We start from the raw sequence: 55,521 nt of genomic DNA on the forward strand, positions 1-55,521 counted from the left end.
CCCTGGCTGCTGCTGTCGCTGCGAAAGGAGCCATTGGCCGGACCGGCGCGCGGTGCGTTGAGATCTTGCCAACAAGGCGCACTGGCTTCCCGATTGGCAGGCGATGGATGTTGGTGGAGGTTTCTACGCGTGGCGGAAGCGCGTTGAGCAGCTCGTGGAGCGAGATGAGGTCGGCAGTATCTCCGGTGATCGCAGGCGAGGACGCAGTCGGCGTCTTGTCGAACACAACCAGGCGAACAGCGATCCCCGTCCCTGTCCGGCGAAACATCTGCTGCAGCCGGACATCGAGGAGCAGCGACGCTTCGTCCTGTGCCTTGGCGAAAGTGGAAGCATCGAATCCTTCGGGCATGATCGCGACAATTCTCGCCCCATTGGCAGCGGCCCGGATCGCACTGCGCAGGTGACGCATGGCCGTCTCACCGTCCTTGCCGCGTTCCTGGCTTCGGGCGAACGGCGGGTTCATCAGCACGACCGAAGGAACAGGGCCGCGAATCAGGTCGGCGATTAGTTCCCCGTCATGCGCGGTAATCGCGGCCGAAGGGAAGATGTGACCCAAGCTGTCTCGTCTCACAGGATCTATCTCGTTGAGGACCAACAAGGCGTTCCGAACGTTGCCCCACAGCGCAAGGGCACCATTGCCTGCGGACGGATCGAGTAGGGTGTCTTGCGCAGAGACAGCTGCGGCCTTCGCCATCAGCCAGGCCAGCATTGGCGGGGTCGAGAACTGCTGGAGCTCGACCTGTGCTTCGCTGCGCACATGCCGCGGCGGCAAGGCTGCTTCGAGCCAGTCGAACCGCGCTTCCGCTTCGTGCACGTTCGTCGCCAGATCGATCCGTGAGGACTCTCGAAGCCAGAGCAGTGCACCGATCTCGACCGCGTTGTTGTAGTCGTCGATGGTCCAGGCACCTCCCCAGTCCAGAACACCGGTCTCTTCGGCGAACAGCCCGGAAATGTCGGTACGGGTAAGATGACGTCCCGAAGCGAGAAGCGCGGCAACTCGGGTGCCGATGGCATAGGCCAGGCGCATTGACGGCAACTGCTCGTCGGCGGGAAACAGGTCTGATTGAAACATGGCAATTCGTCCTCCTGATGAAGGCATCGGGACACGCCCTCTGCCGGATCAGGAATTCGAGAAGCTCTCTCTCCTCTACCGCGCCGCCTTGCGGCGCAGCCATGCTGTAAGTTCATCGTTCCAGTCGGTGTCGCGTGAGGATGGTTTGCGAACGTGGATCGTCCGCCCATCGCGGGCATAAGCGGCTAGGCCACGCGACGCGGCCAGCTCGCCGCCAGCATCGTGATCGACGAAGAGGTGAAGCTCGGTCACGCTCTCAGGCACGCTGACGAGACCGAAGCGCTCATTGCCCAGGGTCGCCCAGACGGGAATGCCGGTGAGAGCATAGGCCGACATCGCGCTCTCGACCCCCTCGGCAAGGCCAAGCTTGCCGGAAACTGGAGCGAAGAGACGAACAGCAGCTTCACCGAGCGCGCCGAGCGCGCGTTTCGGCTTTTCGAAAGCGGCCTTGCCTGAAGCCTCGGTAGACAGGAACGTGCGGTGGATGGCGATCGGGCCCTCGCCGAGGCTGACTGCCGCGATCATGGCGGGCAGAAAACGGGCCCGTCCTTTCGGGCCAAGCGGCGTTCGTGGATGGAAGCGGAGCGCCGGAGATGCGGCGAGGATGCCGCGGCTTTCAAGATATGCCTTTGCCGGACTGGCACGCAGTGGCTGTGCATCGCGCCAGATCCTCAGCGCTGCCGCCGAAGGTTTGCGGGTGCTGGTCGATTCGGGCTCGTTGGTGGTCGCAGAACCTGAAAAAAGCGCCGGTGCCTCGAAACCTTCACGCGCCAATGCAGACAATACGCTCTGCTGATCGCATCCCGCAAAGCAATGGAAAAGGATAGCCTGTCGACCGAGCGACACACCGAGTGACGGCGTGCGGTCATCATGCGCAGGGCAGCAGGCCATGCCCCTTGTGCCTGACCATTTGCCCCCTCGCGATTCACAAATGCGACGGGCGGTCCCGGCAAGCGACCGGTTGGGATGAGCTTGGACAGACAGGGACATGCGAGCTCCTCAGCAAGCAAAGTGGCCCCCTCATCAGCGTTCCTCTCCTCTCCCGAAGGCAGGCATTCGCTGCTTTCCTACAGGCATATGTTCTACTTATGTTCTATATCGATTCGAATCAATGGAGCACCACTCGAGATGACCCGCCTCAATCGTCGGACCGCGATAGCGGTCGCCTGTTTGGGAATGATCGCGACCTCCTCTCAGCAAGTCCGCGCCCAGGATTTCACCTTGTTCGAACACGCGGTCGTTCCGCCGAAGACGGACCAGCAGCCGGCAAGGCAATATCTTCCTGCAATCTACCAGGCCGAGCCAGCAAACATATCCTATCGGGAAAGCCTGTATATGGCGGCGATAGCCGAGGCTGAGCGCCGTTACGGGCTTCCGACCAACCTGCTTCGTGCTCTTATCTGGGCTGAATCCCGCTTTAATCCGATGGCTGTGAGTCCAGCCGGTGCTGCCGGGCTGGCGCAGCTTATGCCGGCCACGGCGCGCGAACTGGGCGTCCGGAACCGTCATGACCCTCTTGCATCGATCGACGGTGGCGCCCGGTATCTTCGCGATATGTTGGACCGGTTCGACGCGGTCCACCTGGCCTTGGCTGCTTACAATGCGGGCCCAGGTGCCGTCTCCCGATCACGCGGCATTCCCAGCAACGGTGAAACACCGCAATATGTCCGGTCCGTGTTGGGACGTTGGCAAGCAATTGGTACGTACAATTGACGAAACTGCCTGATTTCCGGCTATTGTCTGAAATCATGTGCCGGAATGAAAACGGACAACGCTAGTGAATGAGACCCCCGGTGAGCCGTTCGATTTTCGCAAGTCGTTGAAGGCACAGAAGCGCCGGAAGCTGAGAAAGGAGATCGCGTTGGGATTGGGAGCATTCGCGATCGTATTTGCTGGAGGGATGCTGGCACTCACCTGGCCAGTCCATGATGCCAGCATTGCTAACGACGATCAGCAGCCTCAAACTTTATTCCAGCAAGCGAGCTTCCCACAATTCGACATTTGCGGATCCGTCCGGCGCACATGCGTCGTGGATGGAGATACCTTCTGGCTTGATGGCGTAAAGATCCGCATTGCTGACATCGATACACCAGAGATCAGCGAGCCTCGTTGCGATTATGAATACCAACTCGGCATGCGCGCGACGCATCGCCTTGTCGAATTGCTCAATGGCGGACCCTTTGAACTGAGGACCATCGGAAGCAGAGATGAGGATCAGTACGGTCGTAAACTGCGGGTCGTAACGCGCGGCGGCCGCTCGCTTGGCGATCAGTTGGTCAGCGAAGGGCTGGCGCGGACCTGGACCGGGCGACGTGAACCATGGTGCTGAACCGCGATCAAGAATTGTGGGCCGTTGCACTTTGGGTCGAAAAGAACCATGGCGAAGAGGGAGCCGCGTTTATCGCAAAGCAGATCCAGCGACTTTCCAACGAAGGGGACGAGGCAGGCATAGCAACGTGGAAGACTGTTGCTGAACGGTTCGATCAGCTTAGCTGCCAAAGCTCTGCGAACTGAGGCTCAGCACGATGCGGAAGTGGCTTAAAGTCTGGGGCATCAGAATTGAGTTCGCCTTGCTCGCGTCAGTGTCCCTGATAGGGCTCGTCCTGAGCCTTCAATCCTGCACTGGCTGAGAAGAAATTCGTTCTTCCGATCAACCATTCGCAAACTTTCCCATGATGACCTTTCCTCCTGTCCGGAGCTCATCGAGGTAGTCGCTCCACCATTGAGCCATGCGCACGCGCTCTTCCCAATGTTTGCCGCGATGGTAGATGCCACGCACAACATTGCTGTCGCCATGTGCCAGGGCACGCTCGATCGCATCGGGATTCCAAAGGCCCGACTCGTTCAGGAATGTCGATGCTGTCGCCCGGAGTCCATGCGCGGTGACTTCTTCCTTCGAATATCCCATGCGACGAAATGCGGCATTGAGCGTGTTTTCACTCATGGGACGCTTGGAGCTGCGCGCAGACGGGAAGACATATCCTTCGCGGCCGAGCATCTCGGCCAGGTCTGTGAGATAACCTCTAACTTGCTTGGACAGCGGGACGGCATGCGCTCGGCGCGCTTTCATTTTACCGGCAGGGATCTTCCAGACCCCATCGACCAGGTCGATCTCATGCCATTCGGCGTGGCGGAGTTCGCCGGGACGTACGAACACATGCGGCGCGATCTGCAAAGCAAACTTGGTCACCATGTAGCCAGTGAAGTCGTCGATTGCGCGCAGCAGCCCGCCTAGCTCGGTGGGCTCGAGGATTGCTGCATAATGCGTGGCTCTCGGCGTTACGAGAGCGCCCTTCAGCATACTGGTCGGATCGGATTTGCAGCGGGTGGTAGCGACACCGTAACGAAACACGCGGCCTGCGAACGAGCGGCATTTCTTCGCAGTCTCGTGCTTACCAGTGGCTTCCAGTCGTTTCAGAGGAGCCAGGACTTCGAACGGCTCGATCTCGTGGATGGGTCGGTTACCGATGGCAGGCGCAAGCTTGTCGAGGAAATAATTGGCCTTGACGATCGTGCCATCGGCGCGGCCATTCTGGACCATCATCTGCTCGATATATTCACGCGCGACTGCCTCGAACGTCTGTGCAGAAAGGAACTCGGCGCGGATTTTCCGCTTCCGCTTCTCAAAGGCCGGGTCGCCCCCAGAAGCAACAGCTCGTCGTGCCTCGTAGGCTGCGTCTCGGGCTTGCTTGAGGCTGATGTCAGGATAGCTGCCGATGCAGAGCTTCTTTTGCGCACCACCGATCCGGTATCGGAATCGCCAAAGCTTGCTGCCGGTCGGCGTGACCTCGACATATAGGCCGCGCTCATCGGTTACCTTGTACGGTTTGTCCTTGGGCTTGAGAGCGCGGAGGCGAGTATCTGTCAGCGGCATGTGGGGGCCTTTTCATCTGGGCCTTTGCGAAACGGCCTCAAAAGGCCCACAAAAGTGTCTGGAACCCCCGAGAACAGGCGGGACGATCCGGAACGATCCAAGGGCCAAATCCCTAGGATTTCTGCGGGTTTTATAGATTATTTGGGAGAACGTGAGAAGAACAAATGGTGCCCAGAAGAGGACTCGAACCTCCACGACCTTGCGATCGCCGCCACCTGAAGACGGTGCGTCTACCAATTCCGCCATCTGGGCACACGAGGCAGGCCGGTCTTCGAAGGCGCGGCCGCCGGGTAGGCGCGGGCCATTAGCGAAGCCGGGCTATGCCTGTCAACGCAAATAGCCGTCTCGGACAATCTATGCATGCTTCGGTCGGTCTTGCGGGGGCCGTCGGCATCCGGCAAAGCGGCGGCCGAGACCCACCCCCGTAGCTGCCGCCACGAAAGGCCCGACCAATGCCCATCACCAACCCGCTCGCCGATAACGTGGTGACCATCTTCGGTGGCAGCGGCTTCCTGGGGCGCCACGTAGCGGAGGATCTGCTGCAGCAGAACGCGCGGGTGCGAATCGCGGCGCGCACGCCCGAGGATGCGTTTTCGCTCAAGCCCTTAGCCAAGCTGGGCCAGCTCCAGTTCGCGCGCTGCAACATCCTCGACGAGCGCAGCGTACGCGCATGCGTCGAGGGAACTCATGCGGTGGTCAATCTGGTCGGCACCTTCGAGGGCGATCTGATGAAGCTGATGGGCGAAGCGGCGGGCACGCTCGCCAGGGCGGCCAGGGAGACGGGCGCCGAGAGCTTCGTGCAGATCAGCGCGATCGGCGCGGATCGCGACGGTCCTTCGCAATATGCGCAGGCCAAGGCACTCGGCGAAGAACTGGTGCGCGAGGCCTTCCCCAAGGCGACGATCATGCGGCCCTCGATCATTTTCGGGCCCGACGGCGGCATCCTGACGATGTTCGCCGACCTGATCGCCAAGCTCCCGGTTCTCCCGGTCTTCGCCCCCGTTGCGCCGCTGCAGGTGGTCCATGTCGACGATGTAGCCGCGGCCATCGCGACCGCGCTGGTTGCGCCTTCCGCTCATTCGGGCAAGACCTACGAGCTGGCGGGACCGGATCGTTGGACGATGATGGAGTTGAACGAGCGGATCGCGAAGGCGCAGCGGCGCAAGCGCACCTTCCTTCCAATGCCGGACGGTGCCAGCGCCGCTTTCGCCGCCCTGCCGGGCACGCCGATGGGTACCGACCAGTGGCACATGCTCAAGGCCGGCAGCGTTGCCTCAGGCGACCATCCGGGCTTCGACGCACTGGGCATCCAGCCGCGCCCGCTGGAGCTCGTGATCGATCGCTACATGGTCCATCACCGCAAGCACGGCCGCTTTGCCGAGAAGATGGACGGCGCGGGCTAGCAGCCGCACTCTCGCGGATTACCCTTCGGCGGGTGTGCCGTCGCTCTGAACGGCCTTTGCGTCGGCGATCAGCGCGATCGGTTCGACCAGCAGGATCGCCCCGTCATTGCCGCTGATCCGCACGCGCTCCCCGGCGGCGGTATCGGGGCCGCGCGCGATCCATTCGCTGTCGCCGACCTTCACCCGCCCGCTGCCGCTTTCGATCGGCTGGACGACCAGCGCGGTCTCGCCCACCATCCGTCCGCCCTTGTGGTTGAGGAGAGGATCGCTGCTGATGATCGGCTTGTCGCGCAGATAACGGCGCGCGCTGTAGACCGAGATCAGCGAGAGGCTGACGAAGCTGACGATCTCTAGCGGCAGGCCGAAGTCGAACAGGAAGCTGAGCGCGCCTGTGATGAGCGCAGCGACCGCGAACCAGATGAGGAAGACGCCCGGCGCCAGCAGCTCGAGCGCCGCAAGCGCGAGGCCGAGCGCGACCCATACCCAGTAATTGTCGAGCCCTTCGAACATGGCGCGGCGCCCTAGCCCGCGTCGCCGCGGCCGGTGCGCGGCACCGACGAACGCGGACGTTCGCGCGAGACGGGATCGCGATCGCGCGACAGGGGCACGCCATTATTGCCGCCCATCGGCGCGTTCTCACCCGGCTGGATGGCGTCGCGCACCAGTTCGCCGATTCCGCCGAGCGAACCGATCAGCTGCGTCGCCTCGACCGGGAACAGGATCGTCTTGGCGTTCGGGCTGTCGGCGAACTTGCCGACCGCCTTGGTATATTCCTGCGCGACGAAGTAGTTGATCGCCTGGTTGCCCGAGGATGCGATGGCGTCGGACACCATCTGCGTCGCCTTGGCTTCGGCTTCCGCCGCACGCTCGCGCGCCTCGGCATCGCGGAAGGCGGCCTCGCGCTTGCCTTCGGCTTCGAGGATGGCGGACTGCTTGGACCCTTCGGAACGCAGGATGGCGCTGGTCTTGTCGCCCTCTGCCTCGAGGATTTCGGCGCGCTTGAGGCGCTCGGCCTTCATCTGGCGGGCCATGGCCTCGGAAATGTCGCGCGGGGGGCGGATGTCCTTGATCTCGACGCGAGTGATCTTGACCCCCCAGGGCGAGGTCGCGTGATCCACCACGCTCAGCAGGCGGGCATTGATCTCGTCGCGCTTGGACAGCGTCTCGTCCAGATCCATGCTGCCCATCACCGTACGCAGGTTGGTGGTGGTGAGCGCCATGATCGCGGGATGCAGGCCGGAAACTTCGTAGGCGGCCTTGGGCGCATCGAGCACCTGGAAGAACACCACTGCGTCCACGCCGACCATCGCGTTATCCTTGGTGATGATCTCCTGGCCCGGAATGTCGAGCACCTGTTCCATCATGTTGATGCGGTGGCCCACCCGGTCGATGACGGGGAAGATGATCGTCAGGCCGGGTTCGGCAGCCTTGGTGAACTTGCCGAACCGCTCGATCGTATAGACGTAACCCTGCTTCACCATCGTGATGGCGGTCATCACGAAGATGAGCAGCAGGAATACCACCAGCCCGAGCGTGATATACATTCCCATGCGACCAATCCCTTTTTTGTCAGGGTTTCAGCCTAGCGGGCAGAGCGGGCGTGGCCAAGCGAAACCGGCGGCCCGGCAGCACCGGAGTGCCGACCGACCAACCGGGATCGGGCGAGTGGGATCAGAGTGCCGCGTCGTAGAGCGTCATCAGGTCAGCATAGGCGCGCTCTGCCGGGCCTTCCGCGTAGGCCGGGCTGTCGGGCACGGTCCAGCCATGGTCGCCTGCATAGACCTCGACCTTGGCCGGGCGCCCTGCCTCTGCCGCCGCTTCGCGCAGGATGCGCTTGTGGTCGGGCGCGTCGGCATCGTCGTCCTGCGCGATCGCGACGAGATAGCTTGCCTGGGTATCGTCGAAGGTACGGTGCGGGCTCATCGGATTGTCGTCGCGCACCAGTCCGCCGCCGTGGAAGCTGGCGACGCCCTTGATCCGGTCGGGGACTGCCGCTGCGCTCCAGAAGGTGAACGGCCCGCCCATGCAATAGCCCTGCGTGCCGATGCCGCGCGTCGTGTCGACCTCGGCCTGCGTGTCGAGGAACGCGACCGCCGCGCTCGCATCCGCCATGATCGCTTCAGCATCCAGCTTCTCGCGCCACGGGCGAACCTTCTGGAAGCCGTTATTGCCCGCGAAGGCCGCGAAATCCTCGAACTGCTCGCCCGCCACATCGCGGTAGTAGGGATTGACGACAAGCACCGCATAGCCGCGCCCCGCAAGGCGCCGCGCCATGTTGCGCTTGGCCTCGCGAAGGCCCGCAATGTCGGGCCAGAACAGGACGGCGGGCGATGGGGCGGAAACGGGTGCGACGAAAAATCCGTCCATCGTCCCGGCAGGGGTAGGGAAACTGACCGCGCGCTCGCTCAGTGCAGGCATGGCAAGCATGCCATCCTCGCCATCCGTACCGAGGGTACACGCGCTGAGCGCGGCGCCCCCGGCCAGAGTGCCCGTCAGCGCCCCGAACTGGCGGCGGTTGAGCCCTTTCGCCCACTTGGCGAGTTTCGCTTCATCGCACATCGGCCTCTCCCTCAATCATCCCAGCCCCGCCCGCGCGGCGCCGACCTCTATTCTCTGACGCCTGTTACTGCTTTTCGAACGCGGCGCTGATCATGAGCTTCACCTCGTCCGATACCATCGGCACTGCATAATCGACGCCGAAGTCCGATCGCATGATGATGGTGGTGCCTTCGAATCCGACGGTTTCGGCCTTGCTCATCGGATTGGTCCCCGCGCCGGTGAAGCGCGCATCGATCGTGACCGGTTTCGTTACGCCGTTCATGGTGAGGTTACCGGTAATCGTCGCCTTAGTGCCTTCGACATCGACATTGGTCGAAACGAAGCGCGCGGCCTCGGGCTCGGCCCCGAAGAAGTCGGGATCGCCGCCATCCTTGCCGGGGCGCAGCAGATGGTCGCGCAAGCCCTCGCTGACCACCGATACGCTGGTGATCGGAATGGTCACATCGACCTTCGCCGCATCGGGATTGGCAGGGTCCATCGTCAGCGTGCCTTCGACATCGCCGAACGCGCCGTAATAGTCATTGAACCCGAAATGGTTGACCGACCAGGCGACGAGCGTGTGCGACGGGTCCGTCACATAGGTCCCGGCAGCTACCCGGCTCGCATCCATCTGGCCGGGCAATTGCGGCGGGCCTTCCTGCACCGCGAGAGCGGGAACGGTGGCAACAGCGATCAGGGCGAACACGGCGAGAGACTGGGTGGTACGCATGGGGCTAGCTCCGGGTCTGTATGGATCGACGATAGGCAATAGGCGGACGCCCGCGAAAACGGCGCTCGCACAGGTACTCGATGTCACAAACCGTCAGAGCGCGATCCGTTCCGTCAAGTGCCCCCTATCCTTTGGTCCATGGCCGGACCCAAAACGTGGCCGCCCTGCTAGCGCCGGGTCAGCGCCTCTTCGCTCTGCGCCATCAGCTTGGCGATGATGTCGGCCACCGGCTCTTCTTCCTTGAGCATGCCCACGGACTGCCCCGCCATCAGGCTACCGTTCTCGACATCGCCCTCGATTACCGCGCGGCGCAGCGCGCCCGCCCAGTAATGCTCGACCTGCAATTGCGCTTCGGCCATCGCGATTTCCTCGCGGTCGAGCGACCCGGCGATTTCCCGCTGCTTGGCGGTGAACTCCTCGGTGCCCTTGTTCTTGAGCGCGCGGACCGGGATCACCGGCAGCCGTGCATCGACCTGCACGCTGGCGACCGCTTCGCGGGCCGAGGCGCGGAAGAACGCCTTCTTGAAGTTCTCGTGCGCGATGCTTTCCTTCGCGCAGGCGAAGCGCGTGCCCAGCTGCACGCCGCACGCGCCCATCTCCAGATAGCCCGCGATGGCGGAGCCGCGGCCGATTCCGCCCGCGACGAAGATCAGGTGCTCTTCGCTCAGTTCGGGCAGGATTTCCTGCGCCAGCACGCTGGTGGAGACGGGGCCGATATGGCCGCCCGCCTCCATACCTTCGATCACCAGCGCATCCGCGCCCGAGCGGAGCAACTTCTTGCCCAGCGCCAGCGTGGGCGCGAAGCAGATAACGTTTGCGGGATTGTCACCACCCTTGATCGCCTCGACGCTCCCCTTCGGCGGGATGCCGCCTGCGAGGACGACGTGGGTCACGCCATGCTTTTCGCACACCGCGATCAGGTCGAACAGCTGCGGGTGCATGGTGATCAGATTGACGCCGAAGGGCTTGTCGGTGCGCTTCTTCGTCTCGGCGATCTCGGTGTCGAGCAGTTCGGGCGTCATCGCGCCGCAGGCGATCACGCCGAAGCCGCCGGCATTGCTGATAGCGGAAACGAGGTTGCGCTCGCTCACCCAGCTCATCGCGCCACACAGGATGGCATGCTCGCTGCCGAGGAACTTTGCACCACGCACCATCAGCGCGTCCGTTTTGGGAGTATTGCTCATGCGAGCAGCGGTTAGGCCGGGCCGCGCCTTGCGGCAAGGCCTAGAGCCAGCCTGCCTGTTTCAGCTCGGCCACGCGGGTGCGCGAGACGGGCGCTTCCAGCCCGCCCGGCAGCACCAGCCGCACGTTGCGTCCATCGCGCTTCACATCCTCCACCGCATCGCGCGCAACCCACCAGCTGCGATGGACCTGCGCGCCCTCGATACCGCCCAGCTCGGCGATCGCATCGCGCATCCGCAGCAGGATCAGTTCGGAGCCGAGCGCGGTATGCACGCGCACGTAGTGGTCTTCCATTTCAAGCGCGAGCAGGTCGCTGCCCAGATGCGCCGGCAGCCGGTCGAGAAAGGCGGGTTGCGGCGCGGGCGCGGGCCCGGCGGCGACGGGCGGCGGGGCGACGGGCGGCGCGGCGACGGGCGCACTCGCAGCAGGCTGGTCCGCTTGCTCGGACGGGGAGGTCTGCTTGGAGCGTTCGATCAGATGGAAAATCACGGTAATGCTGGCGCCGATGATCAGCACGTTGAAATAGGCCTCCAGCGCCTGCTCGCCGGTCGGCATGGGCACAGGGCGCGGCCAGAAGCCGATGGCCCAGACGATCGCCGTCATCGGGACGGTCGCGATCAGGCACCCGGCGATCCACAGGCCGATCTCCGGCAGGTGCAGCGCCCGGTGCAACCGTTCGACCACCCAGCCGATCGGGTTGTAGACCGCATAACCGACCCAGGCGAACAGCAGCCAGCTCCCCAGCCGCACCGCCAATGGAGCATCGGCGCTGCCGAACGGGCCGATCAGCGCGAGGACCAGCCCCACGACGGTCATGATCGACAGATCGATCAGCAGCTTGCGCGCGAACAGGTGCTGCCCGGTGGTTGGGTCATGGCTCATCGGCACGAACCTAGCGCCCATTCGCGCTTCGTAAAGTGGCAAGGCGGCGGATTTGTGCGCCTTTCGCGAAGCACGCGCACGAGTGGCGAAGGCCGTGTTGCGGGCGAACGGGCAGCGGGCAGAACTCGGGTCATCGAACGACACACCGACCGACCGGAGACCCAAGATGAACACGCTCGCCGCATCGCTTCCCTTTTCTTCCGCCAGCGCTCTCGCCCGGCAGACCCGGTTCGATATCGGCCCGGTCACGCGGACCATCGTCAGCCTCGTGTGCTTCACGATGACCTTCGCGTGCGTCGTGGCGCTCGGCAAGGCGGCGCTCGGCATGGTCGACAATCTGCATTATTACGCCAAGCTGCCGATCATCATCCACGTCGCCACCGTGCTCCCGGCGATTCCGCTCGGCGGTTACCTGCTGCTCGCCCCCAAGGGCACGCCCGCGCACAAGACGCTCGGCAAGGTGTGGCTGGTGCTGATGCTGGTGACCGCGACCAGTGCCATCTTCATCCAGTCGACCGGCGGCTTCAGCTTCATCCATATCTTCGTACCGATCACCTTCCATGCGGCCTGGAAGGTCGTCGCCACCGCACGCAAGGGCGACATCGCGGGCCACAAGAAGCACCTCGTCTTCACCTATCTGACCGCGCTGATGATCCCCGGCATCTTCGCCTTCGTCCTGCCCGGTCGCCTGATGAACGTGATGCTGCTCGGCTGATCGTCAACCGTAGGTGAGCGTGACCTTGCCCGCTGCCTCTTTCGCGAGGCGGCGGGCTTCGTCGGTGTCGCCAGCGGTGGCCAGCGCGACGCCCATGCGGCGGTAGGGCCGCGTCACCGGCTTGGCGAAGATGCGGATGTCCGAACCATTCGCCATCGCTTCCGCAAGGCCAGCGTAAGAGACGCTCTCGCTCTCCCGGTCGGCGAGGATCACTGCGCTGGCCGCCGGGCGCGCACGAATCGTCTCGGGCACGGGCAGGCCCATCACCGCGCGGGCGTGCAGGTCGAACTCGGTCAGGTTCTGGCTGACCAGCGTGACCATGCCGGTGTCGTGCGGGCGCGGCGAAAGCTCCGAGAAGATCACTTCGTCTCCGCGCACGAAGAACTCGCCCCCGAACAGCCCGTATCCGCCCAGATTGTCGACCACCTTGCGCGCCATCTCCTGCGCATCCGCCAGCGCCGCATCGCTCATGCCGTGCGGCTGCCAGCTTTCCTGGTAGTCACCGCGTTCCTGCCGGTGGCCGATCGGCGGGCAGAAGGTGATGCCGTTCTTGTGACGCACGGTCAGCAGTGTGATCTCGTAATCGAAGTCGATGAACTGCTCGACGATCACCCGCGCCCGGTCGCCGCGCATGTTGGCGACCGCATAGTCCCACGCCGCCTCCAGCCCAGCTTCGTCCTGCACCGTGCTCTGGCCCTTGCCCGAGGAGGACATGACCGGCTTGATGACGCAAGGGAAGCCCGTGTCCCCCGCCGCCGCACGCACTTCGTCGAGACTGGTCGCATAGCCGTAGCGTGAGGTGCGCACGCCCAGCTCCTGCGCCGCCAGATCGCGGATCGCATCGCGGTTCATGGTCAGCTGCGCCGCGCGCGCGGTCGGCACAACATGGACGCCCGCCGCCTCGACCTCGGCCAGAACTTCGGTCCGGATCGCCTCGATCTCGGGCACGACATGGTCGGGCCGGTGCTTCTCGATCACGGCGCGCAGGGCATCGCCATCGAGCATCGAGAACACCTCGCGCGCATCGGCCAGCTGCATCGCAGGCGCATGGTCGTAGCTGTCGCAGGCGATCACGTATGCGCCCAGCCGCTTGGCCGAGATGACGAACTCGCGCCCCAGCTCGCCCGAGCCGAGCAGCAGGATTTTCGCGGTGTGGCTCATGAGGTAATATCCTCGAGGACGCTCCAAGCATCATTCAAGCTCTGGGGATTGAAGCTAAGTAAATCCTGACAGTCCAGCCAAGACGCAACATTCGCATGTAAGCCAGCGTTTTTCCCAATGGCGGGGTTACCACTACGGTCAAATCCCACGGTTCGGCGCTCCATAGCGATCGCACGTGTCTGCGAAGACATTTTCAGATCTGCTTTTGCCCAAATGACCAGCTTGTCTTTGTTCTTAACTATCACGCAGGCTGGTGTGTCGGCAGCGGTAAACCTAACGACCTTCTCCTTTTCCTCATTGAATTCAAGCCGCCGATGGCCGGTCGCAAGTGCTATGGCTCCTCTCACGAGGTGGCCGCAATCATCGTGCTTCCTACTCAAGCCGGTTCGCTCTCCGCATCCAGCCCGTAGGCTGTGTGCAGGACGCGCACGGCCAGCTCGGTCTCGTCCTCGTCGATCATCACCGAGACCTTGATCTCGCTCGTCGTGATCGCCTGGATGTTGATCCCGCGCTCGGCCAGCGCACGGAACATGTCGCTCGCGACGCCCGCGTGGCTCTTCATGCCGACGCCCACGACGCTGATCTTCGCGATATGGCTGTCGGTGATGATCCGGTTGTAGCCGATCGCCTCGCGCTTGTCCTCCAGCAGGGCCTGGGCGCGGGCGAGGTCGGTCTGGGGGATCGTGAAGGTCACGTCGGTCTCGCCCTTGTCGCGGCCGACGTTCTGGATGATCATGTCGACATTGATGCTGGCCTCGGCCAGCGGGCCGAAGATCTCCGCCACCGCGCCCGGCTTGTCGGGCACGCGGGTGAGAATGATCTTAGCTTCGTTCTTGTCGTGCGCGATGCCGGTGACGAGCTTGCGTTCCATAAGTCCCTCTTCGACCATCCGTTCCATTTCGTCTTCGGAGACGATCAGCGTGCCAGGCAGATCATCTGCCGGGGTCGCGCTGTCGTCCACGAAGCTGGAGAGAACCTGTATCCTGACGCCTTCCTTCATCGCGAGGCTGACAGAGCGGGTCTGCAGCACCTTCGCGCCGACGGATGCGAGTTCGAGCATTTCCTCGTAGGTCACCGCCTTCAGCTTGCGCGCCTTGGCGACGATCCGCGGGTCGGTGGTGTAGACCCCGTCGACATCGGTGTAGATGTCGCACCGGTCGGCGCCCACCGCCGCCGCGACCGCGACTGCGCTGGTGTCCGAACCGCCACGCCCCATGGTGGTGACGCGCCCCTCCGCGCTCATGCCCTGGAAGCCGGGGATCACGGCAATGGTGCCTTCCGCCATGCTGGCGAGCAGCGCCTCGCCGTCGATCGAATCGACCCGCGCCTTGGCGTGCGCCTCTATCGTGCGCACCGGCAGCTGCCAGCCGAGCCAGCTGCGCGCCTTCTGCCCCAACGATTGCAGCGTGAGCGCCAGCAGGCCGGAGGTGACCTGTTCGCCGCTTGCAACGACCACGTCGTACTCCGCCGGATCGTACAGCGCATGCGCCTCGCGCGCGAAGTTGACCAGCCGGTCCGTCTCGCCCGCCATTGCGGAGACGACCACCGCCACCTCGTTACCGCCTGCGGCCTGCTTGCGCACGATTTGCGCCACACGCCGAATGCGCTCGGTCCCCGCCATCGAGGTCCCGCCGAATTTCATCACGATCCGCGCCAAGGGCGAAGCCTTCCTCGCTGGTGCCACTTTCGGCGCGGTGTTAGGGAGCGTGCATGAGCGATGCAACAGCAACCATTCGCCCCGACGAAGCAGCCCATTTCGGAGCGCTGGCCGCTGACTGGTGGGACCCGAAGGGTTCCTCCGCCATACTCCACCGCCTGAACCCCGTGCGGCTGGGCTTCGTAAGGGACGCGATCGACCGCCACTGGGGCGGCGATATCGAGAGTTCCGCCCCCCTTGCAGGCAAGAGCGCAGTCGATGTCGGCTGCGGTGCGGGCTTGCTGTGCGAGCCGCTGGCGCGGCTGGGCGCGCAGGTCACCGGCGTCGATGCCGCACCCGAGAACGCGGCGGCGGCGGCCGCGCATGCCGAGGCCGCCGGGCTCGACATCCGCTACATGGCGGGCGAGATCGGTTCGCTGGACCTTGGCAGCTTCGACCTCGTCACCTGCATGGAGGTGATCGAGCATGTCGCGGACAAGCCTGCCTTTATCGCCGCGCTGGTGAGCAAGCTTGCCGATAATGGCCTCCTCATCCTCTCCACGCCCAACCGGACCGCTGCCAGCCGCCTGCTGCTGGTCGGCGCCGCGGAGGCTGTCGGCGCGGTCCCGAGGGGTACGCACCACTGGGACGACTTCGTGACGCCCGACGAGTTGACCGATCTGCTCGCCGATGCGGGACTGACCGTCACCGCCACGCGAGGCATCGCCTACCGCCCGGGCAAGGGCCTGCATCTGTCGGACGATACCAGCCTGAACTACATTCTGGCGGCGCGACGGGACTAGGATCATCGCTGTCCCGTTCGTGGTGAGCCTGTCGAACCGCGAACGCAGCGCCACGCCCGCCCTTCGACAAGCTCAGGACGAGCGGAACCCGTCGCCTATTTTCCCCGCACCAGCGCCGGATCGTCGGTGAAGTAACCGTCGACCCCGGCGGCCTTCAGCAGCTCCACCAGCCCCATCATGTTGCCAACGCCGTTCTGGCTGTCATCGGAGCGCAGCGAGGGCGGCAGGAACACGTTTTCCTTGCGCACGGTCCACGGGTGGACCTGCAGACCCGCCGCGTGCGCATCGCGCACCAGATCGGTCGGCGTGCCGTCGTCGTTCAGCACGTGGCCCATGAACGGCCCGATCCCGTCGGCATAGGTCGCCACCTCGGCGAGGCCCGTCGGGGTCATTATTCCCGCCCAGGTCATCGCGGGCTCGTCATACGGGCCGCCTTCGGGCCGGATCAGCAGGATCAGCGGGGTGTCGATCATCTTGTCGAGCCGTTGCAGCGGCGCGATGTCGAAGGCCTGCACGAACACGTCCGAGTCGGCCCCGTCCAGACCTTCCTCGCGCAGCTGGCGGGCCAGCAGGTCGACCACGTCGATGCCGGTTTCCTGCAACAGCCAGGTGGGATGCTTGAGTTCGGGATAGAGGCCGATCCTGCGGCCCGTTTCGGCCTCCTTGGCGCGCTTCAGCGCGATGATGTCGGCAAAGGTGGGCACCTGATAGAGCCCGTCGAAAGTGGCATTGGCCGGACGCAGCGCAGGCATCCGCTCCTTCGCGCGCAGGGTGCGCAGCTCGGCCAGCGTGAAGTCCTCCGCGAACCAGCCGTTGACCATCTGGCCCTCGATATTCTTGGTCCGGCGACGGTCGGCGAATTCAGGGCGGTCGGCGACGTCGGTGGTCTCGCCAATGTCGTTCTCGTGCCGCGCGACCAGCATCAGGTCCTTGGTCACCACCAGATCGGGCTCGATATAGTCGGCCCCCTGATCGATCGCACGCTCGTAACTGGCCAGCGTATGCTCGGGCCGCTCTCCGCTCGCGCCGCGATGCGCGATCACCAGCATATCGCCATCGGCGTTGACGGGGGCGAGTGGAGTCATGTCCTGCGCCATCGCGGAAGAGCAAGTCAGCGTCATGACGAGCGCAGCTATCAGTTTCAGCAAAGGGTGTCCTTCCATTCCGCTTCGTTGAAGCCGACCATCAGGCCGCCTTCCTGTTCGAGTACCGGCCGCTTGATCAGGCTTGGATGTTGCACCATCAAGGCAATCGCCTTTTCGCGCGTCAGATCGGCCTTGTCGGCCTCGTCGAGCTTGCGGAATGTGGTCCCCCGCTTGTTGAGCAGCACCTCCCAGCCAGCAGCATCGGCCCACCCGCCAACCTCGTCCGCGCTCGGCGGATCCTTCTTGAAGTCGCGGAAACTGTGATCGAGGCCCTGCGCCTCCAGCCATTTACGCGCCTTCTTCACCGTGTCGCAGTTGGGAATGCCGTTGATCGTGATGGTCATGCGTCCTCGTTCTGTGGCTCGTCCGACTTGAACTCGGTCACCTGCGGATCGAGGCAGGTGAACATCGTGTATCGGGCATAGTGGCTCTTCCTGCCCTCGCCCTGAATGGTGGCATGGTCGGGGTGGCAACGCCACGCCTTGGCAGCCTCGCGCGTCGCCCATTCGGAGATGGTGACCGTCTCGCCATCGTCTGCGGCATAGGTCTTCACCGCGAGGAAGCCGGGCTGCGCGCGTGCCAGTTCCTCCATCGCCTCGGCATGGCGGGCATAGGCTGCGGCGTCATACCCGGCCCGTTTGTGGCTGCGGAAGACGACCAGATACATCAGAAAACCCGTCCGCGGTGGAGCGGACCTTCGGCGCGCCTGACACACCTGACACAGTGTCCTGAGGCGAAAAAGTCACCCGCCCGAACGGTCTGGACGAGCGCATGATTCCGAGCGTGAGCGAAGGCTGCCATGACACGGCTTCTAGCCGCAAGCATGACCGTAGGACAGTAGGACAGCGTCAGCCGTCGCCTGCGATGGCGATGGCGAAAGAAGGCCGGTCAACCGAGTCGGAAATCGACGATCCGGCCCGAAGTGTCGAACTCGCAAGTGAACTGGTCGCGATCGCGATCGCGGATGTCGATCCGCCCCTGCACGGTGTAGAGGCCGCGCTGGCGCTCCTCCGCATAGGTGATTTCGACACGGCCATAGCGGCTCGCCTCGCGTCCGCAGCGGTTGACCGCCGCGCGCTCGAACTCGCGGTCGTTGCGATAGGAATAGCCGTATTCGCCGCCATAATCGCCGTAGCGATCGCCATAGCCATCGTCGTACCCGTAGCCATCGCCATAACCATAGGCGCAGCCGCCGATCATGAGGCTACCTGCAAGAAGAGCGGACATCGTTACTTTGCGCATGGGCTGTCTCCGATAAGGTCGCGAGTCCACCAGCCTCGCCTGTTGCTGGAAACACTACGGTTGGAGAATATGCGTGTTCCCGTCGCGCTAGCCCCCGTGCGCATCCGCGATGGCCACCGCCAGCGCATCCGCCGCGTCCGCTCCGGCTACCGCCACGCCCGGCAGCAGCACCTTGAGCATGGCCTGGATCTGCTCCTTCTCCGCCGCGCCGGTGCCTACGACCGCCTTCTTGACGCTGCGCGCGGCATGCTCGCGAACGGTCAGGCCCCTTGCCCCGCATGCAGCGAGGACCGCCCCGCGCGCCTGCGCCAGCTTCAAGGTCGATTGCGGGTTCTTGTTGACGAACACTTCTTCGCATGCGGCACGGTCGGGCGCATGGTCCGCAATCACCGCTGCCAGCTCGCGGTGAAGCTGCGCCAGTCGCTCGGCCATCGGAGCCTTGGCATGCGTCGCGATCTGGCCATTGGCGATGTGCGACAGGCGCGAACCCTCGGCGCGGATCACGCCCCAGCCGGTGCACGAGAGCGAGGGATCGAGGCCGAGGATGATCGTCATGAAAACGGCCTTCCCTGATCGTCATGCTGAACTCGTTTCAGGATCCATATCGCATCCCGACCGATCATAGCCATCGGAGCGCTGGACCCTGAAACAAGTTCAGGGTGACGGAGAAACTAACATGGTGCGCTTGTTCAAGCTCGATGCAGTCGCCTTGCACGAACAAGTTGTTTTCCAGAGCAAACCATCCACGAAGAACGACGACCGCCAGGCAGATCGACCACCCTTACCAGCTCACCCCTCCATCTTCTCCATCACCTCGTCGGAGATGTCGTAATTGCCCCAGACGGTCTGCACGTCGTCGTCATCGTCGAGCGCGTCGATCAGCTTCAGGAGCGTGCCCGCGTTCTTCTCGTCCATGTCGACGGTGAGGTTGGGCTTCCACGCGAGCTTTACGGTCTCCGCTTCGCCGAGCGATTTCTCGAGGCTTTCGGCAACCGCGTGCAGATCGTCGGGCGCGGTCCAGATTTCGTGGCCATCGTCGGTGCTGGCAATGTCTTCCGCGCCCGCTTCGAGTGCGGCTTCGAGAACCTTTTCCTCACCGCCCACATCGGCGGGGTAGACGATCAGGCCGAGCCGTTCGAACCCGTGGGCAACCGAACCTTCGGTGCCGAGGTTGCCGCCATTCTTGGAGAACGCTGTGCGGATGTTGGTCGCGGTGCGGTTGCGGTTGTCGGTCAGCGCCTCGACGATGATCGCGCTGCCGCCCGGGCCGTAGCCTTCGTAGCGCACTTCCTCGTAATTATCGCCGTCGGCGGCGGAGGCCTTGTCGATCGCCCGCTGGATATTGTCCTTGGGCATCGACTGCGCCTTCGCGGCGTTGACCGCGAGGCGCAGGCGCGGGTTCATGTCCGGATCGGGCATGCCCATCTTCGCCGCCACGGTAATTTCGCGGCTGAGCTTGGAAAACAGGTTGGACCGTTTCTTGTCCTGCGCACCCTTGCGGTGCATGATATTCTTGAATTTGGAATGGCCTGCCATGGGGAACCTGCGATTTAAGTAGAATGCTCTGCCGGGCTCCGGACGGGGCCCTGTGCGCCGGGCCTTACACCCGTGTTGCCGCGCGGGGCAACCGCCCCGGAAGCTCGGCTAGCGCGCCGCGCGCCGGTAGCGTTCGAAGAACGCCCACATCGCCTCGTTATCGACCACCCAGCTGTGTCCCCCGTCGACATCGATGCGCGATGCGACGACCGTGCCATCCGCGCAGTCGCCGTAGCGCTCTTCATAGGTATCGTGATCGACCCACTTGGTGGTGGGCGCCGCGCGGCAGGCATTGATCTGGGCCCAGCGCTGTTCGGCTGCGTGCATCGAATAGCCCCAGCGCATCCCCTGCCCCCCGGCGAGCGGGTTGGTGTTGTCCTTCAGCCCGTTGAACGCGAGCACGGGCATCGGATTTTCAGGCGTGCAGGTAGCGGGATCGACCTCGGCCTCGTCCTCGCGCCGCGCCCGGCCCGCGCGCAGGCCGACGACCGGGGCGATCGCGGCGTAGCGGGTGCTCTCGACGCAGCCGAGCCAAGAGGTCATGCGCCCGCCGCCCGACAGGCCGGTGGCGTAGACGCGCGCGGGATCGGCGCAGCCGCCCTCTGCAAGCGCGTCGGCGATGTCGGCGATATACTCGACATCGTCGCGCTCCTCGGGGCCCGGCACTTCGCCCGCGACGGTGGGCACGCCGGGGATGTTCCAAGCATATCCGCGCTCCAGCGGGATACCCGCATCGGGGGCGACGAGAATGAAGCCGTGGGCATCGGCGGTTTCGGCAAGCTTGCTGTCGCGAAGCATCGCCGCACCCGTGCCTCCGCTGCCGTGGAGCAGGAACACCAGCGGCACCGGTCCTTGCGCGGGATCGTATTCCTCGGGTGTGTGGACGAGGGCCCGGGGGCCGTCTTCGGAGCCGACCGGCACCACCGCACTTTGTCCGGGGGGCGGGAGCATGCAGGCGGCACTGGCGCTCGCGGGGACGATCAGCGAGGCGGCGAAGGCGAGGGTGAACAAACGCATCGGGGACAAATGCACGGACCGGCGCCTCGCCGCAACGGGAGATTGCGCGGGGGTCCCGCCAAAACGGTCCGTGCGTTACAGACTGCCATCAATCGCGAGCGAGAGCGCCGCGAATACGGCGTTGAACACGGCGTGCTGCGCGATCGCCGCGCGCAGCCCGAGATGCACTCTGGTGTAGGCAAGGAGCAGGGCGCCCGCCGTTTGCGAAAGAATCAGCAGCGCGTCGAGCGGGCTCGACACTCCTTCGAAATTGGTCAGATGGACGGCACCGAAGGCGAGCGTGCTGCCCCAGACGAACCAGCGGAAATTGCTTCGGAACCAGCCGGGTATTTGCGTCTCTTCATGGCGCCGGTCGCGGACCCGCAGCGCCGCAAAGAGGGTGAGCCCCAGCGCTGATAAGGTGATGAGGGCGAGAATGCCCCCCGGCAGGACATCGGTGACAACGGCGGCCACGGTGAGCAGGACGACCACGATGGCCATGTGCAGCCCGAAGAGCAGCCACGCGCGCGTGCCCGCCAGCCATCCGCGAAAGATCGCCTCCTCGATCAACGGCGCGAACAGGACGAGCGCGGCAAGTTCCCACCCCAGCGACCACTCGCTGTCGACATAGGCCGGCGGCTCGTATCCGGCCTCGGTCGCGAAGGTCTCCAGCGCGATGGCCCCGCCGGCCAGCGTGAAATCGAGCGTCAGGAGAATCGCGAAGACGAAGGCGAAGGTGCGGCCGGGGGCGATCCTGCCTGCGGGCAAGGTTGGGCGCCGGACGAAATGCCACACGTCGTGCACGACCATCCGCGCACCGCGTGCCCCCGGCGGCAGGCCTGCCTCGTCTATCGCCATCGGAGCAAGGGCCTTGTTGCTTCCGGCAAACCCGCGCCGCGAACTTTTGTCAGGCCGTCAGAAGGCGATATCAGAGCCTGACCGCCGTGCCGCTGGCGCTGACCATCAGCATCGATCCGGTATCGCCGATCACCTCGTAATCGAGATCGACCCCGACCACCGCATTGGCGCCCAGCTTCTGCGCCTCTTCCTGCATTTCCTGAATCGCATCGTGGCGCGCCTGCTTGAGCACCTTTTCATAGGAGCCCGCACGCCCGCCCACGATGTCGCGAATGCCTGCAAAGATATCGCGAAACATGTTCGCCCCGATGATCGCCTCGCCGGTCACGATGCCGAGGTAGTCCTGCACCGGGCGCCCCTCCACTATGGGCGTGGTGGTGACGATGATGCCGGTCTCGGCGGTTCTCCAGGGACTAGCCATTGACGATGATTCCTCCGTTGGGATGCAGTACCTGGCCCGACATATAGGACGAATCCTCGCAGGCGAGGAAGAGGAATGCGGGCGCGACTTCGTTGGGCTGGCCGGGGCGGCCCATCGGCGTACCCTCGCCGAAATCATCCATGTTCTCGGGTGGCTGGCCGCCCATGGGGTTGAGCGGGGTCCAGATCGGGCCGGGCGCGACCGCGTTCACGCGAATACCGTCCTCGATCAGGTTCTCGCTCAGAGAACGGGTGAAGGCGGTGATCGCGCCTTTGGTGGCGCTGTAATCGAGCAGGATGGCTGCGCCCTTGTACATCGTCACACTGGTGCAGTTCACGATCGCCGCGCCCTTCTTCAGGTGCGGGCGCGCGGCCTGCACCAGATAGAACTGGCTGAAGATATTGGTCTGGAAGGTACGCTGGAGCTGCTGCGCGGTAATGTCGGTGACATTCTCGTCCGGATGCTGCTCGCCCGCATTGTTAACCAGCACGTCGAGCGCGCCGAACCGGTCGATTACCGCGTCGACCAGCCCCTGGCAATGGTCGGGATCGCCCAGATCGCCTGCGGAGAGCAGCACCTCGGCCCCCTCCTTCTCGCACGCCTCGCGGGTGATGTTCGCGTCGTCATGCTCTTCGAGATAGGCGATCGCGACATTCGCACCTTCGCGCGCGAACAGCACCGCGACCGCGCGGCCGATGCCGCTGTCGGCGCCGGTAACAAGCGCGGTCTTGCCCTTCAGACGCCCCGATCCGGGATAGCGCGGCTGCCACTGCGGCTTCTTGTCCAGATCGGTCTCGTGCCCCGGCATCCGTGGTTCTTCGGCGGTTTCGGGAACGAAGGCGGTATCGGTCTTGGTCGGCTCGGTCATGGCGGGGGTCCTTGAACAAGAGGGGGTAGTCCCTCGTTCAAGCAGCCCCGCCGCCGATGGGTTCCGCGCCCTGCCCTATGTTATGCCGGGACTAACCGAGGCCCAGCGCCGCCTTGTAGGTATCGAGCACCATTTCCATCTCGCTGCGGTCGTCGGGCTTCATCTTCCGCAGGCGCACGACCTGCCGCATGATCTTGGGATCGTAGCCGACCGCCTTGGCTTCGGCATAGACGTCGCGGATATCGTCGGCGATGCCCTTCTTTTCTTCCTCGAGGCGTTCGATGCGCTCGATCAGCAGGCGCAGGCGGTCGTCGGTGGCTTCGGCCATTGGGGTCTTCTCCGGGAACAGGGGGACGAATCAATCGGCGCCGGGATAGCCATGCGACCGCGCGGCGCAAGCACGCATCGGCGGGAAGTTTTCCCAAACCTGTGGATCGGCGCCCGGTTGCTTGGCGCCGGGGCGATCAACGCAGATCGGGCCCGTTTCTGGCGAGGCTCGCCTCCATCCGGTCGAGCTGTTCCTGCGTTGCAGGCGTCTGCCGGGTCGCCTTCCATTCGTCCTGCGGCATCCCATGAATCAGCTCGCGCGCCGTCAGCTTGTCACCGTCGAAACCGGCCTCGCAGATCCAGTCGGCCAGGCAGTTGCGGCAGAAACCCGCAAGCCCCATCAGCTCGATATTCTGCGCGTCGTGCCGGTGGCGCAGATGTCGCACCAGGCGTCGGAACGCGGCGGCGGCGATTTTGTCGTCCAGCGTGTCGAGCGGATCGGTCGATTCCGACATGATATTGCACCTTTCGCTCTTGTGTTGAAACATTGCCCTGCCATAGCCCTGACCCATGCCCAAGCACCATTCGCCCAAATTGAGCCCCCGGGGCCGCAAGGTCAAAATCCTCGCCACCATCGGCCCCGCCAGCCGGGAGCCGGAGATGCTCCGTCGTCTGTTCAAGGCCGGCGTCGACGCCTTCCGCGTCAACATGAGCCATGGCGACCAGGCGACCCACGCCGAGACGATCGCCGCGATCCGCGCTCTGGAAAAGGAATTCGACCGCCCGATCGCGATCCTCGCCGATCTCCAGGGTCCCAAGCTGCGCGTCGGCACCTTCAAGGACGGCAAGGCGGTGATCCGCCATTCGGGGCACTTCACGCTCGATCGCGATCCGACGCCGGGCGACGAGACGCGCGTCCAGCTGCCCCACCCCGAACTGTTCGGCATCCTCGAAAAAGGCCAGCGGCTGCTGATCAACGACGGCAAGATCCGGCTGAAGGTCATCAAGGCGGAGAAGGACAAGATCCTGTGCTCGGCCGAAGTCGGCGGGGTCATTTCGGACCGCAAGGGCGTCAACGTGCCCGACGCGGAAATCCCGATCCCCGCATTGACCGACAAGGACCGCAAGGATCTGGCCTTCGCCTGCGAGCAGGGCGCGGACTGGATCGCCTTGAGCTTTGTCCAGCGGCCCGAAGACGTCGCCGAAGCGCGCAAGCTCATGACCGCGACCGACGGGATGATGCCCGCGCTGTGCGCCAAGATCGAGAAGCCGAGCGCGGTGCGCCGCCTGGAAGAGATCGTCGAGCTGTCCGACGGGATCATGGTCGCGCGCGGCGATCTGGGCGTGGAGCTCGATCCCGAAGACGTGCCCCCGCTGCAGAAACGCATCGTCGACCTGACCCGGCAGGCGGGCAAGCCGGTGATCGTCGCGACGCAGATGCTCGAATCGATGATCGAGAGCCCTGCGCCCACCCGCGCCGAAGTCTCCGACGTCGCCAACGCGGTTTACGACGGGGCCGATGCGGTCATGCTCTCCGCCGAAACCGCGGCGGGTGAATGGCCGGAGGAAACGGTCGCGATCATGGACCGGATCGTGACCAAGGTGGAACGCGACGAAGGCTATCGCGCGCGGATGAAATTCCTCGAGACGAAGGCCGACCCGACCACTGCCGATGCGTTGAGCCATGCGTGCTCGACCATCGCCGCCACGGTTTCGATCGCCGCGATCACGGTTTTCACCTTCAGCGGGTCGACCGCAAGGCGGGTCGCGCGCGAGCGGCCTTCGGTACCGATGCTGGTGCTGACGCCGCAGAAGCGGGTCGCCCGGCGCGTGGCGCTGCTGTGGGGCGCGCACCCGGTCATCACCAAGGACATCGAGGATTTCGAGGAGATGATCGGCAAGGGAAAGCGGATGGCACTGCGCCACGGCTTCGGCGAAGCGGGCAACAAGCTGATCGTGCTCGCGGGCGTGCCGTTCGGCACTCCGGGCAGCACCAATCTGCTGCATGTCGTGTCCCTGAGCGGAGACGAGCTGAAAGGGCGGTGAGCGACGGCAGCGCCCGGCCAGACACGCAGGCGCTGCCAGCCCGTCATAAGAAAACCTTTATCCTCTCGCGATAGGCTCGGCTGCCATACGAAGGGGGCGATGGTGTCGATAGCGGTAGACCTGCATCTGACGATCCTGGGGGTGATCATGGGATTGATCCTCGTATCGCTGCTCGTCCACCTCACCTTGCGCCGCGGTTCCGCGCTCAGCTGGATGGCGGCGGGGCTTTTGTGCGTCTCTGTCGAGTTGCTGGTCCTGCGCTACGGCGCGCATTCGCGACTTGGTGTGGCGGCCATCGCCATGCTGATCCCCGCGATCTATTTCTGCGCCTCGCAGGCCATTCGCAAGGTCGCGGGCCTGCCGCTGTCGAACCGGCGCGTGGCGCTGGGGACCATCGCGCTCACCGCCCTGTCGCTTGTGCTGCTCGCCATGCCGGTGCCACCGACGCTGCAATATGTGCCGTTCCAGCTGGCCAGCATCCTGGTGTTTCTCGATACGACACTGGCGCTCTCCCGAAAAACCGGCAGGCATGTCCTCGACACCGGCCTCGTGGTGCTCGGCTTCCTCGTTCTCGTGGGCGTGATCCTGCGCATCCCGATGTTCCCGGCCCTGCTGGACGAGCCGACCCCCTGGGCGCAGTTCGACCCGGTCCTGTTCGAACGTATTTTCATCCAGTGCATGGGCGTGCTCAACACGGGCCTCGCCGTGATGATCGTTGCGCGGATCGTGGCGAATGTGATCGTCGGCTACCGTTACAGCTCCGAACGCGATGGTTTGACCGAGCTGCTCAATCGCCGGGCCTTCGACGCATTGATCGACAGGCCAGCCGCTTCGCATGGCGCCATCATCATGTGCGATATCGACCGGTTCAAGGCGATCAACGACCGGTTCGGCCATCATGTCGGCGACGAGGTGATCCGCTCCTTCGCCGGCACGCTCAGCCTCCACGGGGATCATGCCGGTCGCGTCGGCGGGGAAGAATTCGCGCTGCTGCTGCTCGATACCGGCATCGAACAGGCTGCCGCAGTGGCAGAGAAAATCCGCCGCGCCTTCGACAGCCTGCACCATCCGGCGATCGGCGCCACCGTCCGGCTCAGCGCGAGTTTCGGCGTGGCCGCTTTCGATGCGGGCGTTCCCGCCCGCACGGCCATGCGCAGCGCCGACCGGGCGCTCTACGCAGCGAAGCGGGAGGGGCGCAACCGCGTGACCATCGCCTGCGAGGAAGATCCCCGGCCCCAACCGATCCTTACCGCAGCGTGATGGTTTCCGGCGGCGCCGCAGGCATGGCATTTTCTGCAGGACGGGCGCGTGGGGCGGCCGGAACTCAGGATAATTTGCGCCCGGCATCTTGTGCCCCGTGGTCGCACGGGTAGTATCCGGCGCAAGGCGCGGCCCGTGCCTCCTCCCTCCCATCGGGGCAGCATCATTTCATGCAGGGCGCTTTCCACCTGTCGAACCCTTGGTTCGGGCAAGCACGCATAAGGAGGGGTTGCGCGGCTTCGCCCGGACAGGAGGAGACGACATGCGCCTTTCCCGACCGATCTACCAATTGAAGCGCCGCGCGAAGCTGCTCGCGCGCGAAGCCGCGATTCCCCTGCATCAAGCGCAGGACCGGATCGCGAAGAGCGAGGGTTTCGCCACCTGGAGCCTGCTGTCGGCGAGGCACGCCGATGCTGCGCGCCCGCCGTCGATCCTGAACGACCTTGCCGAAGGTGCGATGGTGCTGCTCGCCGCGCGGCCCGGGCAGGGCAAGACGCTGATTGGATTGCAACTGCTCGTCGATGCGGTGCGGGCGCGCCGGCGCGCGGTGTTCTTCACGCTCGAACTGACCGAGGGGCAGACGCGCGACCTGCTGACGCGGATCGGCGCGGGCGAGGACATCCCGCAGATCGTCACGGCAAACGACATCGACGCCGCGTCGATCCAGCGCCACCTTGCCGATGCCCCGCCCGGCACGGTTGCCGTGATCGATTATCTGCAGGTGCTCGACCAGAGACGCGACACGCCGCCGCTCGGCGATCAGCTCGCCGATTTGCGGGATTTCGCGGCGATGAGCGGCATTTCCTTCGCCTTCATCTCGCAGATCGACCGTGCCTATGATCCCGACGCCGCATTACTCCCCGGGATTTCCGACCTGCGTCTGCCCAACCCGGTGCCGGTCGCACTGTTCGACACGGCCTGCTTCACCCATGGGGGGCGAACGCAGATTCAGCCGATCCACTAACGAAACGGTGCGGGCGGTGGGCTAGGCCGCCGCCCGTTCGAGGCCATCCAGAAACGCCGCGACGTTCGCACCCAGCGCGTCGACCGCGTAGCCGCCTTCCATCACCACCAGCGTCGGCAGGTCGAGTGCGGCGATTCGCTTCCCCATCGCGGCGTAGTCTTCGCGTGCAAGCCTGAAATGCGAGATCGGATCTTCGGCGAAAGTATCCGCGCCGTAGGAGACGATCAGCAGATCCGCGCCATGCGCGCGCACCGCCTCCAGCGCCGCATCGAGTGCGGGCGCATAGCCCGACCAGTCGGTGCCCTGCGGCAGCGGCAGGTTGAGCGTCGTGCCCTCGCCTGCGCCCGCTCCCCGCTCGTCCGCATGGCCCCAGTAGAAGGGAAAGTCGGTCCTCGGGTCGGCGTGGAGCGAGGCGAAGAAGACCGCGCCATCATCGTAGAAGATGTCCTGCGTGCCGTTGCCGTGGTGATAGTCCACATCGAGGATCGCGATGCGCTTCACGCCCCGTCCCTGCGCGGCGCGCGCCGCAATCGCGGCATTGTTGAGGTAGCAATAGCCGCCCATGTAATCGCGCCCGCAATGGTGGCCCGGCGGGCGGCACAGCGCGAAGGCGGCGCGCTCTCCTTGCAACACCGCGTCGAGCGCAGTCAGCGCAGCCTGGGCCGCGCCATAGGCCGCTTGCCAGGTCTGCGCCGCAACCGGGGTGGAGGCGTCCATTGCGAAAGCCCCGATCTTCGCATCGATCCGGTCGAGAGCGAGCGCGCGGCGCGCAACGACCGGGAAGACATAGCCCATCGCATCGCCTTCGCGCCCCGCCGCCAGCCACAGGCCGTGCGCCTCCTGCAGGAAGGCGACGTATGCCGGGTCGTGAACGGCAAGGATCGGGTCGAGCCCGAAATCGCGCGCAGGCTCGCCCGGGCCGAGTTCGGCGAGCATCGCATCGAACCGCGCGGGGCATTCGGCAAAATCCATCCACCCGCCATTGTGCAGCTCGCGCGTCGGCGCGTGCAGCGCCTGCGCGGGGTCGGAGAAGTGCCTCATCCGGCGCTTTCGCCCGCGGCCCGCTTGAGCCGTGCGCGGGCCTCGTTCTCACCGATCAGCGGCAGCAGTTCGCCCATGTCGGGCCCGTGATCCATCCCGGTCAGGGCCTGTCGCAAGGGCAGGAACAGCGGCTTGCCCTTGCGCCCCGTGCGCTCTTTCAGCGTCGTGGTGAGCGCGCCCCACGGATTGTCGGACCACTCCAGCGCATCGGCAGCCTCGGCCAGAAAGGCACGATCCTCGTCCGAAAACGCGCGCGCCTCGATCGGGCCGGTGACCAGCCGCCACCACTCGGCAGCCTCCGACACATGCGAAAGGTTGGGCCGGATCGCGTGCCAGCCCGCCTCGTCGATGCCATCGGGCAGGCGTTCGCGCACATCCTCGAAATCGAGCTGGTGGACGATCGCGGCGTTGAGCCGCTCCAGTTCCGCCTCGTCGAACTTGGCGGGTGCGCGCCCGAAGGTCTGCAAATCGAACCCTTCGATCAGCACTTGCCGGTCCGCGATCGGCTCGACCGGCTTCGAGGTGCCAAGCCGGGCGAGCAGCGACATAATCGCCTCGGGCTCGATCCCGCGCTCGCGCAGGGCGTCGCAAGACAGCGATCCGAGCCGCTTGGAGAGCTTGCCCTCCTTGCCGACCAGCAGGGCAGTATGGCCGAAATGCGGGAAGCTATCGACAACGCTGCAGTGCTCCGCCCCCTCGCCTGCCTGATGCAACGCGCTGAACATCTGCACCTGCACGGCGGTGTTCGAGACATGATCCTCGCCGCGCAACACATCGGTTACGCCCATGTCGAGGTCGTCGACCACGCTCGGCAGCATGTAGAGCCAGCTGCCGTCGGCGCGGCGGATGACGGGGTCGGAAAGCTGTGCGGGATCGAATTTCTGGGGCCCGCGCACCCCGTCTTCCCAGTCGATATGCTCCCCGTGATCGAGGCGGAAGCGCCAGTGCGGGGCGATCCCTTCCGCCTCCTTCGCGCCGCGCTGTTCATCGCTCAACGCCAGCGCCGCGCGGTCGTAAATCGGGGGAAGCCCGCGACCCAGCGCGATCTTGCGCTTGAGTTCGAGCTCCTGCGCGGTCTCGTAGGCGGGGTAGACGCGGCCCGCCTCCTTCAGCTTGGCGAAGGCACTGTCGTACAGTTCAAGCCGCTCCGACTGGCGAAACTCGTCGTCCGGCTCAAGCCCCAGCCAGGCCAGATCGTGCCGGATTGCCTCGACATATTGCTCGCGCGAACGTTCCTGATCGGTGTCGTCGATCCGCAGCAGGAACCGGCCCGTGCCATCCCGGTCGCCTTTGCGAGCGAGCAGCCAGTTATGCAGCGCGGTGCGCAGGTTGCCGACATGGAGGCGGCCCGTGGGCGATGGCGCGAAGCGGGTGACGATCATGGGGGCCAGCGCTACTCCTGCCGGGCGCCCCCTTCAAGCGTGTGTCGCGCGAAGCTAGGCGACGTGGCTGCGGATCGGATGGACGTTGGAAGCCATGGCCTCCTGCGTGGGCCACTGCTGTGGCTCCGGCGATGGCTCCAGGAGATGCTCCGCCTCGATCGGGCGCGAGATGTAGTAACCCTGCGCGTCGGTACAGCCATGGCGCTTGAGCCATTCGTATTGTTCGCGCGTCTCGACGCCTTCGGCGGTGGTTTCCATGCCCAGCGCCCGTGCCAGCATCACGACGTTGCGCACGATCGCCTGGCAATCCTTGCGATCGAGCATTTCGGAGACGAAGCAGCGATCGATCTTGATCTTGTCAAAGGGGAAGGCGCGCAGGTAGTTGAGCGAGGAATAGCCCGTGCCGAAATCGTCGAGCGCGATGCGTACGCCCAGCTCGCGCAGGCGATAGAGCATTTCCACATTGGCCTCGCTATCGTGCATCAGCGCGCTCTCGGTAATCTCGATCTCGACCCGCTGCGGGTCGATCTGGGCGTTGATGATCGCACTGGTGAGCACGGTCACGAGGCTCGGTGAGCGCATCTGGATCGGCGAGAGGTTGATCGCGATGCGGTGACTCTCTTCCCAGCTCGCCGCTTCGTGGAGCGCTTGGCGGATGATCCATTCGCCCAGCGGAATAATCAGCCCGGTTTCCTCGGCGATGTCGATGAACTCTGCGGGCATGATCCGTCCTCGGACCGGATGCTCCCACCGCACCAGCGCTTCCTTGCCGGTCCACTCGCCGGTCTTGAGACACACCTGCGGCTGATAGACAAGCTTGAACTGGCCCTCGGCAATGGCAGTGCGCAGGTCCAGCTCGAGGTCGCGGCGCGTGCGTTCGCGCAGGTTGAGCGAGGCGTCGTAATCGGCATAGGTCGAGCGACCGGCGCGCTTTGCGGCATAGAGCGCAAGGTCGGCCTGGCGCATGAATTCCTCCGCATCGCACTTGGGTGCGCTGCAATAGGCAACCCCGACCGAGGCCGAGATGCGGACGGTCTGCCCCATCAGGTGGAAGGGTTCGGCCATTGCATCGACGATGCGTTGCGCGCACTGGTGCGCCGCATCAAGATCGCGCACGCGGGTCAGCAGCACCGCGAATTCGTCACCGCCGAGCCGCGCGGCGAGATCGTGCTCGCGCACGATTCCTTCGATCCGCGCCGCCGCTTCCTTGACCAGTTCGTCGCCGATATGATGGCCCAGCTTGTCGTTGACCGACTTGAAGTGGTCGAGATCAATATACAGCAGCCCGACGCGGCGATTCTTCACCTGATCGCCGAGCACTTCGGCCATCGTCTCGTTGAACAGCAGGCGATTGGCCAGCCCGCTGAGCGTATCGTAACGTGCCAGGTGCGCGACATGCTGCTCGGTCTGGCGGCTATCGGTGACATCGCGCAGCACGCCGCGGAGCGACCCGTCGATGCCCGGCTTGCCGGAAATCATCCACCACCGGCTTTCGCCCTGCACCTTGATCTCGAGGGTAAGGTCGCGAAAGGGAGTGCGCTCCAGCAGGAGGCCCGCAAGCTTCTCGCGCGTAGGCCCGGATGCGAACAGGCCCACCAGTTCGCGGCCTTCCAGAAAATCGCGATCGAGACCTGCGGCGTGGCCGAAGCGTTCGCACACGTTGCGCAGGCAATTGCCATCGTCGACCTCCCACAACCAGTCCGATGCGGATGCCTCGTATTCGTGAAGCAGCATCTTGACCGTGTCGGCATTGGATTGCTGGGCAATCTGTTCGCGCAACTGTTGCTCGTAATCGTGTCCCTGCCGCCAGCAAGCCCGGATCAGGACCGAGCCAAAGACCACCGCCAGCGCAAGCGACGGCCAGGAAATCGTGTCGGTCAGTATGAAAGACAGGACGCCGGCGCCCGCCATGGCTCCGGCCAGATAGCTGCTCATGGGCCGGGGAAACGGACGATAGGCCAGCACGGTGGACGACATGAGACCGGCGGTCAGAACCGCGAAAAAGACCGGGTGATTCTCGAACAGGGTCGGGAACAGCAGCACCGCGCCAATCACCCAGAACGCGGTTTCGACATTGGCCGCGAGGTTCAGTTCACGATAGGTCGTGTGCAGATGGCTTTCATCGATCGTATCCGCATAGAAATCGCGCGCCACACGCCATTGCCGCAGATTGCACAGGCCGATCACGGCGGCCCAGGCGATCGAAAACGCGAGGACCGGGTGCCCCCATACGCCCAGCACACAGGCGAAGGCCGCAAAGGCATGCAGGCCGCAAAGCGAAGGGAGATGGGAAACGAATTCCCTCAGGCGCCAGGCAAGCAGCAGATTTTTTTCGCCAAGGATCGCCAATTGCTTTTGGGTCACGCAGCATTTCCCCTTCCAGGGAAAGCGATTACCGGGAAATTCTTAAGCGAAGATCAAGCACATAGCGCTTTCTTGCAAGAAAGTTCCACGTCACTTGGCATGTCGCTCAGTAAAGCCACGTGATTCTTGCGCAAAACCGGTCAGGCCGCGCTATTTGTGGGCTATTGACCGAACAGCGTCAGGCTGTGGCCATTGCCAGAGATTCGTACGCCGTTTGCGGGGGTTCGCTCAATTCGGTCGGCAGCACGAATCGCGGTCATCACGTCAGGCAGACGCGGCGGGATCGCGATCTTGCAGACCGTAGCAGGCTCGCTCGCGGTCCCGCCACGCGGCGGCCCCGGCGTCGCGAAGCGCGTACCCGTGATTCTATAGCCCACGCTCTGACCCGCACAACGCGGCTCCCACCAGATTTCACTCTCATCGACGCTGAGCGCGATGCCGTAAGGCTCGTCGAAGGCCCGCCCGTCGATCCCGGCGACGCGCCATTCGCCCGCGAGCGAAAGCGATGGCTCAGCAGGCGCTCTTTCCAGCGCCATTACGCGCTCGCCGCGGGTCAGACGCAAGGTGCCGTTCGTGTGTACGGACACGTCCCAGCGGCCCTCCAGCGCCCCGATCACTCGCGGCAGCGCCTCGGGATAGCCGATCTCGCAGACGACGCGCGAGGCGTTGCGAGGCGGCTGGGTGAATTCGATTGCGTCGCCGACGCGGCGATAGGCAATCGACTGGCCCGCGCAGGCGGGCTGCCAGGTCAGCGCGTCGGCCGAGCCCTGCAAGGGGATCGGCATGTCGAGCGGTTCGCCGTCGATCGCGGAAACGCTCCATGGCCCACGCAGGTCGTAAGGCTCGGCCCGCGTGGCTGGATCGCTCGCATCGCTCGCCTGCGCCGCGGGGGGACCGTCTGCCTGCGGGGTGCAGGCACCCAGCGCGAGAACGAGTATTACCGATATCGAACGCATCGCGGTCGTCTCCCTTCGCGAATCGGGACGAGGCACGAAAAAGGCCCCGGAAGACTTGCTCTTCCGGGGCCCATTTTCATGCCGATGGGGTGAACCTGCGCTTACTCTTCGGTAGCGCCGGTTTCGCCTTCACCCGACTCTTCGCCGGTCTGCAGGTAATCGCCTGCATCGGCGTCGGTGCCGTGGGTCTCGCCTTCCATCTTGGCGAGCGGATCGTCGCCGGTCGCGGCTTCGGCACCCTGTGCGAGTTCGGCCTTGCGCTCCTCTTCCGCCGTTTCGGCGGCGATGATCGCTTCCTGGGCCTTCTTCCACGAAGCCTTCAGGGCGGCATCGCGGCTCGTCGCGGTGACGCGCATGCGGTTCATGGTCGCACCCGTGCCCGCCGGGATCAGGCGGCCCACGATGACGTTTTCCTTGAGCCCGATCAGCGTGTCCTTCTTCCCCTCGACCGAAGCCTGGGTGAGCACACGCGTCGTCTCCTGGAACGACGCCGCCGAGATGAACGAACGCGTCTGGAGCGAGGCCTTGGTGATGCCCAGCAGAACCGGCTTGCCCTGGGCATGCTTCTTGTTCCGGCCCAGCTTGCCGTTGACCGCGTTCATTTCCTCGAAGTCGACCTGTTCGCCCGGCAGCAGCACGGTATCGCCGCCATCGGTAATCTCGACCTTCTGCAGCATCTGACGAACGATCGTCTCGATGTGCTTGTCGTTGATCTTCACGCCCTGCAGTCGATAGACTTCCTGGATTTCGGTGCAGAGATACTCAGCGAGCGCTTCCACGCCGAGCACGTCGAGGATGTCGTGCGGGTTGGGCGAGCCCGAGATGAGCGTATCGCCCTTCTTCACGAAGTCGCCTTCCTGCACGTCGATCACCTTGGTCTTGGGGACCAGGTACTCGACGGGTTCACCCTCCTCGGGAACGATCGCGATCTTGCGCTTCGCCTTGTATTCGCGGACGAATTCGATCCGTCCCGAAATCTTGGCGATGATCGCGTTGTCCTTCGGAATGCGCGCTTCGAACAGCTCGGCAACACGCGGCAGACCGCCGGTGATGTCGCGCGTCTTGGCGGCTTCGCGCGAAGCACGGGCAAGAATGTCACCCGCAGCGACTTCCTGGCCATCCTCGACCGACAGCGTGGTGCCCGGCGCCAGCATGTAGCGCGCGGCCTCGTTCTCCTCATCGGTGCTGCCTTCGTTGAAGAGGGTAAGACGCGGACGCAGCTCTTCCTTCTTCTTGCGGCCCGTGGCGCGGTTTTCGGTGACCACGCGCTGGGCGATGCCGGTGGCATCGTCGACACGCTCTTCGAGGGTCGAGCCTTCGACCAGATCGAGGAATTTCACCACGCCCGACTGTTCGGTGATGATCGGCAGGGAGAACGGATCCCACTCGGCCAGACGATCGCCTTCGGAAACCTTCGCGCCATCCTTGTGCATCAGCACGGTACCGTAAGGCACCTTGTGGATTTCACGCTCGCGGCCTTCCTTGTCGATCACTGCCAGTTCGCCATTGCGGGCGAGCGACAGGATCCGGCCCTTCTTGTCGGTAATCGTGGGCATGTCGCGATAGACGACCTTACCTTCGGACACCGAGTCGAGGTGGCTGGTTTCGTTCAGCTGCGCCGCACCGCCGATGTGGAAGGTACGCATGGTCAGCTGCGTGCCCGGCTCACCGATCGACTGCGCCGCGATCACGCCGACCGCTTCACCGATATTGACCGGCGTACCGCGGGCGAGGTCACGCCCGTAGCAGGTGGCGCACACGCCCTGGTCGGCTTCGCAGACCAGCGGCGAACGGATCTTCGCGACCTGCACTTCGGCGGCCTCGATTTCCTTCACCATCGATTCGTCGAGCAGCGTGCCCGCCTTGATGATGACCTCGCCAGTCGCCGCATTGACGATGTCTTCCGCGGTGGTCCGGCCAAGGATACGTTCGCCGAGCGAGGCGATCACCGAACCGCCCTGCACGATGGCGCGCATGTCGAGGCTGTTGTCGGTTTTGCAGTCCTCGACCACGATCGTGCAGTCCTGCGACACGTCGACGAGGCGGCGCGTGAGGTAGCCCGAGTTGGCGGTCTTCAACGCGGTATCCGCCAGACCCTTACGAGCCCCGTGGGTCGAGTTGAAGTATTCGAGGACGGTCAGGCCTTCCTTGAAGTTCGAGATGATCGGCGTTTCGATGATCTCGCCCGAAGGCTTGGCCATCAGGCCGCGCATACCCGCGAGCTGCTTCATCTGCGCTGGCGAACCACGCGCACCGGAGTGGCTCATCATGTAGATCGAGTTGATCTGCGCTTCCTTGCCGTCACTGTCGATCGGGCGCGACTTGATCTTGTCCATCATGGCGTCCGCCACCTGGTCGCCGCAACGGCTCCAGGCATCGATCACCTTGTTGTACTTTTCCTGCTGGGTGATCAGGCCGTCCTGATACTGCTGCTCGTAATCCGCGACGAGGGACTTGGTCTTTTCGACCATGCCTTCCTTCGATTCGGGGATTTCCATGTCGTCCTTGCCGAACGAAATGCCGGCCTTGAACGCGTAGCGGAAGCCCAGCGTCATGATCGCGTCGGCGAACAGCACCGTGTCTTTCTGGCCGGTGTGGCGATACACTTCGTCGATCACGTCGCCGATGTCCTTCTTGGTCAGAAGGCGGTTGACGATGTCGTAGGGCACCTTGTGGTTCTTCGGCAGACATTCGCCGATCAGCATCCGGCCCGGTGTGGTGGTGAAGCGCTTGAGCTCGACCTTACCCTTTTCGTTGGTCTGCGGCACGCGGGTGATGATCTTGGAGTGCAGCGTGACCGCACCGGTTTCGAGCGCGTAGTGAATTTCGCTCATGTCGGTGAAGCGCGGCAGCTTCTCGATCTTCTCGCCATCTTCCCCGTCGAGGAATTCGGGCGTGTGCTCCTGACGTTCCATCGAGAGGTAATAGATCCCCAGCACCATGTCCTGCGAAGGCACGATGATCGGCTTGCCGTTGGCGGGCGAGAGGATGTTGTTCGTGCTCATCATCAGCACGCGCGCTTCGAGCTGGGCTTCCAGCGAGAGCGGCACGTGGACGGCCATCTGGTCACCATCGAAGTCGGCGTTGAAGGCCGAACAGACGAGCGGGTGCAGCTGGATCGCCTTGCCTTCGATCAGCACGGGCTCGAACGCCTGAATGCCGAGACGGTGAAGCGTCGGCGCGCGGTTGAGCATGACCGGGTGTTCGCGGATCACCTCGTCGAGGATGTCCCACACTTCCTTGCGCTCGCGCTCGACCCACTTCTTGGCCTGCTTGAGCGTCATCGACAGGCCCTTGGCGTCGAGCCGGGCGTAGATGAACGGCTTGAACAGCTCGAGCGCCATCTTCTTCGGCAGGCCGCACTGGTGCAGCTTCAATTCCGGCCCGGTCACGATGACCGAACGGCCCGAATAGTCGACGCGCTTACCCAGAAGGTTCTGGCGGAAGCGGCCCTGCTTGCCCTTGAGCATGTCGGACAGCGACTTGAGCGGACGCTTGTTGGCGCCGGTGATCACGCGGCCGCGGCGACCATTGTCGAACAGGGCGTCGACCGATTCCTGCAGCATGCGCTTCTCGTTACGCACGATGATGTCGGGCGCGCGCAGTTCGATCAGGCGCTTCAACCGGTTGTTGCGGTTGATGACGCGGCGATACAGGTCGTTGAGGTCGGACGTCGCGAAGCGGCCGCCATCGAGCGGCACCAGCGGGCGCAGTTCGGGCGGGATCACGGGGACGACTTCGAGGATCATCCATTCGGGGCGGTTGCCCGATTCGATGAAGCTCTCGACGACCTTCAGACGCTTGATGATCTTGGCAGGCTTGAGCTTGGACTTGGTGGTCTCGAGCTCTTCGAGAAGGTCGGCCTTCTCCTGCTCCAGATCGAGGTCCATCAGCATGTTCTTGACGGCTTCGGCGCCGATTCCGGCGGTGAAGGCGTCTTCGCCATACTCGTCCTGCGCTTCGAGGAGCTCATCCTCGGTCATCAGCTGGAAGCGTTCGAGCGGGGTGATGCCCGGCTCGGTGACGATGTAGTTCTCGAAGTACAGCACGCGCTCGAGCACCTTCAGCTGCATGTCGAGCAGCAGGCCGATGCGCGAAGGCAGCGACTTCAGGAACCAGATATGCGCAACCGGCGCGGCCAGTTCGATGTGGCCCATCCGCTCGCGGCGGACCTTGGTCACGGTCACTTCGACGCCGCACTTTTCGCAGACGACGCCCTTGTACTTCATGCGCTTGTACTTGCCGCACAGGCACTCGTAGTCCTTGACGGGTCCGAAGATGCGCGCGCAGAACAGCCCGTCACGTTCGGGCTTGAACGTGCGGTAGTTGATCGTCTCGGGCTTCTTGATCTCGCCGAAGGACCACGAGCGGATACGCTCGGGGCTGGCGATGCCGATCTGGATCTCGTCGAAGGTTTCGGGCTTCGCGAGCTGGTTGGTGAATTTGGTCAGTTCGTTCATTTCTCACATCCCTTTGAGGGGAAAACAGGGGGCGGAGGGGACGGGCGACCCACAAAGGGCCGCCCCGCCTCCCGTCATTCAGCCGCGATCTGCATGCCGTCGTCGTCGTCGTCGTCCGAGATGGACTTGAGTTCGACGTTGAGGCCCAGCGAGCGCATTTCCTTGACGAGCACGTTGAAGCTCTCCGGAATGCCCGCTTCGAAGGTGTCGTCGCCCTTGACGATCGCTTCGTAGACCTTCTGGCGGCCGACCACGTCGTCCGACTTGACGGTGAGCATTTCCTGCAAGGTGTAGGCGGCGCCGTATGCCTGCAGGGCCCACACTTCCATTTCACCGAAGCGCTGGCCGCCGAACTGCGCCTTACCGCCCAGCGGCTGCTGGGTGACGAGGCTGTACGGCCCGATCGAGCGTGCGTGGATCTTGTCGTCGACGAGGTGGTGCAGCTTGAGCATGTAGATGATGCCCACGGTCACCTTGCGGTGGAAGGCATCGCCCGTGCGCCCGTCGAACAGCACCGACTGTCCGTCCGCGTCAAGGCCCGACTTGGTCAGCTGGGTGGTCACGTCGCTCTCGCGCGCACCGTCGAACACCGGGGTGCCCATCGGCACGCCGCGGGTCAGGTTGCCCGCGAGCTCCGCGATTTCCTCGCCCGAGCGGCCTTCGATCGAGTCGTGATAATCCTCGCCGTAGACCTCCTGCAGCTTCTCCTTGATCGCCGCGGGCGGCTCGCCGGGCTGCGCATCCGGATTCTTGGCGCGCCAGTCTTCCAGCGCATCCTTGATCTGGTGGCCGAACTCGCGGGCCGCCATGCCGAGGTGCGTTTCGAAGATCTGGCCGACGTTCATGCGCGAGGGCACGCCCAGCGGGTTGAGCACGATGTCGACCGGCGTCCCATCGGCGAGGAACGGCATGTCCTCTTCCGGCAGGATGCGGCTGATGACGCCCTTGTTCCCGTGGCGGCCGGCCATCTTGTCGCCCGGCTGCAGCTTGCGCTTCACCGCGACGAAGACCTTGACCATCTTGAGCACGCCCGGGGCGAGCTCGTCACCGCGTTCGAGCTTCTCCTTGCGGTCCTCGAACTTGGCGTCGATGCCCTTCACGGCTTCGTCGTACTGGCCCTTGATCGCTTCCAGCTGGGCCTGGCGATCGTCGTCTTCCACCGCGAACTTGAACCATTCGTGGCGATCGACGCCGTCGAGCACGTCCTGCGTGATCTCGGTGCCCTTCTTCACGCCCTTGGGCGCGGCAGAAGCGGTCTGGCCGACCAGCATGTCGCCCAGGCGGTTGTAGGTCGCCCGGTTGAGGATCGCGCGTTCGTCCGCACTATCCTTGCGCAGACGATCGATTTCCTCGTTCTGGATCGCCCGCGTACGGTCGTCGATTTCGATCCCGTGGCGGTTGAACACGCGCACTTCCACAACCGTCCCGGCAACGCCCGGCGGCAGGCGAAGCGAGGTGTCGCGCACGTCGCTGGCCTTTTCGCCGAAGATGGCGCGCAGAAGCTTTTCTTCCGGCGTCATCGGGGACTCGCCCTTGGGCGTGATCTTGCCGCACAGAATATCGCCCGGGTGCACTTCGGCCCCGATATAGACGATGCCCGCTTCGTCGAGGTTGCGCAGCGCTTCCTCGCCGACATTGGGAATGTCGCGGGTGATGTCTTCCGGCCCGAGCTTGGTGTCGCGCGCCATGACTTCGAATTCCTCGATATGGATCGAGGTGAACACGTCATCCTTCACGATGCGTTCGGAGATCAGGATCGAGTCTTCGTAGTTGTAGCCGTTCCAGGGCATGAACGCGACGAGGCTGTTCTTGCCCAGCGCCAGCTCGCCCAGATCGGTGGAGGGGCCGTCGGCGATGACGTCGCCTTCCGAGATCGTTTCACCCACCTTCACCAGCGGACGCTGGTTGATGCAGGTGTTCTGGTTCGAACGCTGGAACTTCTGCAGCGTGTAGATGTCGACGCCCGACTGGCCGGGTTCGACATCGCCGATCGCGCGGATCACGATACGGGTCGCATCGACCTGGTCGACGATGCCGCCGCGCTTGGCGGTGATCGCCGCGCCCGAATCGCGCGCCACGGTTTCTTCCATCCCGGTGCCGACCCACGGCGCCTCGGCCTTGACCAGCGGCACGGCCTGGCGCTGCATGTTGGCGCCCATCAGCGCGCGGTTGGCGTCATCGTTTTCCAGGAACGGAATGAGCGATGCACCGACCGAGACGAGCTGCTTGGGGCTCACATCCATCAGCGTGATGGTTTCGCGCGGAGCCATCAGGTTGTCGCCGCTCTGGCGGGCGGAGACCAGCTCTTCCACGAAGCTGCCGTTCCCGTCGAGTTCGGCCGAAGCCTGCGCAACCGTGTGCTTCTGCTCTTCCATCGCGGACAGGTAGACGACGTCGCTGGTCACCTTGCCGTCCACCACCTTGCGATAAGGGGTTTCGATGAAGCCGTACTTGTTCACCCGGCTGAAGCTGGCGAGCGAGTTGATGAGACCGATGTTCGGGCCTTCGGGCGTCTCGATCGGGCAGATACGGCCATAGTGCGTCGGGTGAACGTCGCGCACTTCGAAGCCCGCGCGCTCGCGGGTAAGACCGCCCGGCCCAAGCGCCGAAACGCGGCGCTTGTGGGTGACTTCCGACAGCGGGTTGGTCTGGTCCATGAACTGCGAGAGCTGCGAAGAACCGAAGAACTCGCGCACCGCAGCCACGGCGGGCTTGGCGTTGATGAGGTCGTTCGGCATCACGGTCGACACGTCGACCGAGCTCATGCGCTCCTTCACCGCACGTTCCATGCGCAGCAGGCCGACGCGGTACTGGTTTTCGAGCAGCTCGCCGACCGAACGCACGCGGCGGTTGCCGAGGTTGTCGATGTCGTCGACGTCGCCCTTGCCGTCCTTCAGGCCGACCAGTTCCTTGACCACGGCGAGGATGTCTTCCTTGCGCAGCGTGGTGACGGTGTCTTCGGCGTCGAGTTCGAGACGCATGTTGAGCTTCACGCGGCCGACGGCGGACAGGTCGTAGCGCTCGCTATCGAAGAACAGGCCTTCGAACAGCGCTTCGGCGGTTTCCTTGGTCGGCGGTTCGCCCGGGCGCATCACCTTGTAGATCGCCTCGAGACCCTCATCGCGGTTCTCGGCCTTGTCGACCTTCAGCGTGTTGCGGATCCACGGGCCGGTATTGACCTCGTCGATGTCGAGCAGTTCGACCTGGTCGACGCCCGCATTGTCGAGCACTTCGAGGTTCTCGACCGACACTTCGTCGCCCGCTTCGATGTAGATGCGCCCCGTCGATTCATCGATCATGTCGCGCGCGGCGTAGCGGCCGATGATTTCCTCGGTCGGCAGCAGCAGCACCTCGAGCCCGTCCTTGGCCGCCTTGTTGGCGGCGCGCGGGCTGATCTTCTGGTTGGCGGGGAAGATTTCCTCGCCCGTATCGGCGTTGATCAGCGGGAACGCGGGCTTCGCGCCGCGCCATTGTTCGGCAACGAAGGGAATCGTCCAGCCATCCTTGGCACGCTTCCATACAACGGTGTCGTAGAAGTGATGCAGGATGTCTTCGCTGTCGAGGCCGAGGCCGTAGAGCAGCGAGGTGACCGGCAGCTTGCGCTTGCGGTCGATACGGACGTTGACGATGTCCTTCGCGTCGAATTCGAAGTCGAGCCACGAACCGCGGTACGGAATCACGCGCGCGGCGAACAGCAGCTTGCCCGAGCTGTGGGTCTTGCCCCGGTCATGGTCGAACAGGACGCCCGGCGAACGGTGCATCTGCGACACGATGACGCGCTCGGTCCCGTTGACGATGAAGGTGCCGTTCTCGGTCATGAGCGGCATGTCGCCCATGTAGACTTCCTGCTCCTTGATATCGAGCACGGAGCGGGCTTCGGTGTCCTGGTCCACTTCGAACACGATCAGGCGCAGCGTGACGCGCATCGGCGCGGCATAGGTAATCCCGCGCTGGCGGCATTCGGTGGTGTCGTACTTGGGCGGTTCGAGTTCGTAATCGACGAAGTCGAGCTCGGCCGTGCCGGCGAAGTCGCGGATCGGGAAGACGCTGCGCAGCGTCTTCTCGAGGCCCGAGACGTAGTCGATCTGCTTGTCGGAGCGCAGGAACTGTTCGTAGCTTTCGCGCTGAACCTCGATCAGGTTCGGCATCTGCACGACTTCGTGAATATCGCCGAAGATCTTGCGGATCCGGCGCTTGGCCGTGCCCGAGTTCGCATCACGCTTTACCCGGGGCCTGCTGTCGCCACTATTACCGTTGCTCGCGCTCTTGGTCGCCATAAGTCGAGAGAACCTCTTAGCCATGTCGCCGGACCGGGAGGCATGCCCCCTCCGACGCAAGTGAAATTTGTCGCTGCACGAGAGAATTGGCCAGAAATTGCAGGCGGAGCATTCGGACAAGCGGGGATTCCGTTTGGCCGATGGGGTCTGTCCGCTGCGATGGTCTGGCCCGCCGCTTCCTTCCTGGATCCGAATCTCGCGCGTGATTCGGCCTTGCTCGAAGCTGGCGTGAGCGCGGCATGTAGGAATACGCGCGCCAAATGTCAAAAGTCCGCGGCGATTTTTCGTTTATCGATCAGGGGCTTATCGTTTTTCGATATTTATCGATTGACGATAAGAGGGCGTGGGGTTATTGAATATCGATATCGGACACAAAGGAGATCGATAAATGACCAGCACGACCCAACGCATCGCTGCCGCCATCGCCGCGGTTCTCATCGCCACCGGCAGCCTGACCGCGGTGGTCACCGTACCGCCCGTCGATGGCCAGCCCGCCGCCACTTCGATCGCGATGACGGAAATCGCCTGACCACCGCCCCACCCACTCAAGGAGACCATTCATGCCCAAGTTCGCCCAGAACCTTTTCGCCCTCGCCATCGCCGTGGTTATCGCCGGCACCAGCCTGAGCGCCGTGGTCACCGTACCGGTGGACGACGTCGCGCACGTCGCCGCGATTGCCGCAACCGAACGCGCCTGAGCCCGGACGCAGAAACTCAATAGGGAGACAAAGAATGCCCAAGGCCATCAACGACCCGTTGCTGCTGATCGGCAAGATCTTTGCAATCATCCTGCAGGTCGGGATGGCGATCGGCGCGGTAGCGCTGATCATCGCGATCCCGACCATAATCATCGCCGGCGGCTATGTGGAGGCGGAAATCGCCAAGGAAGCGCCAAGTATCGACGAGCCCTTCCCCGCCATATGGATCGCCGCGATCATGGCCATCGGCCTATCCATCGTCGCTATGCTGTTCGTGTTCTTCGGCAAACTGCGGCGGATTATCGGGACCGTAGGCGAAGGCGACCCCTTCCAGCCCGAGAACGCCCGTCGCCTGAGCCTGATGGCATGGCTGATGCTGGGCACCCAGCTGGTGATGATCCCGGGCGCAGCCATCGCAATCCCGCTCTCCCGCTATGCGGACGAGGTAAAGAAGTCCGGAATCGAAGATGTGAGCTTTTCCTTCGACGGGAGCGGCATGGACATGACGGCATGGCTGCTGGTGGTGATCCTGTTCATCCTGGCCCGGGTATTTCGCCATGGCGCCGCGATGCGCGACGATCTTGAAGGGACCGTGTGATGCCCCCCCGCAACGACGACGCCATCGAAGGAACCCGGATCATGGTGAAACTGGACGACCTGCTGCACGAACGCCGCATGACGCTGACCGAGCTGGCCGAACGGGTGGGCATGACACTGGCCAACCTGTCGATCCTCAAGACCGGCAAGGCCAAGGCGATCCGCTTCTCCACATTGGAGGCGATCTGCCGCGAACTGGAATGCCAGCCGGGCGACTTGCTCGCCTATGATCAGAACTGAGCTAGGAAACCCGGAAAAAATTGCCTAGTGAGCGCAGCGGCGACTCACAGGGATCGCCTCAGCAACAGGATTACAAACGATGAAAAAGATCATTGCAGCCGCCACCGTCGCCGCCTTCGCGCTTACCCTCACCGCATGTGAGAGCGCCGAAGAAGAGCAGGCGGAAGACGTTGTCGAAGCCGAAGGTGAAGTTCTCGACGAACAGGCCGAACTGACCGAAGCCGAAGCCGATCTGGCCGAAGAGCAGGGCGACGAAGCCGAAGCCGAAGCGCTCGAAGCGGATGCCGAGCAGATGGAAGAAACCGCCGACGAGATCTAATCTCGCGTCGTCTTTCGACCGGAATACGCGGCCGCGCAGTCCATCGGGATTGCGCGGCCGTTTCTTTTGCGGCCACCCGATCAGCGCGCGCAACTGCGCAGCCTGCTCTGCCGCGCGCGATACTCGACCGGGCCGCCATTGCGCTGCTTCGACCTGAAAACTGGCAAGCACGAAGGCACCGAACAGCTTGACTTTGGGGGCACGTCCTTTAGATGCGCGCTCGACTGCCACGGCCACAAGCCCTGCAGTCATCCGTCCGAGACAGTTGGTGAAGGCAATCGGGCCTTCTTAATTTCCAGCCTAGACGGGGAAACGAGATTTTCGCGGGTTGGGGCGCTTCGGCGCACACCGCAATCAGCATCCCATAAGCGGATGCACCTCCTTCCCTTGTCAAACGGACCCATGGCCTCGCAGCATTTGCGGCGGGGTCGAACGTGAGCCGGTCGCATGCGTGAAAACGGATGCGGCCATAGTGAAGGAGTAAGCATGGATCGTTCGCAAAAAACCGACGCGGTCGCTCAGCTGAACAACGTCTTCAACGAGGCGGGCGTGGTGGTTGTCACCCGCAACCTCGGCCTGACGGTGGCAGAGTCCACCGATCTGCGTTCGAAGATGCGTGACGTTGGCGCGACCTACCAGGTTGCGAAGAACCGTCTTGCCAAGATCGCCCTCAAGGACACCGACTATGCAGGTATCGAAGAATACCTGTCCGGTCCGACCGCGCTGGCCTATTCGGCCGATCCGGTTGCCGCGGCCAAGGCCGTGGTGGAGTTCGCGAAAACCAACGACCGCATCGAAGTGGTCGGTGGCTCGATGGGCTCGCAGGTGCTCGACGAAGCAGGGGTCCGGGCGCTCGCCTCGATGCCGAGCCTCGACGAACTGCGTGGCAAGCTCGTTGGCCTGGTCAACGCCCCCGCGACGAAAATCGCGCAGGTCGTCAATGCCCCGGCAAACAAGCTCGCTCGTGTCTTCGGCGCCTATGCCGCCAAGGACGCTGCGTAAGACGTTTTTCCGCACGACATATCCGGTCGCGGCCAGAGGCCCGGCCACGCTATTATTTGGAGTGAATTATCATGGCTGACATCGCCAAGCTTGTTGAAGAACTTTCGAAGCTGACCGTCCTCGAAGCGGCTGAACTCGCCACCGCGCTCGAAGAAGAGTGGGGCGTGAGCGCCGCTGCCGCTGTTGCGGTTGCTGGTCCGGCTGCTGGTGGCGACGCCCCGGCTGCCGAAGAAAAGGACGAATTCGACGTCATTCTCACCGGCGACGGTGGCAAGAAGATCCAGGTCATCAAGGAAGTCCGTGCCATCACCGGCCTGGGCCTCACCGAAGCCAAGGGTCTCGTCGAAGGCGCGCCCAAGCCGCTCAAGGAAGGCGTCAACAAGGCCGAAGCCGAAGAGATCAAGAGCAAGATCGAAGCCGCTGGCGGCACGGTCGAGCTCAAGTAAGCTCTTCCTCGCTTTCGAGCGAAAATTACCGGGGCGGTGCCAGCAATGGCGCCGCCCTTTTTCGTTGCACGGTCAAATCCCGTTGAACTGGCCGGGCGCGTGGGTCGGGATCGGTCACACACAAATCGAGGTGTCGCATGCTCGCTCTGGTCTTCCCTCTTGCCCTCGCTGCCGCGCCGGCGCCGGCCGTCACGCCGTGCGAACTGGACGCGGAGGCAGAGCTGTCAATTCCGATGGATGTCTGCGATTCCTGGCTCGAAGGCGGCAGCGCATATTCTGCGACGATGACCGCGAGTCTCACCCCGCCCCCGGCAACGCAGCAGGTCGTGGTGTACCAGTTTGAGGGCAACTGGTTTCTCCATGCCGAGGGATATCGCTGGAACGGCAGCCTCATCGAGACGCGCCGCAACGACGTGCCGATATCGCAGGCCGACGCCGCCACGATCCGGGATGAACTGACCACGGCTTACCTCGCGACTTTGGCCGAAAAGCCCTTTTACGGCTCGCCAAACGTCATCTGCACCGACGGGGCAACGATCGAACTCGCCGCCGCGAGCGCGGGTTCGCGCCATGCGGCCCGCCAGCACAGCTGCGCAGGACAGACGCAACTCACCCAGACCGCGGCGCTCTTCAGGGAATTGGCGATCAGGTACGATCCCGGGTTCGAAGGATACCTGTCCTTTCTCTGATCGAACGGAACAGGCGAGACGGCCCGCAATTGGCCGCCCGCTAGCGGCCCATCAGCGTGTTATGTTCCTTGCCCGCATGCAGATTGCCCGCCTCGATCTGCGATCTGAGCCGCGCCATGTCGTCCTCGCGGTAATCGCGCTCCAGCCGATCGATCTGGCCTTCGTCGGTGTCGATTTGGCTCAGCGCGGCGCGGCCCATTGCGATTGCGCTCTCGCGCAGTTCGCGCACCTGGAAGGCGATGTCCGCCCCGGCCAGCTTCATCACATGCCGCCGGTCGAAGGTCCGCACGAACAGCGCCGCATCGGGGAAGGCCTCGCGCACCGAGACAAGGAATTCGCGCTCCACCTGGTCGCCGTCGATGCAGAAGCAGATCGCCTTCGCTTCGCCCGCGCCCGCCTGGCGCAGCATGTCGAGCCGCAAGCCGTCGCCGAAGAACACCTTGATGCCGAACTCTTCGGCGGTGTCGATCTGCGGCACGTGCTTGTCGATCATCGTGACGTCGAGCCCGGCGGTGGCGAGCATCTGCGCCACGGTCTGCCCGAAGCGCCCGAAACCGATGACCAGCGCCTGCGGGGTCTCGCCGTCCGGCCCCTCGCGCTCTTCCGCAGCGCCCGCAGCCGGCCGCCGGAGTTTTTCGGTCGCCATCATCAGGAACGGCGTCGTCGCCATCGAGATGGTGACGATGGCGGTGAACAGGCTCGCGGTCTCGCCGTCGAACACCCCGCCACGCTGGCCTTGTGTAAACAGCACAAAGCCGAACTCGCCGCCCTGACTCAGCAGCAGGCCGAGCGCGAGCGCGCTGCGCCACGGCAGCTTCACCGCCATGCCCAGCCCGGTGATGATCGCGGTCTTGGTCGCCACCAGCGCCGCCGCCATGCCGAGCACGAAGAACGGCTGCGCGGCGATGGCCGCGAGGTCGAGCATCATGCCGACCGACAGGAAGAACAAGCCGAGCAGGATCGAGCGGAAGGGTTCGATATCCGCCTCCAACTCGTGTCGGTAGGGTGTGTCGGCCAGCATCACGCCCGCGATGAAGGCACCGAGCGCGGTCGACAGGCCGATCGCCTGCATCAGCGCCGCCGACGCCACCACCGCGAACAGCGCCGCGACAACGAACATCTCGCGCTCGCCCAGCCGCCCGATCAGGCGCAGCAGCGGGCGCAAGGCGAACCGCCCGGCAAGAACGAGGCCGACGCACGCGCCCAGCGCCACGGGCAGCTGGACCCAGCCGGACAGCGCGCCCGCATCTTCCGACCCTTGCGCGCCGAGCGCCCCGACGATGGCGAGCAGCGGGATGATCGACAGGTCCTGGAACAGCAGGATCGAGAACGCCCGCTCGCCCACCGGCGTGCGCAGGTTGCCGCCCGATTGCAGCATCGGCAGCACCTGCGCGGTAGAGGAAAGTCCGAGCGAAAGGCCCACGGCAAGCGCGGCAGCCATGGGATAGGTGGTCGAAAGCCAGATGACGGCTGTCAGCGCCAGCCCGCACAGCGTGACCTGGGTAAGACCCAGCCCGAAGATCGCGTTGCGCAATCGCCAGAGCCGACTGGGCGCCAGTTCCAGCCCCACGACGAACAGCAGCATCACGATGCCCAGTTCGCCGATCACGAGCGTTTCCTCGCCATTCCCGACGAGACCCAGCACCTGCGGCCCGACGATGGCGCCCGCGACGAGATAGCCAAGCGTCGCGCCCAGCCCCAGCTTGCGGAAGAGAATCACGAACAGCAATGCGGCGCCAAGCAGGACCACAGCGCTGCCGAGCGCCAGATGCGCGGACTGAGCCGCTGCCTCGCCGTGTCCCATGCCAGTGTGCCCCTCAGGTATCAGGTCGACCCATAAAGCCCATGCAGCGTGCCTCGCCACTAGGCAAGCGGTACGCGCGCCCATATCCGGGCCGGCTTTTTATGGCTGACACAATGCATCTTTCCGGAGCAGCAACTCCCTGGCGTACCGAGATCGCCGCCACGCTAAAACTCAGCTGGCCGCTGGCGCTCGCCAACCTGCTGCAAATGCTGACCTATGCGATCGACGTGATCTTCATCGCGCGGCTGGGGGAGCAGCCACTGGCGGCCTCCGCGCTCGTCGTCTCGGTGTTCGGACTGGTCGTGTGGGCACTATCGGGCCTGACGGGGGCAGTGGCTCCGGTGATCTCGGCGGCGCTGGGCGCACGCGCGCCCGCGCTGCGCCCGGTCCGCCGCGCGACGCGCATGGCGCTATGGCTCTCCCTCATCAGCGGCGGCGCGGGCATGGTACTGATGCTCGGTTTCGAACAATTCGCGCTGCTGACCGGGCAGGACCCCGCGCTCGCCGCGCTGGGGCAGAGCTACATGCTGGTGCTGATTTGCTCCACCATCCCGTTCCTCGTGAACAATGTGCTGCGCAGCTTCGTTTCCGCGCTCGACCGGCCGATCTTCGCGACTGCGATCACCGCGCTAGGCATCGGGGTCAATACGGTGGGCAACTACGCCTTCATCTTCGGCAACTGGGGCGCGCCAGAGCTTGGCCTGCCCGGGGCGGCAGTCGCCACGCTGATGACCTCGCTGTTCACGATGGTCGCCTACGTGATCGCGATCCGCATCGATCCGCGCCTGCACCGCTATCATGTCTTCGGGCGCTGGTGGGTGCCCGACTGGACAGCGTTTGCCCAGATCGTGCGGATCGGCACGCCGATCGCGCTGATGATCTGCGCCGAGGCGGGCGTGTTCGGGGCGGCTGCGTTCCTGATGGGCAATATCGGCGCGGCGCAACTCGCGGCGCATACGATTGCGTTGCAGATCGCCGCGCTCGCCTTCCAGGTGCCGTTCGGCGTGGGGCAGGCAACCACCATCCGGGTCGGCTATTTCTATGGCGCACGCGATAGCGACGGCATGGCCCGCGCGGGCTGGTGCGGGATCGGCATCGCGCTGTTGTTCATGAGCTGCACCGCGAGTGCGATGGTCCTGATCCCCAAGCCGCTGTTGGCGATCTATATCGATCCATGGGACGCGGCGAATGCCGGGCTCGTCGCCTTCGCCACGCGCTACCTGCTGGTGGCCGCCGCCTTCCAGCTGGTCGACGGAGTGCAGGCGGTCGCCGCGGGCGCACTACGTGGATTGCAGGACACGCGCATTCCGATGTGGATTGCGGTCTTTTCGTACTGGGTGCCGGGCTTCGGCGGATCGCTGGTCCTCGGCTTCGCAACGCATCTGGCGGGCGTCGGCGTGTGGATCGGCCTTGCCACCGGCCTCGCCTTCGCCGCCGCGCTGCTGACGTGGCGCTGGGCGCGGCGCGAGGCGCTGGGCCTCACGCGCTTCGCCCCGGAAGACGCGGCGATCAGGCAGGCACCATAGTAACCTCGCGCTGCGGGAAGGGGATCGACAGGCCGACCTCGTCGAACTTGGCCTTGGCCGCCTCGGTCAGATCCCATTGCAGCTGCATGTAATCGCTCGTCGCACACCAGACGCGCAGGCCGACCCCGACCGAGGAATCGTCGAGCGAGGCGACGAACGCCTGCGGTTCCGGATCGTTCAACGCCCGCTCGTCCTGTTCGGCCAGCGCGAGCAAGACCTCGCGCGCCTGCTTCATGCTGTCGTCGTAACCGATACCGACGATCAGCTCGATCCGGCGGGTCGGATGGCGATGGAGGTTGATGATCGGCTGGTTCCACAATTCGGAATTGGGGACCATCACGAACAACCCGTCGAACTGCTTGAGCTCGGTGGTGAACAGCCCGATCCGCTGGACCGTCGCGGTGAACCGGTCGACGCTGATCGCTTCTCCCACCACGAAGGGCCGCTGGACGAGGATCATCACGCCAGAGGCGACATTGCTGAGCGTGCCCTGCAACGCGAGACCCACGGCCAGCGCCATACCGCCGAGTGCGGCGAGAATGCTGGCGGTCTCGACCCCGAACTGGCTGAGCACGGTGACCAGCACCACCGCCCACAGGGCGTACTTGACCATCTTGGCCAGGAAACCGGAAATCGTCGGATCGAACCGGGGATGCTTCGCCAGCGTGCGTTCGGCCCAGCGCGACAGCATGCCCGCGATCAGCAGGCCGATTACCAGAACGGCGAACGCGCCAATGATATGGACGATGTTGGCTTCGAGCCAGTCGAGGATGCTCGCCACGAAGCTCAGATCGACGCCGGATGTCGTGTCGGCAGTCGGGGAAGGGGTTTGAGAAGCCATGCTGGTCCTGTTAGCTGGGTCTGGAATCGGGATGCGGAAAGCGCATTTAGAGGCCCTGTGCCCGAGACGCAAAAGGCGATCCCGCCGCCCGCGATAGACCCGTCCGACGCACCGAACTTTTTATCCCTGCGACCGCTTGACGCGCGAACCGCGGCTGCACATATCGCGGCTGCTGGCACTCTTCACCTGAGAGTGCCAACGCCCATTTTTCATTCAAGAGAGAGGTATCAAGCATGGCATTTCGTCCGCTGCACGACCGTGTTCTGGTCCGTCGCATCGAAGCCGAGGAAAAGACCGCCGGCGGCATCATCATTCCCGACAGCGCACAGGAGAAGCCCAGCGAAGGGCAGATCGTGGCCGTCGGTTCGGGCGCGCGTTCGGATGACGGCACCGTCACCCCGCTAGACGTCAAGGAAGGCGACCGCGTCCTCTTCGGCAAGTGGGGCGGCACCGAGGTCAAGATCGACGGTGAAGACCTGCTGATCATGAAGGAAAGCGACATCATGGGGATCATTTCCTGATCCGCTGACCGGCGCATGTACTTCATCAACTAACTTATTTTCTCAGGAGAAACTCACATGGCAGCCAAGGACGTAAAGTTCGGCCGCGACGCGCGCGAAGGCATTCTGCGCGGCGTCGACACCCTCGCCAATGCCGTAAAGGTTACGCTCGGCCCCAAGGGTCGCAACGTCGTGCTCGACAAGAGCTTCGGCGCACCGCGGATCACGAAGGACGGGGTCACTGTCGCCAAGGAAATCGAACTGCAGGACAAGTTCGAAAACATGGGCGCGCAGATGATCAAGGAAGTCGCATCGAAGGCGAACGACGCCGCCGGTGACGGCACCACCACCGCCACCGTGCTGGCCCAGGCCATCGTCAAGGAAGGCATGAAGTCGGTCGCAGCGGGCATGAACCCGATGGACCTGAAGCGCGGCATCGACATCGCCGTGAACAAGGTCGTCGAAGACCTGAAGGGCCGTTCGAAGGACGTCTCCGGTTCCAGCGAAATCGCCCAGGTCGGCGTGATCTCCGCCAATGGCGACAAGGAAGTCGGCGAGAAGATCGCCGAAGCCATGGAAAAGGTCGGCAAGGAAGGCGTCATCACCGTCGACGAATCGAAGGGCCTCGAATTCGAGCTCGAGACCGTCGAAGGGATGCAGTTCGACCGCGGCTACCTGTCGCCCTACTTCATCACCAACCCCGACAAGATGACAGTCGAGCTGGATGATCCGTACATCCTGATCTTCGAAAAGAAGCTGTCGAACCTGCAGGCGATGCTGCCGATCCTCGAAGCGGCGGTGCAGAGCGGTCGCCCGCTCCTCATCATCGCGGAAGACATCGAAGGCGAAGCGCTGGCGACCCTCGTGGTCAACAAGCTGCGCGGCGGCCTGAAGGTTGCTGCGGTCAAGGCTCCCGGCTTCGGCGATCGTCGCAAGGCGATGCTGCAGGACATCGCGATCCTGACCAAGGGCGAAATGGTCAGCGAAGATCTCGGCATCAAGCTCGAGAACGTGACGCTGAACATGCTCGGCCAGGCCAAGCGCGTCACCATCGACAAGGACAACACCACGATCGTCGACGGTGCCGGTGAAGAAGCCGACATCCAGGCACGCGTCGGTGAAATCCGCACGCAGATCGACAACACCACCAGCGACTACGACAAGGAAAAGCTGCAGGAACGTCTCGCGAAGCTCGCGGGCGGCGTTGCCGTGATCAAGGTCGGCGGTGCCACCGAAGTCGAGGTGAAGGAACGCAAGGACCGCGTCGACGACGCGCTGCACGCAACCCGCGCTGCGGTCGAAGAAGGCATCGTCCCGGGCGGCGGTACCGCGTTGCTCTACGCCTCCAAGTCGCTCGACGGCCTGAAGGGTGACAACGAAGACCAGACCCGCGGGATCGACATCGTGCGCAAGGCGATCCTCGCGCCGATCCGCCAGATCGCGACCAATGCCGGCCATGACGGCGCGGTGGTCACGGGCAACCTGCTGCGCGAAGGCGACGAATCGCAGGGCTTCAACGCGGGCACCGACACTTACGAGAACCTCGTGAAGGCCGGCGTGATCGACCCGACCAAGGTCGTGCGTACCGCACTGCAGGGCGCAGCCTCGGTTGCCGGTCTGCTGATCACCACCGAAGCGGCTATCTCCGATGTTCCGGAAGACAAGTCCTCGGGCGGCGGCGGCATGCCCGACATGGGCGGCATGGGCGGAATGGGCGGCATGGGCTTCTAAAGCCCTCCCCCAACAACGCTTGCCGTTACGGCAAAGAAAAGGCCCCGTCGGAGCAATCCGGCGGGGCTTTTTGGTGTTTATCGGAAGGTGCGGCGCTGCAAATCGAGCAGCATCAGCGCGCAGAAAACGACCCCCATCGCGAGGCCGGTCCAGGCGAATTGGGCGGTGGTTTCACCCAATGCGGATCGAAGGGCGACCACCCAAGGAAACCAGTCCGCATCGCGGGTTCCCGTCAACAGCACCGCCAGCGCCACCAGTGTGCCTCCGATCCCCAGAGACAGCGGCAGCAGGAAGTTCCGCCACCGCAGCGCGACCCAGAACTGGAGTGCGAGGATGCCGAAGCTGCCGGCCGTCATCCTCACCACGAAGATGGCGTATTCGTTGAGGGCCAGATCGCCGTTTGGATAATTGCCCGTGATCGAGCCAACCGCGCCGCCCATCGCGATGGCGAAACCCACCGCGATCGCGATCATGATCGCGTGCAAGGGCACGATCACCGTCAGCTTGGCGAGGAATATGCTCCACCGCGGATGCGGTTGGGTCAGTGTGAAATCCCAGCCGTTGTTGCGATATTCGATGTCACCCATCAGCGTTGCCAAGGTCGCGAGCAGCGTGGGGTTGAGGAACATGGCCCACAGCGGGAGCGTCAACCGGTCGAGGATCTGAGCCCACTGCGGTGAACCCTCATTCGACGCGATCGCCAGCGCAATCAGCAGGCCCGGCAGCAAGGGCGGCAGGGCAATCAACAGCAGGACCAGCGATCCTCGCAGTTTGCGAAATTCGACTTCGACAAGACGCAACATCACGCAGCCTCCCCTTCCATTGCGGGCCGTGGGCCCATGACTTCGCGATAGAGGTGTTCGAGCCCCAGCCGCTCCTGCGCGAGGGCGGAAACGCCGATACCGGCGCTCACCAGCCTTCGGTTGATTTCGGCGGGATCGATGTTCTCCGCATACCTGTCGTAGGTGACGCACAGATCGTTCGCCGCAGAGCCGGGCTCGACACGCAGTCCGTGCGCGAGCAGCAGTGCCAATGCGTCGGGCGCGCGATCGACCGTGATTTTCAGGCGCGCCGACGTGCTGCCAAGCGCGCTCAACTTTCCCTGTGCGATCAGCTTCCCTTCCCGCAGAAGCGCGATGGAATCGACCACTTCCTCGACTTCGCCGAGCAGGTGGCTCGACAGGAAGACGGTGGCGTCGATCCGCTGCGGCAGGTCGCGGATGAGTTCGCGCATGGCCATAATCCCCTCCGGGTCGAGGCCATTGGTCGGCTCGTCGAGCAGCAGCAAGGCGGGATTGCCCAGCAGCGCGCGGGCCAGCGCCAGGCGTTGCTTCATCCCGAGCGAGTAGGAGCGCACCCGGCGATCCGCAGCCCCCTCCATAGCGACAATGCCGAGCACGCGGGAAATGTCCGCCGTGTCGATCCCGCGCAGTCGGCACGCGAGCTTGAGGTTCTCCCGCCCGGAGAGGTTTTCATAGAGGCCCGGCGTTTCGATGAACGCGCCGATCCTGCCCATCAGCGCCTTGCGGTTCTCTGCCAGATCGCTCCCCAGCAGGCGGATGTTCCCCGCGTCGGGTTTGAGCAGGCCGACCAGCAACCGCATCACGGTCGTCTTTCCCGCGCCATTCGGCCCGAGGAAGCCGAACACCGAGCCGCGCGGCACGGCCAGGCCGACTTCGCGTACGATGGGCCTGCCGCCCAGGGCCTTCGAAAGGCCTTCTGTTTCAATTGCAAACGCGTGAGCCATTGCCAATGCGCCTTCTGTGATTTAACTTTCCCTTAAATCTTCACGAGCGACTCGATTTAAGTCAAGGTTAAATTTCATGGATGCACGATTACGCCTTTCCGTCTGGCTTTCGACGGCGGTTTTCCTGATTTTTCTGGGGGCTATCGCTTTGGAAGCTGGCGCCACGATAGCCTATCAGGCGGGTCGGGGCGTTGCGTTCGAGACCGTTCTGGCGAGGCTTCCGAGCGTGATTTATCTGTACGCCATATGGTCATGCCGCAGCGCAGCCAGACGCGTGCAGAAGGGTGCGCGCTTCGGCGACGAGATGCCGGCGCTTCTCACTCGGATCGGCCTTGCCATCGCTCTGGGCGCGATGATCGAGATTGCCGTCGGGCCATGGGTGTTGCTGATGGTGAAAGGCTGGCCGGGGCCGATCTTCACCTATGATCCCGCCACGTTGACGCTGGGCGCCGTCGGCGCCCTGTTGCTCGTGCTTGCAGGCCTGTGGCGTCAGGCGGCAAGTATGGCAGACGAACTCGACGGGTTCGTGTGATGCCCTGCCGCATCACACTCGATTCCATGCTCGAGCAACGCGGCATGACGGGCAAGCAGCTGGCCGCTCGGATCGGCATCAGCGAGACACAGATGTCGCTCTTCCGCTCCGGCAAGGTGCGCGGGGTTCGCTTCACCACCTTGAGCGCGATGTGCGCCGCGCTCGAATGCCGGCCAGGCGACCTGCTCGACTACGATTTTGCGGAGGCGGACCTGCCGAAAGGCGACGGCGCGTAGCGACAGGAGGGGGGTGCGCGGCGGACCGCCCGCATCCCCGCTCCTGCCCGCCTTATCCGCCTTTGCGGCTCGCTTCCACCGCAGCGATCACATCCTCCGGCCACGTCACCTGCGTCTGGGTCTGCGGGTTGAACACGCCGCCTTCGTACCGCGCCGCCTCGGCCGCGGCGATCTCCTCGGCGGTCAGAAACTCGCTCGGCTCGAGCGCGAAGACGTCGAGCCCGCGCGCGATTTCGGTCCCGTAGATGCGTCCGTCGTACCAATAGGCCGACCAGTAGCCGCCGGTGATGAGCTGTTGCTTGTCGACCGGGCCACGATCGAAATAGGCGATCTCGATCGGGTTCTTCGCATCGGTGAAATCGATCACGCTGATACCACCCTGATACCACGCCTGGACGAAGATATCGCGCCCCGGCACCGGGATGATCGAGCCGTTGTGGGCGACGCAGTTTTCCTTGTCGCTCTGCGGGGCAGGCAGCTTGTAGAGGCTCTCGAAGCTCAGCTGGCGGTCCTCCAGCGAATAGATCGCGTTCG

Annotated in this window: 56 protein-coding genes, 1 tRNA gene and 1 pseudogene (1 of these 58 only partly in view); 22 read left to right on the plus strand and 36 right to left on the minus strand. The window is 64.2% G+C overall.

The window, feature by feature from the left end:
- A pseudogene (locus tag AAG612_RS15220) lies at nt 1–1,099 on the minus strand (methylase); the annotation flags it as partial.
- 48 nt (nt 1,100–1,147) lie between these two features.
- Nucleotides 1,148–2,062, minus strand: a complete 915-nt coding sequence (locus tag AAG612_RS16335; RefSeq protein ID WP_425341869.1) for a DUF7146 domain-containing protein — start codon at nt 2,060–2,062, stop codon at nt 1,148–1,150.
- A gap of 138 nt (nt 2,063–2,200) precedes the next feature.
- Between AAG612_RS16335 and AAG612_RS15235 the strand changes: the two genes are divergently transcribed.
- The 3 genes from AAG612_RS15235 to AAG612_RS15245 all read left to right on the plus strand — a co-directional run bounded on the left by AAG612_RS15235 (nt 2,201) and on the right by AAG612_RS15245 (nt 3,586).
- Nucleotides 2,201–2,785, plus strand: a complete 585-nt coding sequence (locus AAG612_RS15235) for a lytic transglycosylase domain-containing protein (protein WP_253521855.1) — start codon at nt 2,201–2,203, stop codon at nt 2,783–2,785.
- A 64-nt stretch (nt 2,786–2,849) separates the two neighbouring features.
- Nucleotides 2,850–3,401, plus strand: a complete 552-nt coding sequence (locus AAG612_RS15240) for a thermonuclease family protein (protein ID WP_176267529.1) — start codon at nt 2,850–2,852, stop codon at nt 3,399–3,401.
- A complete protein-coding gene (locus AAG612_RS15245) occupies nt 3,392–3,586 on the plus strand; it encodes a DUF6961 family protein (protein WP_176267530.1) in 195 nt (64 codons plus the stop codon). The genes AAG612_RS15240 and AAG612_RS15245 overlap by 10 nt, the downstream gene beginning before the upstream one ends.
- A gap of 136 nt (nt 3,587–3,722) precedes the next feature.
- Here the strand turns inward: AAG612_RS15245 and AAG612_RS15250 are convergent, their stop codons facing one another.
- Complete coding sequence (locus tag AAG612_RS15250) at nt 3,723–4,946, minus strand: tyrosine-type recombinase/integrase (RefSeq protein WP_222828596.1); 1,224 nt, start codon at nt 4,944–4,946, stop codon at nt 3,723–3,725.
- 165 nt (nt 4,947–5,111) lie between these two features.
- Nucleotides 5,112–5,198: transfer RNA gene (locus tag AAG612_RS15255), tRNA-Leu, on the minus strand.
- 200 nt (nt 5,199–5,398) lie between these two features.
- On the opposite strand from AAG612_RS15255, the gene AAG612_RS15260 reads away from it, so the two are divergent.
- Nucleotides 5,399–6,349 carry a complex I NDUFA9 subunit family protein gene (locus tag AAG612_RS15260; protein ID WP_342511639.1) on the plus strand — a complete coding sequence of 317 codons (951 nt, stop codon included), beginning with the start codon at nt 5,399–5,401 and terminating at the stop codon, nt 6,347–6,349.
- Nucleotides 6,350–6,367: 18 nt separating this feature from the next.
- Here AAG612_RS15260 and AAG612_RS15265 read toward each other — a convergent pair whose 3' ends face one another.
- The 6 genes from AAG612_RS15265 to AAG612_RS15290 form a co-directional block, all read right to left on the minus strand.
- The gene (locus AAG612_RS15265) at nt 6,368–6,859 is read right to left on the minus strand and encodes an NfeD family protein (RefSeq protein ID WP_342511641.1); all 492 of its coding nucleotides are present in this window, start codon (nt 6,857–6,859) and stop codon (nt 6,368–6,370) included.
- 11 nt (nt 6,860–6,870) lie between these two features.
- The gene (locus AAG612_RS15270) at nt 6,871–7,899 is read right to left on the minus strand and encodes an SPFH domain-containing protein (protein WP_342511643.1); all 1,029 of its coding nucleotides are present in this window, start codon (nt 7,897–7,899) and stop codon (nt 6,871–6,873) included.
- 121 nt (nt 7,900–8,020) lie between these two features.
- Complete coding sequence (locus AAG612_RS15275) at nt 8,021–8,908, minus strand: dienelactone hydrolase family protein (protein WP_342511645.1); 888 nt, start codon at nt 8,906–8,908, stop codon at nt 8,021–8,023.
- A 64-nt stretch (nt 8,909–8,972) separates the two neighbouring features.
- Nucleotides 8,973–9,617, minus strand: a complete 645-nt coding sequence (locus AAG612_RS15280) for a YceI family protein (RefSeq protein ID WP_342511647.1) — start codon at nt 9,615–9,617, stop codon at nt 8,973–8,975.
- 167 nt (nt 9,618–9,784) lie between these two features.
- Nucleotides 9,785–10,801 (minus strand): NAD(P)H-dependent flavin oxidoreductase, encoded by a 1,017-nt coding sequence (locus AAG612_RS15285; protein WP_342511649.1) that lies wholly within the window; start codon nt 10,799–10,801, stop codon nt 9,785–9,787.
- A gap of 40 nt (nt 10,802–10,841) precedes the next feature.
- A complete protein-coding gene (locus tag AAG612_RS15290) occupies nt 10,842–11,681 on the minus strand; it encodes a LytTR family DNA-binding domain-containing protein (protein WP_342511651.1) in 840 nt (279 codons plus the stop codon).
- A gap of 166 nt (nt 11,682–11,847) precedes the next feature.
- On the opposite strand from AAG612_RS15290, the gene AAG612_RS15295 reads away from it, so the two are divergent.
- On the plus strand, nt 11,848–12,396 hold the full coding sequence (locus tag AAG612_RS15295; RefSeq protein WP_342511653.1) for a DUF2306 domain-containing protein: 549 nt from the start codon (nt 11,848–11,850) through the stop codon (nt 12,394–12,396).
- A 3-nt stretch (nt 12,397–12,399) separates the two neighbouring features.
- Here AAG612_RS15295 and purT read toward each other — a convergent pair whose 3' ends face one another.
- From purT to AAG612_RS15310, 3 genes are read right to left on the minus strand one after another with little or no spacing between them, the layout of a single operon-like run.
- Nucleotides 12,400–13,557, minus strand: coding sequence for a formate-dependent phosphoribosylglycinamide formyltransferase (gene purT, locus AAG612_RS15300; RefSeq protein ID WP_342511654.1), 1,158 nt, complete (start codon nt 13,555–13,557; stop codon nt 12,400–12,402).
- On the minus strand, nt 13,554–13,937 hold the full coding sequence (locus AAG612_RS15305; RefSeq protein ID WP_342511655.1) for a hypothetical protein: 384 nt from the start codon (nt 13,935–13,937) through the stop codon (nt 13,554–13,556). The genes purT and AAG612_RS15305 overlap by 4 nt, the downstream gene beginning before the upstream one ends.
- Nucleotides 13,934–15,214: an aspartate kinase gene (locus tag AAG612_RS15310; protein WP_342511657.1), complete on the minus strand. Its 1,281-nt coding sequence runs from the start codon at nt 15,212–15,214 to the stop codon at nt 13,934–13,936. Before AAG612_RS15310 ends, AAG612_RS15305 begins: the two co-directional genes overlap by 4 nt.
- 53 nt (nt 15,215–15,267) lie before the next feature.
- On the opposite strand from AAG612_RS15310, the gene ubiG reads away from it, so the two are divergent.
- Nucleotides 15,268–15,996: a bifunctional 2-polyprenyl-6-hydroxyphenol methylase/3-demethylubiquinol 3-O-methyltransferase UbiG gene (gene ubiG, locus AAG612_RS15315; protein ID WP_342511659.1), complete on the plus strand. Its 729-nt coding sequence runs from the start codon at nt 15,268–15,270 to the stop codon at nt 15,994–15,996.
- A gap of 95 nt (nt 15,997–16,091) precedes the next feature.
- Here ubiG and AAG612_RS15320 read toward each other — a convergent pair whose 3' ends face one another.
- The 12 genes from AAG612_RS15320 to AAG612_RS15375 form a co-directional block, all read right to left on the minus strand.
- Nucleotides 16,092–17,117: a glycerophosphodiester phosphodiesterase gene (locus AAG612_RS15320; RefSeq protein ID WP_425341871.1), complete on the minus strand. Its 1,026-nt coding sequence runs from the start codon at nt 17,115–17,117 to the stop codon at nt 16,092–16,094.
- 20 nt (nt 17,118–17,137) lie between these two features.
- Nucleotides 17,138–17,485, minus strand: a complete 348-nt coding sequence (locus tag AAG612_RS15325) for an arsenate reductase (protein WP_342511660.1) — start codon at nt 17,483–17,485, stop codon at nt 17,138–17,140.
- Nucleotides 17,482–17,808, minus strand: coding sequence for an antibiotic biosynthesis monooxygenase family protein (locus AAG612_RS15330; protein WP_342511663.1), 327 nt, complete (start codon nt 17,806–17,808; stop codon nt 17,482–17,484). The genes AAG612_RS15325 and AAG612_RS15330 overlap by 4 nt, the downstream gene beginning before the upstream one ends.
- 221 nt (nt 17,809–18,029) lie before the next feature.
- Nucleotides 18,030–18,383 carry a hypothetical protein gene (locus AAG612_RS15335; protein WP_342511664.1) on the minus strand — a complete coding sequence of 118 codons (354 nt, stop codon included), beginning with the start codon at nt 18,381–18,383 and terminating at the stop codon, nt 18,030–18,032.
- 87 nt (nt 18,384–18,470) lie between these two features.
- Entirely contained in the window at nt 18,471–18,938 is a 468-nt protein-coding gene (gene ruvC, locus AAG612_RS15340; protein WP_342511666.1) for a crossover junction endodeoxyribonuclease RuvC, read from the minus strand.
- A 234-nt stretch (nt 18,939–19,172) separates the two neighbouring features.
- Nucleotides 19,173–19,919, minus strand: a complete 747-nt coding sequence (locus tag AAG612_RS15345; protein ID WP_342511668.1) for a YebC/PmpR family DNA-binding transcriptional regulator — start codon at nt 19,917–19,919, stop codon at nt 19,173–19,175.
- A 108-nt stretch (nt 19,920–20,027) separates the two neighbouring features.
- A complete protein-coding gene (locus AAG612_RS15350; RefSeq protein WP_342511670.1) occupies nt 20,028–20,936 on the minus strand; it encodes a CE1 family esterase in 909 nt (302 codons plus the stop codon).
- A 75-nt stretch (nt 20,937–21,011) separates the two neighbouring features.
- Nucleotides 21,012–21,773, minus strand: a complete 762-nt coding sequence (locus AAG612_RS15355; protein ID WP_342511671.1) for a CPBP family glutamic-type intramembrane protease — start codon at nt 21,771–21,773, stop codon at nt 21,012–21,014.
- A gap of 70 nt (nt 21,774–21,843) precedes the next feature.
- Nucleotides 21,844–22,194 carry a heavy metal-binding domain-containing protein gene (locus AAG612_RS15360; RefSeq protein ID WP_342511672.1) on the minus strand — a complete coding sequence of 117 codons (351 nt, stop codon included), beginning with the start codon at nt 22,192–22,194 and terminating at the stop codon, nt 21,844–21,846.
- Nucleotides 22,187–23,062, minus strand: a complete 876-nt coding sequence (locus AAG612_RS15365) for an SDR family oxidoreductase (RefSeq protein ID WP_342511675.1) — start codon at nt 23,060–23,062, stop codon at nt 22,187–22,189. Before AAG612_RS15365 ends, AAG612_RS15360 begins: the two co-directional genes overlap by 8 nt.
- Nucleotides 23,063–23,153: 91 nt before the next feature.
- Nucleotides 23,154–23,390: a DUF2312 domain-containing protein gene (locus AAG612_RS15370; protein WP_160778189.1), complete on the minus strand. Its 237-nt coding sequence runs from the start codon at nt 23,388–23,390 to the stop codon at nt 23,154–23,156.
- A gap of 136 nt (nt 23,391–23,526) precedes the next feature.
- Nucleotides 23,527–23,844, minus strand: a complete 318-nt coding sequence (locus AAG612_RS15375) for a DUF1244 domain-containing protein (RefSeq protein WP_342511680.1) — start codon at nt 23,842–23,844, stop codon at nt 23,527–23,529.
- Nucleotides 23,845–23,899: 55 nt separating this feature from the next.
- Here AAG612_RS15375 and pyk point away from each other — a divergent pair, with 55 nt between their 5' ends.
- The 3 genes from pyk (at nt 23,900) to AAG612_RS15390 (ending at nt 27,599) form a co-directional block, all read left to right on the plus strand.
- Nucleotides 23,900–25,375, plus strand: a complete 1,476-nt coding sequence (gene pyk / locus AAG612_RS15380; RefSeq protein WP_342511681.1) for a pyruvate kinase — start codon at nt 23,900–23,902, stop codon at nt 25,373–25,375.
- A gap of 99 nt (nt 25,376–25,474) precedes the next feature.
- Complete coding sequence (locus AAG612_RS15385) at nt 25,475–26,635, plus strand: GGDEF domain-containing protein (protein ID WP_425341870.1); 1,161 nt, start codon at nt 25,475–25,477, stop codon at nt 26,633–26,635.
- Between the two features lie 262 nt (nt 26,636–26,897).
- Nucleotides 26,898–27,599: a DNA helicase gene (locus AAG612_RS15390; protein WP_342511685.1), complete on the plus strand. Its 702-nt coding sequence runs from the start codon at nt 26,898–26,900 to the stop codon at nt 27,597–27,599.
- A 21-nt stretch (nt 27,600–27,620) separates the two neighbouring features.
- On the opposite strand, the gene AAG612_RS15395 is transcribed toward AAG612_RS15390, so the two are convergent.
- The 6 genes from AAG612_RS15395 to rpoB form a co-directional block, all read right to left on the minus strand.
- Complete coding sequence (locus AAG612_RS15395) at nt 27,621–28,640, minus strand: histone deacetylase family protein (protein ID WP_342511687.1); 1,020 nt, start codon at nt 28,638–28,640, stop codon at nt 27,621–27,623.
- The gene (gltX, locus tag AAG612_RS15400; RefSeq protein WP_342511689.1) at nt 28,637–30,022 is read right to left on the minus strand and encodes a glutamate--tRNA ligase; all 1,386 of its coding nucleotides are present in this window, start codon (nt 30,020–30,022) and stop codon (nt 28,637–28,639) included. Before gltX ends, AAG612_RS15395 begins: the two co-directional genes overlap by 4 nt.
- Nucleotides 30,023–30,076: 54 nt before the next feature.
- A complete protein-coding gene (locus AAG612_RS15405; protein ID WP_342511691.1) occupies nt 30,077–32,386 on the minus strand; it encodes a putative bifunctional diguanylate cyclase/phosphodiesterase in 2,310 nt (769 codons plus the stop codon).
- 161 nt (nt 32,387–32,547) lie between these two features.
- Entirely contained in the window at nt 32,548–33,342 is a 795-nt protein-coding gene (locus AAG612_RS15410; RefSeq protein WP_342511694.1) for a YdgH/BhsA/McbA family protein, read from the minus strand.
- Between the two features lie 101 nt (nt 33,343–33,443).
- Nucleotides 33,444–37,802, minus strand: coding sequence for a DNA-directed RNA polymerase subunit beta' (gene rpoC, locus AAG612_RS15415; protein WP_342511696.1), 4,359 nt, complete (start codon nt 37,800–37,802; stop codon nt 33,444–33,446).
- 74 nt (nt 37,803–37,876) lie between these two features.
- Entirely contained in the window at nt 37,877–42,079 is a 4,203-nt protein-coding gene (gene rpoB, locus AAG612_RS15420; protein WP_342511856.1) for a DNA-directed RNA polymerase subunit beta, read from the minus strand.
- A 388-nt stretch (nt 42,080–42,467) separates the two neighbouring features.
- Between rpoB and AAG612_RS15425 the strand changes: the two genes are divergently transcribed.
- The 8 genes from AAG612_RS15425 to AAG612_RS15460 all read left to right on the plus strand — a co-directional run bounded on the left by AAG612_RS15425 (nt 42,468) and on the right by AAG612_RS15460 (nt 46,070).
- The gene (locus AAG612_RS15425) at nt 42,468–42,608 is read left to right on the plus strand and encodes a hypothetical protein (protein WP_342511698.1); all 141 of its coding nucleotides are present in this window, start codon (nt 42,468–42,470) and stop codon (nt 42,606–42,608) included.
- A 31-nt stretch (nt 42,609–42,639) separates the two neighbouring features.
- Complete coding sequence (locus AAG612_RS15430) at nt 42,640–42,777, plus strand: hypothetical protein (RefSeq protein ID WP_342511700.1); 138 nt, start codon at nt 42,640–42,642, stop codon at nt 42,775–42,777.
- A 34-nt stretch (nt 42,778–42,811) separates the two neighbouring features.
- Nucleotides 42,812–43,375, plus strand: a complete 564-nt coding sequence (locus tag AAG612_RS15435; protein ID WP_342511702.1) for a DUF2975 domain-containing protein — start codon at nt 42,812–42,814, stop codon at nt 43,373–43,375.
- Nucleotides 43,375–43,614, plus strand: a complete 240-nt coding sequence (locus AAG612_RS15440; protein WP_342511704.1) for a helix-turn-helix domain-containing protein — start codon at nt 43,375–43,377, stop codon at nt 43,612–43,614. Before AAG612_RS15435 ends, AAG612_RS15440 begins: the two co-directional genes overlap by 1 nt.
- Nucleotides 43,615–43,693: 79 nt before the next feature.
- A complete protein-coding gene (locus AAG612_RS15445) occupies nt 43,694–43,933 on the plus strand; it encodes a hypothetical protein (RefSeq protein ID WP_342511706.1) in 240 nt (79 codons plus the stop codon).
- A 486-nt stretch (nt 43,934–44,419) separates the two neighbouring features.
- Nucleotides 44,420–44,935, plus strand: a complete 516-nt coding sequence (gene rplJ / locus AAG612_RS15450) for a 50S ribosomal protein L10 (RefSeq protein WP_342511858.1) — start codon at nt 44,420–44,422, stop codon at nt 44,933–44,935.
- 71 nt (nt 44,936–45,006) lie between these two features.
- Nucleotides 45,007–45,381, plus strand: a complete 375-nt coding sequence (gene rplL / locus AAG612_RS15455; protein ID WP_010409889.1) for a 50S ribosomal protein L7/L12 — start codon at nt 45,007–45,009, stop codon at nt 45,379–45,381.
- A gap of 137 nt (nt 45,382–45,518) precedes the next feature.
- Nucleotides 45,519–46,070, plus strand: a complete 552-nt coding sequence (locus AAG612_RS15460) for a hypothetical protein (protein WP_342511710.1) — start codon at nt 45,519–45,521, stop codon at nt 46,068–46,070.
- Nucleotides 46,071–46,110: 40 nt separating this feature from the next.
- Here the strand turns inward: AAG612_RS15460 and AAG612_RS15465 are convergent, their stop codons facing one another.
- On the minus strand, nt 46,111–47,874 hold the full coding sequence (locus AAG612_RS15465; protein WP_342511714.1) for a cation:proton antiporter domain-containing protein: 1,764 nt from the start codon (nt 47,872–47,874) through the stop codon (nt 46,111–46,113).
- 101 nt (nt 47,875–47,975) lie between these two features.
- Between AAG612_RS15465 and AAG612_RS15470 the strand changes: the two genes are divergently transcribed.
- Nucleotides 47,976–49,400: an MATE family efflux transporter gene (locus tag AAG612_RS15470; protein ID WP_342511716.1), complete on the plus strand. Its 1,425-nt coding sequence runs from the start codon at nt 47,976–47,978 to the stop codon at nt 49,398–49,400.
- Here the strand turns inward: AAG612_RS15470 and AAG612_RS15475 are convergent.
- Nucleotides 49,384–50,241: a mechanosensitive ion channel family protein gene (locus AAG612_RS15475; RefSeq protein ID WP_342511718.1), complete on the minus strand. Its 858-nt coding sequence runs from the start codon at nt 50,239–50,241 to the stop codon at nt 49,384–49,386. The genes AAG612_RS15470 and AAG612_RS15475 overlap by 17 nt on opposite strands.
- A 233-nt stretch (nt 50,242–50,474) precedes the next feature.
- Here AAG612_RS15475 and groES point away from each other — a divergent pair, with 233 nt between their 5' ends.
- Nucleotides 50,475–50,762, plus strand: coding sequence for a co-chaperone GroES (gene groES, locus AAG612_RS15480; RefSeq protein ID WP_342511720.1), 288 nt, complete (start codon nt 50,475–50,477; stop codon nt 50,760–50,762).
- Nucleotides 50,763–50,819: 57 nt separating this feature from the next.
- A complete protein-coding gene (gene groL, locus AAG612_RS15485) occupies nt 50,820–52,472 on the plus strand; it encodes a chaperonin GroEL (RefSeq protein WP_342511722.1) in 1,653 nt (550 codons plus the stop codon).
- A gap of 77 nt (nt 52,473–52,549) precedes the next feature.
- Here the strand turns inward: groL and AAG612_RS15490 are convergent, their stop codons facing one another.
- Together AAG612_RS15490 and AAG612_RS15495 are read right to left on the minus strand one after the other, a co-directional pair.
- Nucleotides 52,550–53,275 carry an ABC transporter permease gene (locus tag AAG612_RS15490; protein ID WP_342511860.1) on the minus strand — a complete coding sequence of 242 codons (726 nt, stop codon included), beginning with the start codon at nt 53,273–53,275 and terminating at the stop codon, nt 52,550–52,552.
- The gene (locus AAG612_RS15495) at nt 53,275–54,219 is read right to left on the minus strand and encodes an ATP-binding cassette domain-containing protein (RefSeq protein WP_342511724.1); all 945 of its coding nucleotides are present in this window, start codon (nt 54,217–54,219) and stop codon (nt 53,275–53,277) included. Before AAG612_RS15495 ends, AAG612_RS15490 begins: the two co-directional genes overlap by 1 nt.
- Nucleotides 54,220–54,295: 76 nt before the next feature.
- Here AAG612_RS15495 and AAG612_RS15500 point away from each other — a divergent pair, with 76 nt between their 5' ends.
- Entirely contained in the window at nt 54,296–54,751 is a 456-nt protein-coding gene (locus AAG612_RS15500) for a DUF2975 domain-containing protein (RefSeq protein WP_342511726.1), read from the plus strand.
- Between the two features lie 26 nt (nt 54,752–54,777).
- Entirely contained in the window at nt 54,778–54,987 is a 210-nt protein-coding gene (locus AAG612_RS15505) for a helix-turn-helix domain-containing protein (RefSeq protein WP_342511728.1), read from the plus strand.
- Between the two features lie 52 nt (nt 54,988–55,039).
- On the opposite strand, the gene AAG612_RS15510 is transcribed toward AAG612_RS15505, so the two are convergent.
- Nucleotides 55,040–55,521 carry the end of a DUF305 domain-containing protein gene (locus tag AAG612_RS15510; RefSeq protein ID WP_342511730.1) on the minus strand. Its footprint extends 1,771 nt past the window's final position, so the window shows 482 of its 2,253 coding nt (coding positions 1,772–2,253); its start codon lies off the right edge, out of view — the gene reads right to left on this strand; it ends in the stop codon at nt 55,040–55,042.

The sequence above is a fragment of the Citromicrobium bathyomarinum genome (genome assembly GCF_038594605.1).
Classification (GTDB): domain Bacteria; phylum Pseudomonadota; class Alphaproteobacteria; order Sphingomonadales; family Sphingomonadaceae; genus Alteriqipengyuania; species Alteriqipengyuania bathyomarina_B.

Coding starts and splice junctions, on each gene's coding strand:
- AAG612_RS16335 (WP_425341869.1), bottom strand. CDS start 2,062: ATGTCCCTGTCTGTCCAAGCTCATCCCAACCGGTCGCTTGCCGGGACC.
- AAG612_RS15235 (WP_253521855.1), top strand. CDS start 2,201: ATGACCCGCCTCAATCGTCGGACCGCGATAGCGGTCGCCTGTTTGGGA.
- AAG612_RS15245 (WP_176267530.1), top strand. CDS start 3,392: ATGGTGCTGAACCGCGATCAAGAATTGTGGGCCGTTGCACTTTGGGTC.
- AAG612_RS15250 (WP_222828596.1), bottom strand. CDS start 4,946: ATGCCGCTGACAGATACTCGCCTCCGCGCTCTCAAGCCCAAGGACAAA.
- AAG612_RS15260 (WP_342511639.1), top strand. CDS start 5,399: ATGCCCATCACCAACCCGCTCGCCGATAACGTGGTGACCATCTTCGGT.
- AAG612_RS15265 (WP_342511641.1), bottom strand. CDS start 6,859: ATGTTCGAAGGGCTCGACAATTACTGGGTATGGGTCGCGCTCGGCCTC.
- AAG612_RS15270 (WP_342511643.1), bottom strand. CDS start 7,899: ATGGGAATGTATATCACGCTCGGGCTGGTGGTATTCCTGCTGCTCATC.
- AAG612_RS15275 (WP_342511645.1), bottom strand. CDS start 8,908: ATGTGCGATGAAGCGAAACTCGCCAAGTGGGCGAAAGGGCTCAACCGC.
- AAG612_RS15280 (WP_342511647.1), bottom strand. CDS start 9,617: ATGCGTACCACCCAGTCTCTCGCCGTGTTCGCCCTGATCGCTGTTGCC.
- AAG612_RS15285 (WP_342511649.1), bottom strand. CDS start 10,801: ATGAGCAATACTCCCAAAACGGACGCGCTGATGGTGCGTGGTGCAAAG.
- AAG612_RS15290 (WP_342511651.1), bottom strand. CDS start 11,681: ATGAGCCATGACCCAACCACCGGGCAGCACCTGTTCGCGCGCAAGCTG.
- AAG612_RS15295 (WP_342511653.1), top strand. CDS start 11,848: ATGAACACGCTCGCCGCATCGCTTCCCTTTTCTTCCGCCAGCGCTCTC.
- purT (WP_342511654.1), bottom strand. CDS start 13,557: ATGAGCCACACCGCGAAAATCCTGCTGCTCGGCTCGGGCGAGCTGGGG.
- ubiG (WP_342511659.1), top strand. CDS start 15,268: ATGAGCGATGCAACAGCAACCATTCGCCCCGACGAAGCAGCCCATTTC.
- AAG612_RS15320 (WP_425341871.1), bottom strand. CDS start 17,117: ATGACGCTGACTTGCTCTTCCGCGATGGCGCAGGACATGACTCCACTC.
- AAG612_RS15325 (WP_342511660.1), bottom strand. CDS start 17,485: ATGACCATCACGATCAACGGCATTCCCAACTGCGACACGGTGAAGAAG.
- AAG612_RS15330 (WP_342511663.1), bottom strand. CDS start 17,808: ATGTATCTGGTCGTCTTCCGCAGCCACAAACGGGCCGGGTATGACGCC.
- AAG612_RS15335 (WP_342511664.1), bottom strand. CDS start 18,383: ATGCGCAAAGTAACGATGTCCGCTCTTCTTGCAGGTAGCCTCATGATC.
- ruvC (WP_342511666.1), bottom strand. CDS start 18,938: ATGACGATCATCCTCGGCCTCGATCCCTCGCTCTCGTGCACCGGCTGG.
- AAG612_RS15345 (WP_342511668.1), bottom strand. CDS start 19,919: ATGGCAGGCCATTCCAAATTCAAGAATATCATGCACCGCAAGGGTGCG.
- AAG612_RS15350 (WP_342511670.1), bottom strand. CDS start 20,936: ATGCGTTTGTTCACCCTCGCCTTCGCCGCCTCGCTGATCGTCCCCGCG.
- AAG612_RS15355 (WP_342511671.1), bottom strand. CDS start 21,773: ATGGCGATAGACGAGGCAGGCCTGCCGCCGGGGGCACGCGGTGCGCGG.
- AAG612_RS15360 (WP_342511672.1), bottom strand. CDS start 22,194: ATGGCTAGTCCCTGGAGAACCGCCGAGACCGGCATCATCGTCACCACC.
- AAG612_RS15365 (WP_342511675.1), bottom strand. CDS start 23,062: ATGACCGAGCCGACCAAGACCGATACCGCCTTCGTTCCCGAAACCGCC.
- AAG612_RS15370 (WP_160778189.1), bottom strand. CDS start 23,390: ATGGCCGAAGCCACCGACGACCGCCTGCGCCTGCTGATCGAGCGCATC.
- AAG612_RS15375 (WP_342511680.1), bottom strand. CDS start 23,844: ATGTCGGAATCGACCGATCCGCTCGACACGCTGGACGACAAAATCGCC.
- pyk (WP_342511681.1), top strand. CDS start 23,900: ATGCCCAAGCACCATTCGCCCAAATTGAGCCCCCGGGGCCGCAAGGTC.
- AAG612_RS15385 (WP_425341870.1), top strand. CDS start 25,475: ATGGTGTCGATAGCGGTAGACCTGCATCTGACGATCCTGGGGGTGATC.
- AAG612_RS15390 (WP_342511685.1), top strand. CDS start 26,898: ATGCGCCTTTCCCGACCGATCTACCAATTGAAGCGCCGCGCGAAGCTG.
- AAG612_RS15395 (WP_342511687.1), bottom strand. CDS start 28,640: ATGAGGCACTTCTCCGACCCCGCGCAGGCGCTGCACGCGCCGACGCGC.
- gltX (WP_342511689.1), bottom strand. CDS start 30,022: ATGATCGTCACCCGCTTCGCGCCATCGCCCACGGGCCGCCTCCATGTC.
- AAG612_RS15410 (WP_342511694.1), bottom strand. CDS start 33,342: ATGCGTTCGATATCGGTAATACTCGTTCTCGCGCTGGGTGCCTGCACC.
- rpoC (WP_342511696.1), bottom strand. CDS start 37,802: ATGAACGAACTGACCAAATTCACCAACCAGCTCGCGAAGCCCGAAACC.
- rpoB (WP_342511856.1), bottom strand. CDS start 42,079: ATGGCGACCAAGAGCGCGAGCAACGGTAATAGTGGCGACAGCAGGCCC.
- AAG612_RS15425 (WP_342511698.1), top strand. CDS start 42,468: ATGACCAGCACGACCCAACGCATCGCTGCCGCCATCGCCGCGGTTCTC.
- AAG612_RS15430 (WP_342511700.1), top strand. CDS start 42,640: ATGCCCAAGTTCGCCCAGAACCTTTTCGCCCTCGCCATCGCCGTGGTT.
- AAG612_RS15435 (WP_342511702.1), top strand. CDS start 42,812: ATGCCCAAGGCCATCAACGACCCGTTGCTGCTGATCGGCAAGATCTTT.
- AAG612_RS15440 (WP_342511704.1), top strand. CDS start 43,375: ATGCCCCCCCGCAACGACGACGCCATCGAAGGAACCCGGATCATGGTG.
- AAG612_RS15445 (WP_342511706.1), top strand. CDS start 43,694: ATGAAAAAGATCATTGCAGCCGCCACCGTCGCCGCCTTCGCGCTTACC.
- rplJ (WP_342511858.1), top strand. CDS start 44,420: ATGGATCGTTCGCAAAAAACCGACGCGGTCGCTCAGCTGAACAACGTC.
- rplL (WP_010409889.1), top strand. CDS start 45,007: ATGGCTGACATCGCCAAGCTTGTTGAAGAACTTTCGAAGCTGACCGTC.
- AAG612_RS15460 (WP_342511710.1), top strand. CDS start 45,519: ATGCTCGCTCTGGTCTTCCCTCTTGCCCTCGCTGCCGCGCCGGCGCCG.
- AAG612_RS15465 (WP_342511714.1), bottom strand. CDS start 47,874: ATGGGACACGGCGAGGCAGCGGCTCAGTCCGCGCATCTGGCGCTCGGC.
- AAG612_RS15470 (WP_342511716.1), top strand. CDS start 47,976: ATGGCTGACACAATGCATCTTTCCGGAGCAGCAACTCCCTGGCGTACC.
- AAG612_RS15475 (WP_342511718.1), bottom strand. CDS start 50,241: ATGGCTTCTCAAACCCCTTCCCCGACTGCCGACACGACATCCGGCGTC.
- groES (WP_342511720.1), top strand. CDS start 50,475: ATGGCATTTCGTCCGCTGCACGACCGTGTTCTGGTCCGTCGCATCGAA.
- groL (WP_342511722.1), top strand. CDS start 50,820: ATGGCAGCCAAGGACGTAAAGTTCGGCCGCGACGCGCGCGAAGGCATT.
- AAG612_RS15490 (WP_342511860.1), bottom strand. CDS start 53,275: ATGTTGCGTCTTGTCGAAGTCGAATTTCGCAAACTGCGAGGATCGCTG.
- AAG612_RS15495 (WP_342511724.1), bottom strand. CDS start 54,219: ATGGCTCACGCGTTTGCAATTGAAACAGAAGGCCTTTCGAAGGCCCTG.
- AAG612_RS15500 (WP_342511726.1), top strand. CDS start 54,296: ATGGATGCACGATTACGCCTTTCCGTCTGGCTTTCGACGGCGGTTTTC.
- AAG612_RS15505 (WP_342511728.1), top strand. CDS start 54,778: ATGCTCGAGCAACGCGGCATGACGGGCAAGCAGCTGGCCGCTCGGATC.